The following is a 57671-nucleotide window of genomic DNA, read 5'->3' on the forward strand; positions in this document are numbered from 1 at the left end:
CAGTTGAATATCGGTTACAATCAGCATAGATTTGCACGATTTTAGTTTGTCTACTTGACAGGGTTATGTGCATGTTGCGAAAACGAGCATAACGCACTTGAAATCGAGCATATACACGATAAAACCGAGCATATCACAACGAAAAACGCGCATAAATCTACGAAAAAAAGTGGCATAACAATAAGCTGTTAATGCCACTTTTTTTGTGTCACCGATGATTTGCATATTGAATTGCTTTTGTGATTTGCTGTAAAGCTTCATATGTTTCGTCAGTCAAAGCCTTGGAATGGTCAAATGCAGTATTCTCTGTTACCTGGTCGATTGAGCTTGCGCCAAATACGGCTGAGACAACAGCGGGAGATTTGAGCACATATTTCAGTGCCAGCTCATTAAACGAATGTTCATTACCAAATTGTTCGGCCAGCTTCTGGTTAACTGCTTGAAGCTCTTCATGGGAATAGTCCAGAAATCCATCCTGACCTTTTTTGGCAATCTGTTCAGCCGCTTTATTGCTGAGCATGCCCTTGGCAAGGGGACCTCTGGCCAACACACTGATGTTGTTGGCATGCAGTAAATCAAGTATTTCCTCTTCCGGGCGCCGATCCAGCATATTGTACTGCATCATAACGCCGTCGATATCGGAACGGTTTACGTATTCACGAATGACGTTGGGACGAATGGAAGAGATGCCATATGCGCGAATAACACCTTCCTGTTTAAGCGATTCGAATGCTTCAATCGATTCATCGATAGGGTCGTCAGTGGTTCCGCCGTGAAGCATATAAAAATCGATATAGTCCGTATTTAAACGGCGGAGACTGTCTTTAATACCGTTCCTTATATGTTCCGGTGAAGGATCCCAAAACCAGTCTTTTTTATCCTTGTTAAAATGATTGCCGACCTTTGATGTTAAAATAATTTGATCCCGCCGATTTTTAATTGCATTACCGACAAGTTCCTCATTGACACCAAAATCATATAAATCAGCGGTATCCAGATGATTAACACCAGCGTCCAAAGCAGCATCGATAATATCGTTTGCTTTTTGCTGATCCGTTCCTAAAGACATGCACCCGAGTGTTAATTCGGAAACATATAAATCCGATTGACCAAGTTGATTTTTGTTCATGTCGATCCCTCCAGTAAATGTTCTTATTTATATTGTAGAAAACTGTTTCCGCTAAATTCAACTAAATAGGTGTGTTAGAATGAATGGTAGGATGAAAGGATGAACAGCAATATGAAAAAATTTGAAGAAAAAACGATTCGTACGGAACACATATATGATGGAAAGGTCGTTAAACTGGAGGTGGATGATGTAACACTTCCTGATGGTCAAACAGCGAAAAGGGAACTGCTTAAACATCCGGGTGCAGTAGCAGTCATTCCGATTACCAAGGATAAAAAAATTGTGTTTGTTGAACAATACCGTAAGCCGTTGGAAAAATCACTGGTGGAAATCCCGGCAGGAAAACTGGAACCCGGTGAAAGGCCTGAAATAACGGCAGTCCGCGAACTGGAGGAAGAGACAGGTTATACGACTAGTGATCTGAAGTTGATCACATCATTTTATACGTCTCCGGGTTTTGCGGATGAAATCATGTATATCTATATGACAGAAGATCTGAAACCGCTGAAAGATGCGGTGGCGGGCGATGATGACGAGTTTGTTGAATTGCTTGAATTGACACTGGACGAAGCAAAACAGTATGCACGGGAACAACGCATTCATGATGCCAAAACAAACTATGCAATCTTGTATCTTGAATCACTGGAAAGGATGTAGCAAATGCTGAACTCATTTTTTGCCGATATGCACATTCATATCGGCAGGGATATGTACAATAAACCGGTGAAAATAACCGGTGCCAAAACATTGACGCTGACAAATATTTTAAAAGAAGCAAGTCGTAACAAAGGGATACACATGGCAGGGGTAATTGACAGTCAGGCTCCGGCAGTACAGGAAGAAATAAAACAGCTGATTGAGGCAGGCAACGCATACGAACTGACGGATGGGGGAGTGCGTTTTGAACAGGTAACACTGCTGCCGGGAGCAGAAATTGAAGTCTATGATGAAAATTGCCGCGGCCCCATTCATGTACTTTGCTTTTTCCCGACCCTTGCAGCAATCGGGAAATTTACGGAATGGCTGACAGGAAAAATGAAAAACGTTACACTGAGTTCTCAGCGCTATTATGGTTCAGCAAAGGAACTGCAATATAAAGTGAAGGAACTTTCCGGGCTATTTATTATCGCGCATGCGTTCACCCCGTTTAAGAGCCTGTATGGAAAAGGGGTTCGGCAATCATTAAAGGAAGTATTTGATCCCGATTTGATTGATGCTATTGAATTAGGGTTGAGTTCGGATACGATGATGGCTGATCAGATTGCTGAGCTGCACGATTACACATTTGTATCGAATTCAGATGCGCATTCACTTGCTAAAATCGCGAGGGAGTATCAGCAAATTACGATGGAGGAACCTTCTTTTAAAGAATTTGAGTGGGCACTGGGCAATGTTAATGGACGGGGTATCAAACAAAACTTCGGCATGAACCCGCATTTGGGAAAATATTATACAACAGTTTGCAGCCAGTGCCTCGAGCCATTATCACCTGATGCAGCGCAATGTCATACGTGTCATTCAACTAAAATCATCAAAGGGGTGTACGACCGGATTCAGGAATTGTCCAATGCGGATGAAAGCAATGTGGAACGGCCGCCATATTTATATCAGGTCCCGTTGGAATATTTGCCGAAGCTTGGTCCCAAAACATTTGAAAAACTGTTATCCCATTTTGATACGGAAATGAATGTGATTCATCATGTTCCATTTGAGGAACTGCGGAGAGTCGTTCCGGAAAAACTAGCAGCCTCTATCATACGGATGCGGAAAGGGGAACTGGAAATAAAAGCCGGTGGTGGTGGCAGGTATGGAAGTGTAACATCCTGAATAAATCATCGGGAAAATATCCGCATTTTGGTATTTTTACATGGTATTCTTCATAGTTTTTAGTAGAGGGGAAAAAAGGACAATGGAGGATTTCAATGTATACCAAACGAACTTTAGCAGTGAATCATGTAAAAGAGCATGCCACCATTTATATGTTTATGATTATTTTGTTTTTAACGGGCGTAATTTTCGGAGCAATTATTGTAAACGGTATGAGTTTTGGACAGAAGGAAGGCTTGTTTTTCTATCTGGAGCGCTTTTTTGGACAGCTTAGTGGCAGTGAGCAAATAAACAATGGTGAAATACTAAAAAGCAGCTTCCTTTATCATGCCAAATATTTAATTTTACTGTTCATATTAGGGTTGTCTGTTATAGGTCTTCCATTGGTGTGGATTCTCATTTTCCTGAAAGGGCTTGTTGTGGGATTTTCCGTCGGGTTCATTGTAAATCAGTTGGGGGCAAAAGGACTGTTGCTGGCATCATTATCAATTGCACCGCAGAACTTTCTGATTATACCAGTCTACTTAATTGCCGGAAGTATGGCGATGATATTCTCATTGACGCTGCTTGGAAAACTGTTTTCAAAAAAGATTTCACAGCCGATTTTCCAGCCGTTTGGCCGTTATATCATGATTTTTTCACTATTACTGATCGCCTCATTGGCAGCCGCGTCTCTGGAGGCTTTCGTCGCCAACGAAGCAATGGAAGCATTGGTTGAGTCGTTTTATTAGAAGGCTGTTGTTGCTGTCTAATAGTTGAACTAAACTGTGACATTGAAAAAACCAATTACTTTAGTACAGCTTTCTAGCCGCGCCGTTGGAATATACTCGCTTTCACTTTACAGCATAAGTGCGACATCTGCTCAAAAAAACTATCGCAGTGTCTTCTTGACCGCGGGCAAGTGCCGAGCCCTCCTCAGCTCGTACCTCGCCTGCGGGGACCCCCTTGCCTAGCTTGTACTTCCCGCAGGAGTCTCGCATATTCCAACGGCTGGTCATGTGTTTTCAACATTTTTCCTTAGCCTATGCACTTTTATTTTAGTACGGCAGTTTCGTGTCAAGTGGTAATACGAAACAGTGAACCCATACTTAGCGGAGGAAATACGCGGAGACTCCTGTGGGAGCAGAGGCCTAGATGAGACCCGCAGCGCGGTAGCGATCTTTTTTGCGAGGAGTGTAACACCACTGAATATGCTTGCAACACGACGAGCACAAGGAGGCTCATCAGCCGCCCACGGTAAAGAAGACACAGCGAAAGTGACTTTCTTGAGCTGATGTCGCTCTTATGCTGGAAGTGAAAGCGACGTGTATTTCCGCAGCGGTGGTAGAACATCATACTATGTCGCAGTTTATGGATATTGTGTAATAACAATATCCTTTTAGAAGACCTGGTATTATCAAATAGAGGGCGCCACAGTTTTCCTGCCATAACGAATATTCCCGAATGACTTTATAAAAAATAATTTATATTATATAATAATAATTATCGATAACAGTTTATAATAATTATACTTTGACACTCGTTATCTATGTGCATATAATTATAGTTGGGGATATCAGGGAGGAGACTTGCCATGGAACATCGAATGGAACAGATTAAAAAACAGCTCCATGCACAAAGCTATAAACTAACTCCGCAACGGGAAGCTACTGTCAGAGTATTGCTTGAACGTGAAGAAGATCATTTGAGTGCAGAAGAAATATATCTGCTTGTTAAAGAGTTGGCACCTGAAATCGGATTGGCAACTGTGTACCGTACATTGGAATTATTATCGGAATTAAAGATTGTGGATAAGATAAATTTTGGTGACGGTGTTTCCCGTTATGACCTTCGCAAAGAGGGAGCAGAGCATTTTCATCATCATCTTGTCTGTATTGAATGCGGATCGGTCGAAGAAATTGTTGAAGATCTGTTGGAAGATGTTGAAAAAATAGTTGAAAGTGACTGGGGATTCCAAGTGAAAGATCACCGCTTGACATTTCACGGACTTTGCAAGCAATGTCAGAAAGCTTCCGTACAAACGGCAACATCATAATGAACCTGATTGCCTTTTTCTTAACGGGAAAGAGGCTTTTATTTTGCTGTATAATCTGACGGATAACATGGATTGACTATTAATTGTGTACCCATGTATTTGTTTTTAATTTACATTTTCGCCGAGATGGGTTACGTTTGAAACAGCGAATGTAAATGTTTTCAATGTATATTGTGTTCCTTTTACAGCATATCTTTTAACAATAGATATGAAAGAGGGGACATGCACAATGAAACAAATGATATGGGATACATTGAAAATTTTTGTCATATTTGCAGCCTGCACATGTTTGTTCTATGTTGGATTGAATGTCATGCATGCTGAATATGAGAAGGAACACCGCTATGATCCACCTGAGGGGCCTTCTGTAAAAGTATTTTATGAAGTGGAAGATATCATAAATCGTCTGGATATATTTTTTCGATTAGGGGAGTAGCCGTTATGCTAAAATCCGGTATTGAGGATTTTATTCATTATTTACAAGTTGAACGTGGCCTATCTGATAATACAATGAAATCCTATCAAAGAGATTTGAACCAATATATGGCTTTCATCGAAAAGCATGTACATAAAAAAAGCTGGAATGATGTGGAACGTAATGACATTATCGGATTTTTATATGAATTAAATGATAACGGAAAATCAGCGGCCACTATATCGCGGGCAATTTCATCGATTCGCGCCTATCATCAGTTTCTGATCAGGGACCAAAAAGTGGGCCATGATGCCAGTATCCATATTGAAACTCCCAAAAAAGAACGAAAATTACCGGATGTTTTGTCATCCAATGACGTGGAGAAATTATTGACTTTTCGGGTGGACAGTCCATTAAATCTCCGTAACAAAGCGATGTTGGAACTACTCTATGCGTCCGGATTGCGTGTTTCAGAATTAATTGATCTGAAAGTGAGTGACCTTCATTTGACGATGGGATTTTTACGATGTTACGGAAAAGGTTCAAGAGAAAGAATTGTACCTTTGGGTGATGTCGCGAAAGAAGCGGTTGAAAAATATCTGCAGGAGGCTCGCGGACTACTGACAAGACGGAAACAGGATGAAAACGCACTGTTTGTTAACCAGCATGGACGTCCGTTATCACGCCAGGGGTTTTGGAAGATATTGAAGGGAATTGCGAGGAAGTCAGGAATTAAGAAAGAAATAACACCGCATACACTGCGTCACTCATTTGCAACCCATCTGTTGGAAAATGGTGCTGATTTACGGTCGGTACAGGAGATGCTTGGACATTCCGATATTTCCACGACGCAGATTTATACACATATAAATAAATCGCGTCTGAAGGATATTTATAAATCGTATCATCCAAGGGCATAGGATAGAGTATCTTTTTAAAAGGAGAGGTCAGACATCCTACAACAGAATGAAAATAGTTTATTTTTGATAAGCTGATTAATACTTACTGGAGGGATAAACATGCAAAATTTCAAACGAGTATTTCTGATTGTAATGGACTCAGTAGGCATCGGTGAGGCACCGGATGCGGAACGGTTCGACGATAAAGGAGCAGACACGCTTGGACATATTGCTGAGCGAATGAATGGTTTGAATATGCCAAATATGGCAAAGCTCGGCTTGAGCAATATCCGGGAAATCGAAGGAATTGCAATACAGGACAGTCCACAGGCACATTATACAAAAATGCAGGAGGCATCCAATGGAAAGGATACGATGACTGGCCACTGGGAAATTATGGGGTTGAACATCCAACAGCCATTCCGCACTTTCCCGGATGGATTCCCGAATGAACTGATTTCGGAGCTGGAAGAACGGACCGGCCGGAAAGTAATTGGAAATAAACCCGCTTCCGGTACGGTTATCCTGGATGAACTTGGTGCTGAACATATGAAAACCGGTGCGTTAATTGTATATACTTCAGCGGATTCTGTGCTGCAGATTGCTGCCCATGAAGATATTGTTCCTCTGGACGAATTGTATCAAATCTGTGAAATTGCCCGTGAACTGACACTGGATGAAAAATATATGGTCGGCCGTGTGATTGCCAGACCCTTTACCGGCCAGCCAGGAGCATTTCAGCGGACAGCAAACAGGCATGATTATGCACTGAAGCCGTTTGGACATACGGTTATGAATGAACTGGAAAAAACCGGTCATGACGTCATCGCACTCGGTAAAATTTCCGATATTTATGACGGGGAAGGTGTTACTTCTGCGATTCGGACGGCAGATAATGAAGACGGCATGACAAAGCTGATCGAATCGATGAGTCAGGATTTCAGCGGCCTCAATTTTTTAAACCTGGTCGACTTTGATGCCAAATATGGACATCGCCGTGATCCGGAGGGCTATGGAAAAGCGCTGGAAGCATTTGATGCCAGACTTCCGGAAGTATTAAACAGAATGAACGACGATGATTTATTAATTATTACAGCAGATCACGGAAATGACCCTATCCATCACGGAACCGATCACACACGTGAGTATGTTCCGCTCGTCATTTACCATAATGGCATCGGTAAAGGGAAAGAATTGTCGTTAAGGGAAACATTTGCCGATATCGGAGCAACTGTTTCGGATAATTTTAATATAAAAATGCCTGAACACGGTAAAAGCTTTTTAAACGAAATTAAATAGAAAGTGTGGTAAAGTTCATGAATCTGAACGACGTAAAAGAAGCAGCAGCATTTCTACAGGAAAATATCGAGAGAAAACCGGAAATTGGATTAATACTGGGCTCTGGTTTGGGTGTGCTTGCCGACGAAATCGAGAACCCTGTATCAATTGGTTATAAATATATTCCGCATTTTCCGGAATCAACAGTTGCCGGACACAAAGGACAACTTGTGGCCGGTACATTGGAGGGACGCCAGGTAATCGCCATGCAGGGCCGGTTCCATTATTATGAAGGATACACGATGCAGCAGGTAACGTTTCCGGTCAGGGTCATGAAGGCGTTGGGGATTGACTCCATCATCGTTACAAATGCAGCAGGCGGCATCAATAAAACATTCAATCCCGGCGACCTGATGTTGATTGATGATCATATTAATAATATGGGAGACAACCCGCTGATTGGACCGAATGATAATCAAATGGGAGATCGATTCCCCGACATGTCGAAAGCCTATGATACATTATTTCTTGACCATGCCGATAAGTGTGCTGAAAGAATTGGACTGACTATGCAGCACGGGGTATATGTGGGAAATACGGGTCCCGCCTATGAAACACCAGCAGAGATAAAGATGTTAAGAGCATTCGGCGGTGATGCGGTCGGAATGTCGACGGTTCCAGAAGTGACTGCCGCTGCTCATTCCGGACTGCGAGTTCTCGGTATTTCGTGTATTTCGAATATGGCTGCGGGTATTCTTGATCAGCCACTGACCCATGATGAAGTAATTGAAACAACTGAGAAAGTGAAGGAAGATTTTTTACGATTTGTAAAAGAAATTATCCGTACATTGCCAAATAATGAGTGAGGATTGATGAATTATGAGAATGTATGACATCATTGAAAAAAAACGCAACGGAGAAGAACTTACTGACCAGGAAATTCGCTTTTTTATCGAGGAGTATACGAAAGGCGATATTCCGGATTATCAGGTCAGCGCCTTAATGATGGCGGTTTATTTTCAGGATATGACAGAAAAGGAACGTGCAGAATTAACAAGTGCCATGGTTGATTCAGGAGATAAGATTGATTTATCGGCAATTTCTGGAACAAAAGTGGACAAACATTCCACCGGAGGCGTTGGCGATACGACAACGCTCGTCCTTGCTCCATTGGTTGCATCACTCGGTGTACCGGTTGCCAAAATGAGCGGACGTGGACTGGGTCATACCGGGGGGACCATTGATAAACTTGAATCCATTCCGGGCTTTCACGTGGAAATTTCCAACGATGACTTTATCCATTTGGTAAATAAGAATAAGGTCGCTGTTATTGGCCAGTCCGGAAATCTGACCCCGGCAGACAAAAAACTTTACAGCCTGCGGGATGTAACGGCAACTGTTAATTCAATTCCGTTAATTGCAAGTTCGATTATGAGCAAGAAAATAGCATCTGGCGCCGACAGTATTGTACTTGATGTCAAGACCGGGTCAGGCGCATTTATGCAAGAGCTGGAAGATGCCAAAGAACTTGCCGGGGCAATGGTATCCATCGGAAATCGCGTAGGCAGAAACACAATGGCAGTTATTTCAGATATGAGTCAGCCGTTAGGCAAGGGAATCGGAAACGCATTGGAAGTTAAGGAAGCGATTGATACACTAAAAGGACATGGACCGGAAGACTTGACTGAGTTATGTCTGGTTCTGGGAAGTCAGATGGTTGTACTTGCCGGAAAAGCGGAGACACTGGATGAAGCACGAAACCAACTCCAGGAGAACATGCAAAATGGTAAAGCATTCAATCAGTTTAAAATTTTCCTTGATTCACAGGGCGGAGATGCCCATGTAGCCGATCATCCGGAAATGCTTCCGCAAGCAACATATAAAATTGAGCTGCCTGCTCTGGAAACTGGGACAGTATCGGAAATTGTGGCCAATGAGGTCGGAACAGCCGCAATGATGCTTGGAGCAGGTCGGGCCACCAAAGATTCAGTCATAGATTTGGCTGCCGGTATCGTTCTGCATAAAAAAATCGGGGATAAAGTAACAGAAGGTGAAACGCTGTTAACCATTCATACAAATCAAAATGTTATAGAGGAAGTGAAGGATAAGCTATACAAAAGTATCCGGATATCAGATACCACAGTAAATCCACCAACACTCATCTATGATACCGTAACAGAATAAGACGCAATTCCTGCAAAAAGACTGGGACAAATCGAAAAGTGTGTATTTAAAAGATGAACAATGCAAGCGACTAGCGAAGTATATTTCCGCAGCGACTGGTGAGCTATTTCATTTTTCTTTTGATAAAACACTTCTTGTTCCAGTCTTTTTTTGCGTTTCAAAAAAGTATAAAAAAGGTCATTAAAGTCAATCCTTTTATTATATTGATTGTTGGAGGTTAAACAATGAAAAAATTTGTAATAATGACCAGCATTGTTTGTTTCATGATGTCGGTTGCCGCCGGTGTTGTGCATGGGGAGGAAAAGGATTCACAGGATCAATCCATCCAGGATATAAAACTGGCTCAGGAAGCTGAATCAGCAATCCTGATGGAACGGGATACCGGAAAAGTGCTGTACAAGAAGAATCCGAATAAGAGACTGCCACCAGCAAGCATGACCAAAGTGATGTCACTCTTGTTGTTCATGGAAGCATTGGAAGAAGGAAAGATAAAGAAAGATGAAATAATTCGTGTTAGTGAAAGAGCTGCGTCGATGGGAGGCTCGCAGATTTTCCTGGAAGAAGGAGAGGAAATGAGCGTTCATAATCTCCTGAAGGGAATCGCCATTGCCTCGGGGAATGATGCGACCGTGGCACTGGCAGAAAGAATTGCTGGAAGTGAAGAAGCGTTTGTAAAGAAAATGAATAAAAAAGCGAAAGCACTGGGTCTGGAGAATACACATTTTAATAATTCCACCGGATTGCCTGCCGAAAATCACTATAGTACGGTACATGACATGTCGGTAATGGCCAAAGAATTATTAAAATACGAATCTATAACAGACTATACATCCATTTATGAAGATTATCTGCGAAAAGGACAAGAAAATGAATTCTGGCTTGTTAACACAAACAAATTGGTTAAATCCTATCCAGGAGTTGATGGACTGAAAACAGGTTATACCAATGAAGCCAAATATTGTTTAACAGCTACAGCGGAAAAAAACGGTATGCGTGTAATTGCGGTCGTGATGGGTGCAGATTCAACAAAAGAGCGTAATAGTACTGTATCCAACATGCTTGATTACGCATTTAATCATTTTGAAACAAAGAACCTATATAAAAAAGGTGAAAAAATAACCACCTTAAATTTATTAAAAGCGGATGATCAGCATACGGATGTTGTCACTTCAGAGTCAATCAGTACGATTCACCGGAAAGGAAAATCAACTGAAAACATCCGTTCAGAGGCAATTTTATCCGAAAATATACAGTTACCGATTAAAAAAGGTGAAAAGGTGGGGACGTTGATTGTTAAAAAAGAGGGAAAAACTGTTTCCAAGTCACCATTGATCTTGAAGCATGATGTGCAGTCTGCCGGTTATTTCACATTGTTGAAGCGATCTCTGCAGAATATGGTGAAAAACAGCTGAATTTTTCTATTTTCAACGAATGACATCTTCTTTTGTCATCAGGCAGGAATTCAGCTGCCTTAAAAAGAAAAAGATATACTACAACATTTTGTAAGGAGGAGAATAAATGATTCTGTCTACTGCATTCGAGGTTAAGGAGGACGTGCTGATTGTCAGAATTTCCGGGGAACTGGATCATCATGAAGCAGAAGCGTTGCGGAATGAATGGAAGGAAATGATTTATCAAAATGCAATAAAACACGTGATATTGAATCTGGAAGCTGTATCGTTCATGGATAGTTCCGGACTGGGGGTTGTTTTGGGACGATATAAGGAAATTCTGCAGCTTGGCGGCGAAATGGTAGTATGTTCGGTTTCACCGCCAGTGAAACGATTATTTGAAATGTCGGGCATCTTTAAAATTATTCTCTTAGAGGAGAACGAAGAAAATGCGTTGTCTACGTTAGGGGTGGCTTCATGAATAATGAAATGTTTGTAGAGTTTTCGAGTGTCAGTGAAAATGAATCTTTTGCAAGGGTAACAGTCGGGGCTTTTGTTGCACAACTCGATCCCACTATGGACGAATTGACCGAAATAAAAACAGTGGTATCGGAAGCAGTTACGAACGCGATTATCCACGGATATAATAATCAGCCTGGTAATCATGTTTCAATTACGTGTGCCTTGAATGATGGCGAAGTGGAATTGACAATTAAAGATAATGGAATAGGTATAGGTGACCTGGATGAAGCAAGACAGCCGCTTTACACGTCAAAACCTGAACTGGAACGTTCCGGTATGGGATTTACCATCATCGAGAATTTCATGGACTCTGTTGAAGTGATTTCCAACCCTGGTGATGGAACAACTGTTCATATGACAAAGCAATTAACCAAAAGTAAAACGGTATGTAACTAGGGATGCCTATGGACGTAAATGTTAAAAAAGATGAACAGAATGAACAAAGAGAGGCTTTGACAGATGAACAGGTAAAGGAATATATTCACAAAAGTCAACAAGGTGATAAAGAATCCAGGGATATTCTAGTGGAGAGAAATGTCAGGCTTGTCTGGTCGGTTGTACAGCGGTTTATCAGCAGAGGCTATGACCCTGATGATCTTTTTCAGATTGGAAGCATTGGATTGATTAAGGCGATTGATAAATTTGATCTTTCCTTTGATGTGCGTTTTTCCACATACGCAGTGCCTATGATCATTGGGGAAATTCAGCGGTTTATTCGTGACGATGGGAGTGTTAAAGTCAGCAGATCTTTGAAGGAGACCGGGAACAAAATAAGAAAAAAACGGGATGAGCTGACAAAAAAATTGGGAAGATCACCTTCCATCCATGAAATAGCTGATGCGTTGGATATTACCCCTGAAGATGTTGTGCATGCGGAAGATGCTGCCAAGGCACCGCATTCCATACATGAAACCGTATTTGAAAATGACGGGGATCCGATTACATTGCTTGATCAGATAGCGGAAGATGACACTCACTGGTTTGATAAACTGAGCTTGCAGGAAGCAATAAGGGGGCTCAATGAACGGGAGCGGCTGATTGTATATTTGCGTTATTACAAAGATAGAACACAGTCTGAAGTTGCAGACAGGCTTGGTATCTCGCAAGTTCAGGTTTCGAGGCTGGAGAAAAAGATATTATATGAAATGAAAATCAATATGAACTGATTGGAATCACCACTATTATACAGTGGTGATTTTTTGCTGTATAAAAGGCAAAAAACAGGTGTTTGCACTTTGGTTGTCAACTTTTACTAGCTATAACAATTTTTTTTTGACAGAAAATAAATGACATCACGTAGCGAAGGATGATATTCATGGCAGACATTATATATCTCCGAATGAAGAAGAATGTGGAATTGAATCGGATGCAACGTTTATATTTAAAAGATATTGCATATATTTCAGCTCCTTCAGCGTTAAAATCGGAAATCGAGAACACTTTTATTTACCAGGTTACGAAGAAAGATCGGAATATCATTATCATCGACAGTTTTATGGTTATCGATCATTTAAATGAGATGTATCCTGCATTGGAATTGCAGCTCATTGGACCGGACCAGTCGATTATTCGGATTAAAAAAGTTAGGAAAACCCCGAACATCATGCTTGCCTCAGGTGTCTGGATACTGTTGTTTATTGGAACCGCAATGACCATTATGAACTTCCATTATGATGTCAGTATGCAGGATGTACAACAAAAGCTGCATTACCTGCTGACCGGTGAGGAAATTAAATACCCTCTATGGATCCAGATTCCATATTCATTCGGATTAGGTATAGGTATGCTGCTATTTTTTAATCATTGGTTTACGAAGCGATTTAATGAAGAACCAAGCCCGCTTGAAGTGGAAATTTATAATTACCAGCAGGATTTGGATCAGTACGTCAGTTACTATGAGAACAGGTTAAATGATACTAAACCTTTTCATTAACATTCTGGAGATCATAATCGGTCTGGCTGCTGGTCTGGCGGTAGGTGGCGGGTTTGTAGCATTCCTGACTGTACTTGGTATTATCCCTCGATTAATTCAGCTGAGTCGTTCAGCAATGTATAGTCAAATTTATGTAGTCAGTGTTATTACCGGTACTGTATTTGGCACATATATGTCCTTTGCAGATGTCAATTGGGATCAGCCTACCATGGTTTTAATTCTCTGGGGAGCATTTCATGGTGTTTTTAATGGAATGCTTGCAGCAGCACTTACGGAGATTTTAAATGTGTTTCCGATTATTTCCAAGCGAATCAGAATGGATGACAAGCTGCTGTGGCTATTAATGGCAATTGTATTTGGAAAAATCGCAGGATCCATATTTCAATGGACGGTTTTTGTAAAGTAACGAATCAGTTTATGTATGGGGTGTTTAATCATGAAACAACAACAAGATTATAGCCATGTATCAGGCAAAATCAAAGAAAATGAAGCTTACATGAAAGATAAAATAGGTCTTGGTACATCGTTTGACCTGGGTTTTCGGGAATTGACCCTGTTAAAAACAAAAGTCCAGATTTATTATGTAACAGGACTTTGTGATTCATCCGTCATTGCTGAATTAATAAAAAAATTGATTGATATTAATGATAGTGAGCGTGAGCGAAGGAAGATTCCCGAAATAATACACAACCGGATTATACATCAGCAAGTAAAGGCAACTGAAAACATGGATGAAGCAGTAGACCAGTTATTGTCAGGGTTGATTGTTATTTTCGTGAACGGGGAAAAACAATCCTTTATCGTTGATGTTCGGAAATACCCTGGTCGTACTCCACAGGAACCGGATACGGAGCATGTAGTCAGGGGATCGCGTGACGGTTATACTGAAAATGTTATTGAAAATACAGCTTTAACAAGAAGAAGAATTCGCGATGCGAGGCTTCGTTTTGAAATGATGAAAGTGGGCGAACGCTCCAAAACAGATTTGTGTGTTTGTTATTTGGATGATGTAGCAGATGATGGACTTGTTAAGGTTATCAAAGACAGAGTAAATGATATTGAAATTGGCGGCATTCCCATGGCAGATAAAACAATAGAGGAATTTATTGTTCAACGCGGCTGGAATCCATACCCGCTGGTTCGTTACACGGAACGGCCGGATGTTGCTTCCAACCATTTATTGGAGGGACATGTTTTATTAATAGTTGACACGTCACCAAGCGTTATTATTTTACCAACAACTTATTTTCATCATGTTCAACATGCCGAAGAATACCGGCAGGCACCAATAATCGGATCGTTTATCAGATGGGTACGGTTTTTGGCAATACTGGCATCCGTCTTTTTACTCCCGCTCTGGCTGCTGTTTGCAATTGAGCCGTCATTACTTCCAAAAGAACTGGCATTTATCGGACCACAGGAAGAAGGGAATGTTCCAATTGTCCTGCAAATTATATTGGCGGACCTTGGGGTGGAATTCTTGAGGATGGCAGCCATTCATACACCGACCCCATTATCAACTGCAATGGGCTTAATTGCTGCTGTTCTGATCGGGCAAATCGCAATTGATGTAGGCATGTTTGGACCGGAAGTGATTTTATATGTTTCTGTAAGTGCGATTGGCTCATATGTTACGCCAAGTTATGAGCTGAGTGTGGCTAATAAGCTCACCCGATTTATATTAATCGTAGTGACGGGCTTTTTCGGGGTAATCGGGTTTGCCATCGGATTTACCCTTTATATTATGTATCTGGTACGGCTTCGTTCAATCCGAACGCCATATTTGTGGCCATTCCTGCCGTTTAATGCGGGAGCACTTGCACAGATTCTGATTCGTGTTCCGGTACCCAAATCAAACAAACGGCCCAGCATTGTTCACCCGCGCAATAACTATCGTCAACCTGCAGGCAAGCGATAATCCGCAAAAAAACCGGCATTATCCTTTCGTTTTTTATAAGCTTATGATACAGTATTTCTATTATTTTGATTAGGAGAAATGTATTATGGCACTGGAAAATCACCCGTTTTCAATTACGGAAAATGGTCATCTTGAAATAGGCGGAATGGATTCAATGGAATTAGCATCCAAATATGGAACACCACTTTATGTATATGATGTATCAGTTATACGACAAAATTGCCGGGCATTTGTCGATACGTTTAACAATTTGGGTGTAAAGGCACAGGTAGCATACGCGAGTAAAGCTTTTTCATCGATTGCAATGCTGCAGGTAATCAAACAGGAAAATCTGAGTTTGGATGTTGTGTCTCAAGGTGAACTTTATACAGCATTGCAGGCGGATTTTCCTGTCGATAAAATACATTTGCACGGAAACAACAAAAGCCGGGCCGAACTAACCATGGCCATAGAACATGGGATTGGCTGTATCGTAGTCGATAATTTTTATGAAATTGAGCTGATCAGCAGTCTTCTGGAGGAACACCAAACTGAAATAGACGTTCTGATGCGTGTAACTCCCGGAATTGAATCAAAGACACATCACTATATTATGACCGGAAATGAAGACTCCAAGTTTGGATTCAACCTTCATAATGGACAGGCAGATCAGGCTTTTCTGCACTTAATGCAACATAACAAAATCAGATTTAAAGGGCTGCATTGCCATCTTGGGTCACAGATATTTGAAACAGATGGATTTAAACTGGCAGCTGAAATGTTATTTCGGAAACTCAAATCGTGGAAGGATATGCATGACTTCACACCGGAAGTCCTAAATCTTGGTGGCGGATTCGGTATCCGTTATACAGGTGAGGACAAACCGCTTCCATATTCAACCTACGTTCAGGAATTAGTGAATACGGTAAAAAAACACGCAGATCAGCTTGACATCCCTTTACCGGAAATTTGGATTGAGCCTGGCCGCTCCATCGCCGGGAATGCGGGATTGACGTTATATTCGATCGGATCCATAAAAGAAATACCTAGCGTTCGCACATACATATCGGTGGATGGAGGTATGACGGATAACCTCAGACCGGCATTGTATCAGGCGAAATATGAAGGAGTTTTGGCAAATAAAGCAGGTGCAGATGTTTCGGGCAAGGTTTCGGTAGCCGGAAAATGTTGTGAATCCGGTGATATGCTTATCTGGAATCTTCCACTGCCACAAGTTGATAGCGGAGATGTGCTGGCAGTCTTTTCTACCGGGGCATACGGATATTCGATGGCTAATCATTATAACAGGTTTCCCAATCCTGCAGTTGTTTTTGTCGAAAACAGCCGGGATAAGCTGGTCGTCAAAAGAGAAACCCATCAGGATTTGTTAAAAAATGATTTAAGCTATGAGTAGACTTTACAGGCTACTTTCAATAAATGTTGTAAAATGATAAAATATACAGGTGTTTAAGAATCTAAAAGGGGATGTCGAAATGAGTAAAACAGGCTATATATTAATGGAAAATGGCAATAAAATTGAATTTGAGCTTTATCCGGATGAGGCTCCAAATACTGTGAAGAATTTTGAACAATTGTCGAACGATATGTTTTATGATGGATTAACCTTTCATAGGGTAATCGATGGCTTTGTCAGTCAGGGCGGTTGTCCGAACGGCAATGGCACCGGATCTGCCGGGTATACAATTAAGTGTGAAACAGAAGGCAATCCGCACAAACATGTTGAAGGTACATTGTCCATGGCACATGCCGGAAAGGATACAGGCAGCTGCCAGTTTTTTATTGTGCATGAAGAACAACCACATTTAAATGGGGTTCATACCGTTTTCGGGCAGGTAACTTCGGGAATTGAACATGCAAAAGTGATGAAGAACGGTGATAAAATGAAAGAAATAAGGATAGTTTCAGAGTAATTAAGATTCCTCGGTGAATTTGAATCCATCAGCTGATGAAACCAAGAAGTCAGCGGTATGATTAACATCTGTAAGGGGAATACTTTATAAAGGATGAGTTAATTGAACCAACGTAAAAAAAATTGGTTATTACTGGTCATTTTACTGCTGATTGGTTTTACTGCAGGATCCGTTTATTGGTTTATTTTTGTATTCTAAAAGTAATTTGACAAATGAAGCAAGATAAGGCATAAATATATATACAACTTACATTACTTGCCAATAAATTTTGAAAAGTTATTTTCATAATGAGGGGTATCTATGTTAATTCGATATAAAAAGAATATGGAAAAAATAGCAATGGGATTGTTGTCCTTTATGCCAGAGGGTAAAGATGTGAAGAAATTGCAGCAGACCATAAAGGAATATGAAACAAATCCTGACTGGCAACTCTTCTTATGGAAAGAAGAAGATGTAACAGGTGCGATTGGAGTAAAGATAGAAAATGATATAAATGCTGTTGTGCAGCATATATCGGTAAATCCATCACATCGGAATATGGGTATCGGTAAAAAAATGGTTGAAGAAATTAATAAAATGTACAGTGATAAATATGCAGTCTGTGCAGATGAATTTACACAAAACTTTTTTAATAAATACAATGATTCCAACAAAAGTCAACAACGGGATTAGTGCAAATAAACAATAGCCAGCTCGCTTAGGAGCTGGCTATTGTTAAGCTAGTTATTTTTGGTGTAACTGGATGTGTCGGACTTACATCCAGGCAGCACCAACGATAATGAGCAGTATGAACAGTACGACGATTAACGCAAATCCTCCACCATAATTGCCACTCATAACTGAATTCCTCCTTTTTCACTTAACGAATAAATGTTATTTTGTTAACATTTATCTTACGTAATAACATATGTCTGCAACAGGTATCATGTATAGGCATCTATGACAAAAAAACTATTTTTCGTTTGCCGTTGAACTTTTGCTTGTGATGGAGCAGGTTGGGACAAATCAAAAGTATGCAATTAGAAAGATGGACAACACTAATAAACAGCACAGGAAATAAACGGCCAGGCTCGAAATACCAGGTTTTCTAAAGGGAGAGAATTATGAACGAACCGTACCAGGTTAAATTGGATACATTTGAGGGACCTCTTGATTTACTTCTTCATTTAGTCAATCACTATGAAATCGATATTTACGATATCCCTGTTGCCCGGATTACCGAACAGTATATGCATTACATACACACGATGCAGCAGTTGGAACTGAATGTTGCGAGTGAATACCTTGTAATGGCAGCTACACTTCTTGCGATAAAGAGCCAGATGCTGCTCCCTGTTCAGCAAATAGACGAAGAGGACGAGGAATATATGGAGGACCCGCGTGAAGAATTAATGCAACGTCTGGTGGAATATCGGAAATACAAAGCGGCTGCCGAAAAGCTTAGGGAGAAAGAAAACAATGATCATCAGATTTTCACCAGGCCTCCAGCAGCATTCGAACAGACAGAACGAAAATCGGCTATTGAAAAAAATGATACATCAATCTATGATATGCTGCATGCACTGGAAAAGGTATTTGAACGCAAAAAATGGAATGCTCCACTGGAAACAAAAGTACAGCGTGGGGAAATACCAATTGAACAACGAATGACTGAGGTACTTCAGATTATAAAAGATTCCGGAACCCGTGTTTCCTTTGATCAATTATTTGAAACACCATCGAGGGGGCACATTGTTGCGACGTTTATGGCTGTACTGGAGTTAATGAAAGAACATCAGATTTCTTGTATACAGGAAAAACATTTAGATGCATTATATGTTGTTTATTTGGGGGATTGAAAGTGGAATTAAGTAAAATGAAAGGTATTGTTGAAGGATTACTGTTTGCAAGCGGTGATGAAGGAATTACCGCAAAACAATTAGCATCGGTCCTTGATATTACAGATACCACCGTTCACCATGTGCTTGATGAATTAAAAAATAACTATCATCAAAGCAATCGTGGCGTCATGATCATGCAATCAAACAAAGCTTTTTTTCTGACAACGAAAGCGGAACACAGCACCTATTTCAAAAAGTATCTTGAATCCCCGCAAATGACGAAAATGTCCCAGGCAGCCTTGGAGACACTCGCCATTATTGCTTATCGCCAACCAATTACAAGAACTGAAATTGAGGATATCAGGGGTGTTAAAAGTGATCGGCCAGTACAGACTTTGGTCGCAAGGTCACTAATTGAGGAAGTAGGCAGAAGGGAAGGAATCGGCCGCCCAATCCTATTTGGTACTACTAAAGACTTCCTGACTTACTTTGGACTGACATCTCTAGAGGAACTGCCACCGCTTCCGGATAATGACAAGGATTTGGACCAGGGAGCCGATCTATTCTTCGGAAACTTCGATACATAATAATCAGAGTTATACTACCATCCACGCAGATTATGCGTGGATTATTTTTAATCAGGCATATCCGTCCAAGTGATGCATAAACTGTACAGAATAGTCTTCTGAAAGCGGGAGGAACGTACATGCGTCATATTATAATCGCCATCGGCCTGTTAATAAGTTTAATCGTATTCCCTGCAATTGGACAAGCAAAACCGGGTGTTTCCGCGAACAATGCCGTATTAATGGAGCAGTCTTCCGGTCGGGTGTTATTTGCCAAGAATGCACATCAAAAACAACCAATTGCCAGTATAACGAAAATCATGACAGCTATTATTGCAATTGAATCAGGCATGATGAATGAAACAGTAACTGCCAGCAAACGGGCAGTATATACAGAGGGCTCGTCCATCTATTTGGAACAAGGGGAAAAAATGAAATTGAAAGATTTGGTTTATGGACTTATGCTCCGTTCCGGAAATGATGCAGCAGTCGCAATAAGCGAACATGTGGGAGGAAGTGTGGAAGGTTTTGTACACCTGATGAATAAAAAGGCGAGATGGATTGGTATGACAAATACATCGTTCGCGAACCCGCACGGACTGGATTCGGACAACCATTATTCCACAGCCTATGATATGGCCCTGCTTATGCGATATGCAATGAACAATAAACAATTCCGAAAAATCACCGGGACCAAAACATATAAATCAGAAAAGCGTTCTTATTCGTGGCAAAACAAAAATAAATTACTGACCAAGCTTTATGAATATTGCACTGGAGGAAAAACCGGCTATACACAAGTTGCCGGAAGGACGCTCGTTTCGACAGCCAAAAAGAAAGATATGAATCTGATTGCTGTAACACTGAATGGGCCGGATGACTGGCAGGATCATATGTCCATGTTCGAGTGGGGGTTTGACAAATTTGACATGAAAACACTTGGGAACAAAGGCAGAGTGGAATACGATCTGAATAATTCCTCCGAGAGTACTATTGGCTATTTACATCATGACATTGTCTATCCGTTAAATCAGCAGGAAACAGGAGCCGTTGAAAGTCAATCGTTTATTTTAAAAAAGGCTTCAGAAGAGGATGCACAGAATATTATCGGTAAAACCATTTACTTCATTGACTCTGTTCCGGTGCTGGAAACACCAATTTATGCGGAACAGAAAAAAGAAGATTTCCTGTCGTATATCAAGCAGGCGTATCAACGGATGTTGGGAATGTATTGATATGGTAAATCTGATATGGGCAGCAATGGCCGTTGTTGGCATCATTTACGCGATGTTTAATGGAACGATGGATGAGGTTAATAAAGCGGTATTCGAAAGTGCGGATGAAGCAGTTGCATTATCGATCGGCCTGATAAGTGTTCTGGTGTTTTGGCTTGGCATTATGAAAGTAGCGGAAAAAGCGGGGATATTGCGCGTGATGACAAGGGCGTTTCGTCCGATTGTCGCAAAGATATTTCCGGATATCCCAAAAGACCACCCGGCGATGGGGTACATTTTGTCGAACTTTACTGCGAATATTTTTGGTCTTGGGAATGCAGCGACCCCAATGGGTATTAAAGCGATGGAGCAAATGAAAGAGTTAAGCGGATCGGATACTGCTTCAAGATCCATGATAACATTTCTGGCGTTGAATACATCCAGTCTCACCTTAATCCCAACTACTGTGATTGCCATTCGCATGCAGTATGATTCGGCTGCACCAACCGAAATTGTTGGGACAACCATCATCGCTACTACGATTTCATCCTTGAGTGCACTGCTGATTGATCGGATATTTTACTACAGAAGTATCAGGAGGAAATGAAATGGGAATTGTTACTGCTGTCAGTACCTGGCTGATTCCTTGTTTTATTTTGATTGTATTGGTTGTTGCCACCTGGAAGCGGGTCCCAACCTATGAAATGTTTGTTGAGGGAGGAAAAGAAGGTGTCAGCATGGCATTTTCTTTACTTCCTTTTTTAGTCGGCATGATTGTTTCCATTGCCATCTTACGGAGCTCGGGTGCACTTGAAGCGTTTATTAATTTGATTACTCCCTTTCTTGTACAGATTGGAATTCCCCCGGATATCATTCCATTGGCACTCGTCAGACCAATATCGGGAACAGCTGCACTGGGAATGACGACTGAATTAATCCAGACACATGATCCGGATTCATTCATCGGGCGTCTGGCGTCTACCATGCAGGGGAGCACCGATACAACCCTTTATATCCTAACCGTTTATTTCGGAGCGGTCGGGATCAGAAAAATGGGGTACGCAGTAAAGGTTGGACTATTGGCTGATTTAGTTGGTATAATTGCTTCGATTATTATCGTTACATTAATATTTGGATAAGTATTATGATTAGCGTTAACATGAGGTTAACGCTATTATTATGTATGATGATAAAATAAGGTCAAAAAATAAGTACATAAATAAAGGAAAAGTTTGGTGATTAGAAATGGAACGTTTACAAAAAGTTATTGCGCAAAGCGGGGTTACCTCCCGAAGAAAAGCGGAAAGACTAATAACGGATGGTAAGGTTAAAGTTAATCATAAGGTTGTAACGGAACTGGGATCAAAAGTTTCAGGCAATGATGAAATTGAGGTCAATGGAATCAAACTGGAAAAGGAAGCTCCGGTATACTATATGCTGTATAAGCCGAGGGGTGTGATTTCCAGTTTATCTGATGATAAAGGGAGAAAGGTGGTTACTGATTTCCTGGGAGATGTTCCGGAGCGAATTTATCCAATTGGCCGTCTTGATTATGATACATCCGGAATATTATTACTCACGAATGACGGGGAATTTGCAAACCTTTTGATGCACCCCAGCCATGGTGTCGAAAAAGTTTATGTCTGCAAAGTTAAAGGAATCCCGGATAAAAAGGATTTGAACAGGTTACGAAAAGGTGTGAAGACCAATAATGAATTATTGAAAGCTGTAGGGTATAAAATTATGAGTGTTGACCGGACAAAAAACACCATGATACTTGAAATTACACTGAATGAAGGAAAAAACCGTCATATTAGACGCATGATGGAAGGAATCGGTTTTCCCGTCTCCAAGCTGAAACGGGAAAGATATGGATTATTAACCCTCGATGGTATGCAGCCGGGTGACCATCGAATGTTAAATCCGAAAGAAGTAAAAAAAATGCGTCACGTGTCACGTTAATTGTTATAGAATAGTCAAATTTGCCAATATGCTTACATGGTATACTTGCGGAGGGAGTGAGTAAGATGAGCGCTGAGCAGCGGAAAGCAAACAAAAAAATTAAAAAGAGAAACCGGCTGATTTTTCGTACTGCAGTATTAGCCGTACTCCTTGTTGCACTAATATACGCCGTCGTTTCAAATTTGACTGAAGCAGACACCAATGCCGATGAAGGTGACGATGCACCCGATTTTGTGCTTAATCAGATCAATAAAAATAATAAACTGGAAAAAGTTCAGCTCAGTGACCTTGAAGGAAAAGGCGTCATGTTGAATTTCTGGGGCACATGGTGTAAACCATGTGAGGCAGAAATGCCGTATATGCAAAAACTTTATCCGGAGTATAAGAAAAAAGGCGTTGAAATTGTAACGGTTAACCTGGATGCAAGTGAATTTGTTGTACATCAATTTATTGACAAATATGACTTGACTTTCCCTGTACTGTATGACGCGAAGGATCAGGTAATGAATCTTTATAATGTAGTCCCGATTCCAACTTCTTTCTTCATCAGTCCGGAAGGTGAAATTGTCAAAGTTGTGGAAGGTGCACTGACGCTCGAAAAATTGGAAGGTTATCTGAAACAGATTCAACCAGAGTAACATCATAATGTGAGGGATGACGATGAAACACATCAAATGTGAATGCGGGCATGTGAACCCTGAAGGTACCGTTCTTTGTGAAGCTTGCGGTAAACCTGTAGAGGGCAATCAGCATATCGATGGCAATGACAAGAGAAAATTGTTGAACATGCGGTATGATGGCAGTGCGCGCCGCTCACAGACGTATAACAAATCAATTATCGATAAAACCTGGAACTTTTTTTCATCCGTGAAGATTGGGGTCTGGTTAATTGTACTTGCACTTGTTGCCTCAGCCATCGGAACTATTTTTCCACAGGAGATGTATATTCCGGCGGACGCGGAGTCTAGAGATCCTTCGATATACTACGAACAGACGTATGGTATTTTGGGGCAGATATATTATCAATTGGGATTTCATAATTTATATGGTTCGGCTTGGTATCTGATTCTTATTGCCTTAATCGGTGTGTCACTCGTCATATGCAGTATTGACCGCTTTGTTCCACTTTTCAAAGCTTTAAGAATGCAAAAAGCGAAACGGCACGAGACTTTTTTGAACAGACAGCGTTTATACAGTAAGACTGAAAATGTAAGTCCGGAAGAAAAAGAACAGCTGATAACTGGTTTGAAAAACAAACGTTACAATGTCCGGAATGAAAATGGACATATTTTGGCGGAGAAGGGCAGGTTTTCCCGTTGGGGTCCGTATGTTAATCATATTGGACTTATAATCGTTCTGATTGCTGCACTGCTAAGAATGACCACCCCAATGTATATTGATGAATATGTTTGGGTCAGAGAAGGTGAGCAGACTGTTATCCCTGGAACGGAGGGAGAATATTACATAAAGAATAAGAATTTTATTAAGGAAACATATTCCGAGGAAAATGAGAAGTTTCAGGAGGCCATTAAACAAGAAGGACAAGTTGTTAAAAACTATCAAACAAACGTAACAATCTACAAAGAAGGTGAAAATTCCGTACCAGGATCAAAACAGAAATTAGATAAAGTGACAGAAGGCCAGATTAAAATGAACCATCCGCTAACGTTTGATGGATATACACTGTATCAGGCCGGCTATCAACAAAATGAATTTTCGAACATGACCTTTAAAATACACAAAACAAATGACCCGGAAGAAAAAGCATTGGGAAGCATTACCGTCAATCTAACCTCTCCTAAGAAGGAATATAAGCTGGATAATGGTTTTCGGGTTGTGATGGAACAATACTATCCGGATTACTATTTGGACGATGGTGAGCCAAGATCGAAAACAAAATATCCTAGAAATCCGGCATTTGTTTTTTCTGTTTATCCTCCTGGGAGTGATAAAGCTGAGGTCAGCTTTGTCGGTATTGGTAAAAATGTTGACCCAAGCAAAAACAATCAGTATAAACTTGGCATTCAGGATTTTGAGATGCGGGATGTCAGTGGTTTAACTGTACGGCGCGATTATACCTTGCCATTATTCATCATTGGTGCAGCCATTTTTATGATTGGTGTTATACAGGGAATGTACTGGCAGCATCGCAGAATCTGGATCCGTCCGACAGATGAAGGAATTATGATGGCAGCACACACGAATAAAAACTGGTACGGTATCAAAAAGGACATTGAAAGTATTATCGAAGGAACGAATGTAAAAATGGTTGATGATCAGCAGGAACTGGAAGAACGATCTTAACACGCCCGGAAAAAGGAGGATACAAATGGAAACGTTGCTAAATATAAGTAATATAACGCTTTACACAGCATTTGTCCTTTATTTGATTGCTACACTTTTCTTTGGTGCTACAATCAAAGGGAATAAGACAAAAGAAAATGCAAGTAAGGGTAAGGCTGGGACGATTGGGATTGTTGTTACGATACTTGGCTTTTTATCACAATTGGTCTATTTTATAACGAGATGGGTTGTAAGCGGACATGTCCCTGTCAGTAACCTGTTTGAGTTTATGACATTTTTTGGTATGGGACTGGTTTTCGCTTTTATCATTATTTATTTCATTTACCGGCTGCCTGTGCTCGGAGTGTTTGCACTGCCGATAGCATTGACGGTACTTGGATTTGCCAGCATGTTTCCAAGCGAAATTTCACCGCTTGTCGCTTCATTAAGACACTGGATGCTTTACATTCATGTAACAACAGTCGCATTGGGTGAGGCGATTCTGTCAATCAGTTTTGTTGCGGGTCTGATTTACTTGATTAGACAAATCGATCAGACGAAGGCAAGCAAACGTACTGCCTGGCTGGAAGTTATCCTTTTTTCCATTTTTGTGCTAATCGGGTTCAGTGTAATATCTGTTACATTCAGCGCGATGGATTACAAGGCCGAGTTTGAATATACAAAAGAAGGTACGACATTGACCGCTGCGTATCCACTGCCGGCAATTGCCGGACCGAATGAAGGTAAACTTGTTACGGAAGGTGCAATGGAACCATGGTTTGAAACACCAGGATGGATGCGTGGTGCCGATGCAGCAAGAAAATTCAACACGGTTATCTGGTCGGTAATTACCGGTTTTATCATCTATTTGCTGGCACGGCTCATCTTAAGGAAAAGAATTGGAGCTGCCATTCAGCCGCTCCTGAAAAAAGCAAAGCCGGATTTATTGGATGAGGTTTCCTATCGTGCGGTTGCAATAGGCTTTCCGGTATTTACACTCGGTGGACTAATATTTGCAGCCATCTGGGCTCAAATTGCCTGGGATCGTTTCTGGGGATGGGATCCAAAAGAAGTATGGGCGTTAGTCACCTGGTTCTTCTACGCCGCGTTTTTGCATTTGCGGCTGTCCAGGGGCTGGCATGGCGAAAAATCAGCCTGGCTGGCAGTTGGGGGATTCGCAATTATTATGTTCAATCTAATTGCGGTGAATCTTGTACTCGCCGGACTGCATTCTTATGCATAACGTTGAATGGAGGTTTATATAAACAGTCGAAAAGGAGGGGACCTACCATGGAGACAAATGCCAGAGTATTAGTTGTGGATGATGAAGAAAGAATTCGACGCTTGATTAAAATGTATCTGGAAAAAGAGGACTTCATAGTTGAAGAAGCTGCGGATGGATCAGAAGCGTTGCAACTTGCAATGGATAATGATTATGATGTCATTTTATTGGATATTATGATGCCTGGAATAGATGGAATCGAAGTAACCGAGGAACTGCGGAAAGAAAAGTCCACTCCAATTATCATGCTTACCGCCAAGGGTGAGGAATCCAATCGTGTACAGGGCTTTGAGGTCGGTACGGATGACTATATTGTTAAGCCATTCAGCCCAAGGGAAGTTGTATTACGTGTCAAAGCACTTCTGCGCAGGGTGTCTGCAACCAGTTTCAGTGAGGGAGCAGCTACCAGAAATTTATTGGTGTTTCCGCATTTGACAATAGATCATGATGCACACCGGGTTACTGCGGATGGGAAAGATGTCGCATTGACACCAAAAGAGTATGAGTTGCTGTGTTATCTTGCCAAGTCGCCTGACAAGGTGTTTAATCGTGAAGTTTTGCTCAAAGATGTTTGGGAATATGAATTCTTTGGCGATTTGCGTACAGTTGATACACATGTAAAACGGTTACGGGAAAAGTTGAATAATGTATCCGCAGACGCTGCAAAAATGATTGTCACAGTATGGGGTGTCGGGTATAAATTTGAGGTAGATGATGTCTGATGTTTTGGCGGAGTGTTGTAGGGAAACTGGCAATAACAATTTTATTGCTGGTTTCTTTTGTATTATTTATTTTAACTATTTTACTGCTTGAGTTTTTTGAGAACTTTCATGTTGAACAGGCTGAAAATGAAATGATGCAAACAGCGGATAAAGTTTCGCTGATGATTGAGCAATACGGCGACAGAGAACTTGCCTATCAAACAACCGGACTAATAAAGGATCCTGCCAGTCATATCGCAGTTGTATACGGGGGTGGGGATTTTTGGTCATCCCATAGCATTGATAATCTGCATGAACTTGATGAGCAGTGGTTTCGAACAGAAAAATCGTTGAATTCGGTTTTTAGCAAAGGCGACACTGTAAAGAAACAAATGCGGCTTCCGAACGGGAATGACCGCGCAATGATTGTAGGAATACCAATTCATAATAATGGTGCGGTTTTTGTGTACCAGTCCTTGGATGTTGTGAATAAAACAAAGTCAGATACAACGAAAATTATATTGCTGGCAGCAGGAATCGCAATTGTATTGACAACTATTTTTGCTTTCTTCCTGTCAACCAGAATTACCTCGCCGTTGATAAAAATGCGTGAAGCAGCATTCGATTTGACAAGAGGTGAATTTAATACAAAAGTTCCAATCCTTACCCATGATGAAATAGGTGAACTTGCGATTGCCTTTAATCGAATGGGAAGACAGCTGAAATTCCATATTAATGCACTGAGACAGGAGAAAGAACAACTCTCCAGTATTGTCAGCTCCATGGCAGATGGGGTGATAACACTGAACCGAAATGGGGATATGCTGGTAACCAATCCCCCCGCCGACCGATTAATTGAAAGTCTTTATTATGAAAATAACTTGCGGTTAAATGATGAACACAATAAATTGCCTGATCCGCTAAATGGAATATTGGAAGATGTTATTCAGGAGGAAAAAGAGGCAATTAATGAAATAAATATCCAGGGAAGGACATGGGTAATGATCATGACTCCTTTATATGATCAATCATATGTACGCGGGGCTGTTGCCGTAATCCGGGATATGACGGAAGATCGCAGACTGGATAAGCTGCGTAAAGACTTTATTGCCAATGTTTCGCATGAATTACGAACACCAATTTCCATGCTGCAGGGTTATAGTGAAGCGATTGTTGATGATGTCGCAGAAAGCCGGGAAGAGAAAAAAGAACTTGCTCAGATTATTTATGAGGAGTCACTGCGGATGGGACGTTTAGTTAATGAATTACTGGACCTTGCAAGAATGGAAGCTGGACAAATCAGCCTGAGTATGGAAAAGGTTGATTTAAATCCATACGTGGAGCGAATTATTAAAAAGTTTTCCGGATTGGCCAACGACAACAAAGTTGATCTGCAACTTATTAAAAAGCTGTCCAACCAGTCAATTACTATCGATCCAGACAGGATGGAACAAGTGCTCACCAATCTGATAGATAATGCAATCAGACATACCGGAGAAGAAGGCAGGGTTATTGTAACAGTTGAAAGCAGTGCTAATGAATTCTCGATATCTGTTGCAGATAATGGAAGTGGTATTCCGGAAGAAGATCTTCCTTTTGTATTTGAACGATTTTATAAAGCGGATAAATCACGGGTTAGAAATGGCAAGAAGAAAGGAACCGGGCTTGGTTTGTCCATTGCAAAAAATATTGTTGATGCGCATAACGGAACAATTACGGTTAACAGTATTGTGAATGAAGGGACTACATTTGTATTGAAACTTCCACTGCATGACTGAGTCTGTGGACAGCCAAAATATTTATGATATAATAATAGCAATTGAATAGTTAACGATGTTTGGTGTATTACTTAATAGGGAATTCAGTGCAAAGCTGAAACTGTCCTCGCAACTGTAAATGATCGACGAAATAAGTATAATCCACTGTATGAGGTCATACGGGAAGGACTTAAAGTAGGGTGGTGATCATGAGTCAGTAGACCTGCCAGTCATCTATCGTTTCAATGCTTCGAGGATATGAGCGATTGGGACAACCGGATACATGTTGGAAAACAGTTATATGTTCGATTGTCTTTAATGCCGACTTACCTTATGGAGTCGGCTTTTTTAATGCGGTTGAATTTACGGGAAAGTATCGGGTTACCAGCGCCCAATTCTCCTCAAAAATCACAGAACTGGAGGAATGGGAACATGCAAAAGTTTTTTTTGCGATTTATCACTTTATTAATGGTTATCGGATTATTAGTTAGCTGTGGCACAAGTGAAGATCAGTCGACGGAACAGAATAATCAGAATGCCGAGTCAACGGAAAGTAACGATGCGTCGGAACAAAATGAAGAAACAGTAACCATTACCCTTTCCAAAAATAAAGGGGAAAAACAGCTTGATAAGAAAGAAATTGAAATTGAGGAGGGATCAACTTTGATGTCAGTGATGGAAGATAATTTCAAAGTGGAAACTTCTCATAATGGCGGATTTATTACATCGATTGAAGGTATTTCTCAAGATAAAGGAAAAACAGCGTGGTTATTTACAGTCAATGGGGAACAGGCAAAAGTCGGTGCAAAAGAACTTGAATTGTCCCCGGGCGATCAAATAACGTTTGATCTGCATGCATTTTGAACACTTATAAATTAACCCTTTTGGCTGTACTTGCAGCACTTGCGGTAGTTGGCAGATCTGTTTTTGCTTTTCTACCTAATGTACAGCCTGTCACATCACTGATTATCATTTGCGGGTTGCTGCTTGGACCGTTTGCAGCAATCTTATTGGCGATTTTAACCACCTTTTTGTCCAATATGCTACTCGGAATGGGAATATGGACAGTTTGGCAAATTGTTTCGTGGGGATTAATCGGGTTATTAAGTGGACTTCTTGGAAAATATCCTAAAAAAATTCCCTTTTGGATAATCGTTGTTTTTTCCATATTCAGTGGCTTTTTATACGGTTTTGTCATTTCGTTAATGACGTATTCGATTGCCGGGGAATTTTGGCCGTATTATCTTGCCGGTTTGCCTTTTTCGGTTAATCATGCGGTTGGTAATGCTATGTTTATGATTGTGTTTTATCCGATCATATCCCATCTATTTAAAACATATTCAAATAAGCACTTTTATTTAAAAAATACCAGCTGAATGGGGCTGGTATTTTTCTTGTTACGGCATGTCACTTTCCCTTTTTTGCCATTTCCAATATAGTTATTATAAAGCTGAAACTTATAGTCACGAAAAACGACTAATCAACTGAAAGGGGGACTCTTATGAAGGCCTTCTTTGATGAATTATACGAATCATATCATCAGGATTTATACCAATTCATTTTTTATATGGTCAAAGATAAGGAAGTGTGTGAAGACCTTGTACAAGAAGTGTATATAAAAGTATTGAGATCTTATGATTCATTCAAAGGTGTCAGCAGTGAAAAAACATGGCTTTTCTCGATTGCCCGTCACGTTACCATCGACTTTTTCCGTTCTTTAAAACGGAGAAGGAATCGAGTAGACGGTTATTTTGATTGGAGTGAGAAAGGCCGTCTTCTTCCGGATCAGAACCCGCTTCCTGACGAAATTGCCGAGCAAAATGAAGAAATAAAACGTATGTATCATTATTTGGATAAGTGCACGCCAGAACAGAAAAGTGTACTCATTTTGCGTTATATTCAATCATTTTCAATCCAGGAAACAGCTGAAATTTTGGATTTCAGCATCAGTAAAGTAAAAACAACGCAGCATCGCGGATTAAAGCGGTTAGAAAAACGGATGATTGAAGCGAATCAGAAGGGAGGGAATGGGTCATGAAGTCCGGAGACAACGATAAGAAACAGGTAACCGACGCATTAAAACAGATGCCGCCGATAAAAAGTGGCAGACACAAGGAGGAGCTGTACAAACAGATCACTTCCAGTCTAAAGGAACAGAACAAAAAGCCGTCCTCGCCAAAAATCCGGTTTATGCCAGTTTTCAGCATAGTAATGGTTTTGGCTATCCTACTTTTCAGTGTACCGCTTCTAATGAATGAAAGAAATATCTCAACCAACAGCAGTCAGGATGAAGCAAAACTGGAGAATGCAAGCAGGAGCAACTTTAATGATAAAAGTGGTGATCATGGACCAGTACAATTCAATAAGAAAAATATACTTAAATCGGATAATGGCCTTCAATCATATGTTGTTGGCCCTGAAAAGAATACTGAATCCATTGTGCATGGTGCTGTTGCAAATAAACAGGCACAGTTCATCGTACCATTAACCTTTATTGTTCCAGAAACGGAGGGAATAAATAAGCAATATAATAATATGGGCGACTATCTTAACAATGAAAATTGGCTGGCAAGTGAATATATGCTTTCTGACGCAGCATTTGAAATAAATAGGTCGAGCGGGATAGTAACAGTGGATTTGCCGAAAGCATTTTCGATTAATACGGGAGCCGAAGCTAATTTGTTTAATAAAACATTACAATCCATGTTTAGCCCGTTACAAATCAGAAAGGTTGTGTTTACCAGCAAGGTTAATCTTGGTCCAATTGGCAATGTGAACGAGGTGAAAATAAATGAACTCCACCATTCAGCATATAAAGTGTTTAATTCGGCTCAATCCGATCACCGTTTTCTGATTCCGGTTAATACAGGAGACCAAACGGAAATTACTGCTGCATTCGACGAGATGAAGCAGACTGAACAGGAACTGCAATTACAACCAACAATCCCTGAAAATATCCAATTCAGTATCCGACAGAAGGGCGATTTACTTCAATTGACGTTCACTGATAATATACCTGAAAACCAGGAAAGTATGACGATGATTGAAGCTATTCTGATGACTGCCAAAAGTTTTGGATATAAACAAGTTGAATTTAAGAATACCGGTATACGGGACATAGGTTTCTATCATTTGATGGACCCAATAAGAGTACCTGCAGGCGCAAACCCTATTTATACAGAGTCAAAATAAAGAGCAGGCTGTTCTTTATTTTGACTTATTGCATAAAGGATATTATGATTATGAGGGAGGCGGCAGAGGAAAAGGGCTGATTGCTTTTTCAGGGAAATTCATTAAAAAGCAACATGAAACTTGTTTTTTGATGAGTGAAGACCTTCCACATTAACCCTTTAAAAGTGTGGACAACTCACTCTTCTTCAAATTTCAATGGGTCACCATTAAATGGTTTATCTGAAACTTTGATGGAATCTGTCGGACAGCCTTCGTACGCATCCAACATATCATCCTCCAGCGTTTCCGGAACTGCGTTAACTCCTTTATTTTCATCCAAAAAAGCATATGCGATACTTTCATCATCATAATCAAATACATCTGGCGCGGCTGCCCCACATGCTCCACAGGCAATGCACGTCTCCTGATCCACTATCGTGTACTTAGGCATGCTCCATTCCTCCAATACTATAAATCTATTTTAAGGCGGAAGTTTTTACATTTCAACTGACGCATGATGTGATACTCTTAATTTAAGTATGACTCTTCATTAATTGATGGCGAGAAAATGAGTTATTCCTTTTTTATAACATAGAAAGTATAAATTATGGTTGACCTTATAAGAAAAACTTCGGCAATCGCTATAAGACGAGGCGAATGCCGAGTTTTTCTAAAATGCTACGAAGGAGAATGGAAAAATGCTTTTAGATATGATAATTGTAAAATGCAGCAGTCAATTTCAGAATAAACGAAGTAACACAGCCATTTTTCATCTGCTGAAAGGAAGAAAATCCATTCAGACACAACAGGATGCATTTCTTTATGGGTTACATAGATTTTATGGTATTCATAAAAAACTTTCTAAACAAGCATTTCAGCAAAAAGTAAATCAACTGTGCAATAGCGGTTATCTGCAGATGCAAGAGGAATCGGTCATACCAGGTGCAAAGGGAACCGCTTTCCTGCAAAAGATGGATCAATATCCGCAACTATACAATTTGAACGGCATGAAATATATAAATACAGATACAATTTTTTGTCAGCGGCTCTTATTACTGATTCAAACACTTACCAACAGCTGTCACAATTATTTTTCATTTATCCCTGTCGTAGATTCACCTCACATAACCGGCTGGGTTAAAAACCATTACAAGCGTATAAAGCCAAAACGGGAAGCTGTGCTTCAGATAATCCACAAAGAGCTTCAACAGATGTTTGAGCGTTTTCCGGGAGGCGATGCTGGAATTTTTGTTGACTGTCTCACGGGTTTTGAGCATTACGGAATGAGCAGTTACCAATTAGCAAAGTATCATAACATAGAAAGAATTGATGTAACAATAGTTTTGACAGCAATCGTTCATCGAATATTATGGGAAGTGGAACAGGAACAGGCAACATTCCCAACTTTATCGTATATCATGCAGGATCTGACGCAGAATACGAAACTTTCCCAGTCAGCCGTTAGAACCGATCGACTTTTGCGTAAAAACTACAAACCCGCTGAAATTGCCGAGATGCGGAACTTAAAAATAAATACTATTTATGATCATATTGTGGAAATAGCGCTTTACCATTCAAATTTTCCAATTGATGCATACGTTTCAAATGGACAGCACAAGAAAATTGTATCTGCAATCAGAACGTCAAACAGCTTCAAGCTGAAAGATATTAAAAATGAGGTTGGTGATAAAATAAGTTATTTTCAAATACGTCTTGTCTTAGCGACACATCAAAAAAAGTCAGGTGATAAAATTGATCAGTCAGGGACAAATTGATCAAAAACTAAATACATACTTTCAGATTGATTCATATCGACCGGGACAAAAGGAGATTATTCAGGATGTGGTATCGGGAAAAGATGTCCTGGGTATTCTGCCGACAGGATCAGGAAAATCATTATGTTACCAGTTACCTGCGCTGCTTATGGATGGATTAACAATCGTGGTATCCCCACTGATTTCATTGATGCAGGACCAGGTAAAACAGTTAAAATCAAAAGGATTTAAAAATGCAGCTGCATTAAACAGCTTCATGGATCCGGAAGAAAGAAACCATGTGCTTCGAAATATAAGTCGATTCCATTTAATTTATATTTCACCTGAATTATTACAGCAGCGTAAACTGATTGAGTTATTCAGCCGTATAAAAATAAGCCTGTTTGTCATTGATGAGGCACATTGTATCTCCCAGTGGGGCCATGATTTCAGACCAGATTATTTGCGATTGGGCGCTGTCATGGAGCAATTGGGAAATCCGGTTGTATTGGCATTAAGTGCAACAGCAACTGAAGAAATTCAACATGATATCATTGCTGCACTAAACAGGGATTCCATTATAAAACATAAATATCCTATTGACCGGCAAAATATTACGTTTGCGGTCGAACATATGAATAGCAACCTGGATAAAAGGCAATTTTTGACAGATTTATTCAGGCAATATCGTGTTCCGGCTTTGATCTATTTTACAAGCAGACGCATGAGTGAGGAAACAGCACATTATCTTTCTCTAAACCTTCCCTCCCACAGGATTGCTTTTTATCACGGGGGAATGGATCAGAATGACCGGATTACGATTCAGCAGCAGTTTATGAACGATCAGCTGGATATTATATGTTGTACCAGTGCTTTTGGAATGGGAATAGATAAGCACAATATTCGGCTGGTTGTCCACTATCATCTTCCTCCACAAATTGAATCTTACATTCAGGAAGTGGGCAGGGCAGGACGAGATGGAAAGCGAAGTATAGGGGTTCTATTGTATGCACAAGGTGATGAGCAAATTCCGGAATCAATTATTTCAGGTGAACTGCCAACTGGTGATATGGTGCGTGCTATCTTTCAACGATTGGATGACTTGTGTAGTTTTACAGCGGATTTTACTGAAGTTAAAAATCAGCTGATAGACGAATTCCAGTTTAATGATATTCAATGGCGATTTTTACACTATCAATTCGAAAAACATGGTATGATGAAGGAAAATAAATTTGTTCATGAATCCAAACGGTGGGAAGAAGCGGAAACAAATATTGCCAGCCTTGCCGGTCATCGTAATTCCCTAAAGGAAGCGAAGTTGGCAGAAATGGTAAGGTGGATCAAACAAACTAATTGTCTGCGTAAGCATCTGTACAAAAGCTTCCAGGATACCTATGAGAAGCCGAAAAATATGTGCTGCAGCAATTGCGGTTTTTCATTATCCGAATGGGCGCCTGATCAGACACAAAGTGAAGACAGCGTGACGACCTGGCAGATGAAATTGCGTCATATACTATTAAGTGGGGTACAACATGACCAGGCAAAGTGAAATAATAAAGCAACTATCAGATGCAGAATTAAACAAGCAACTAATATTTTCCCAGGTTGTTTTGCTTGTTATAGGAGGATTCCTTAGTATATTCCTGTTTGACGAGCTTACATTATGGTTTAAGATATTCGAGTGGGATTTGCCGGATATTCTTTACTATGGAGTATGTTCAGGTTTGTTAATTGTCGTGGCTGATTTGTTGTTGATTAAAATTTTTCCAAAGCGGTATTATGACGACGACGGAATCAATGCGAGGATTTTTGGCAATCGGAAAGTAACAGAAACTTTTGCACTAACACTGCTTGTGGCATTTTCTGAGGAAATATTATTCAGAGGAGTTATCCAGACAACATTTGGATACTTGATTGCCAGTGTTCTTTTTGCACTGATTCATTTCAGGTATTTAGGAAAGCCTGTATTATTCATTTCAGTCCTTGCTGTCAGTTTTTATCTTGGCTATATCTTTTTGCTGACAGAGAATTTGCTTGTTACAATAACATCACATTTTATTGTTGATTTCATGTTGGGTATTGTAATCCGTTATCAAAAGTGGGGTGTCGAAAATGAGTCATGAACCTGAAAAACATGAAGACAACGGAACTGAATTAAAGCGATTATTTGATGAAGTGCAAAGTGAGGCAAGCATTAATAAACCGTCTGAAACAGATGAAACTCCATATCCTCCGAAAACAGAACGTCAAATAGATGTATTAAATCTGCCTCCTAGGACAGAAGTACATAGCGGCAAAAAAGATCATGCACGCATTAAAATAAATCATGCGATGCTGCGGTTTATATTCGTAATTATTATACTTGTTTTAGTACTCGGCGGCTCCTTCTTTCTTTGGGGAGAAGAGATTTTGAAAGTTTTTTAATTCCAATTCGTAAAAATACATTTCAATATTTCAGAATCAATTGTTTCGACAAGCATCCCGTATCACAAAAGTGGTACGGGATGCTTAATTTTTGACGTATATTTGTTAAATAATCCACATACGTATGTAATTGGAATAAAAAACTTACATCAGGATGGGTGATGAAATGTCAAAGGATAAAGAAAATAATCCGAATCAACCCGACGATAACAGACGGCCGTTTAATAACGAAAAAGATGAACAACTTGAACAATACCGGGAAAAAAATACGGGACCAGGTAAGGACATGACAGATGATGCCGGGTTTAAAATTTCTAATGACAGGTGGTCTTTAAAAGCCGGAAAGCGTGGACCAACGTTATTCCAGGATTTTCATTTCTACAGAAAACAGTCACATTTCAGTCGGGAAAGGATTCCCGAAAAGGTAGTTCATGCTAGAGGTGACGGGGCATACGGTGAATTTGAGTTATATAAATCAATGAGACATGTCACGAGAGCACATTTTTTACAAGAACCGGGAACGAAAACACCGGTGTTTGTCCGATTTTCCAATTTTATAGGGAGTAAAGGTTCTAAGGATACAGCGATTGATATTCGTGGTTTCGCAACGAAATTTTACACGCAGGAAGGAAATTACGATATGCTTGCACTATCTTTTGCTGTATTCGCAATTATGGATGCTATGAAGTTTGCCGATTTCACTCATGCGGTTAAACCGAATCCGCGCACAGGAGTTCCTCAGGCTACTATTGCGCACGATAATACTTGGGATTATATCGCCAATAATCAAGAAATTGCCCATTTTATTATGTGGCTGATGTCATATCGGGGGCGTCCAAAAAACTGGCGAATGATGGAAGCATGGCCAGTCAACACATTTCGATTTATCAATGAGCACGGGAAATCAACGTTTGTCAGATATGTATGGAAACCTGTACTAGGTGTCCATTCATTGTTACTGGATGAAGCAAATACAATAGGTGGTGTCGATCCGGATTACCACCGTCGCGATTTACATCAAGCGATTGAACGTGGAGCATATCCAGAGTATGAGCTCGGTGTACAGCTCATCCCAGAGGAAGATGAATTCAATTATGATTTTGATATTTTGGATGATACAAAATTGTGGCCCGAAGAGGTAGTTCCTGTAGAGATTATCGGTAAAATGACATTGAACAGACTGGTTGATAACCACTTTACAGAAGAAGAACAGTCTTCATTTGATCCAGCTACGGTTGTACCGGGAATTGATTTCACCGATGATCCAGTGTTACAGGGCAGATCATTTGCTTATCGCGACACGGATTATCACCGGCTTGGTACTGCAAACATTAATAATATACCGGTTAACCAGCCTATTACCGAAAGGAATTTTAATCAACGACAAGGCGCTGCTCGTCATCGGATTGATGTTGACTCCGTAAATTATCATGAAAACTCACTTGCAAATAATACACCTTCAGAGACACCTCCTGAAAAAGGGGGGTATGCCCATTATCCCGAGAAAGTGGATGGGCATAAAACAAGAGAACGGCCAGGTGAGTCATTTTATGATTTTTTCTCACAGCCAAGACTTTTTTGGAACAGTATGACACCTGTCGAAAAACGGCACATTGTGGAAACATTTACCTTCCACCTTGGATATGTGAAAAGTAAATCAGTCCGGCAGCAAGTTGTTAATATGTTTGTCAATGTAGATAAGGAGATGGCAAGTCAAATTGCTGATAATATAGGCGTTGACCGTCCAAAAGGAACAAATGTGCCGGTAACAGAAAGCTCCCCTTCACTTACCAATACAAACTATTATGCTTATACCCAAAAGGTTGCTGTTTTAATTGGCAATGGTTTTAATGGAAGAGAGATAATCAATAAACTCAATACCTTACAGCAATATGGGGTCTTTATAGAAATTGTAAGTGAAAATCTGGGTACCGTTACGGGAGATGATGGCACAGAAATTGAGGTCGATCAAATATTCACTTCAACATATTCAGTCTTATATGACTCCATCTATGTTGTCGGGGGTACGACTAAAAATCAGGCGTTATTCAATCAAAATATTCGGGATTTCATTCATGATGCTTATAAACATTATAAACCGATTGGTGTAGCAACCAGTGCAATGTCTAATTTCAGGAAAAGGAATGAAAATAACTTATCCGGTGTTGTTTTTGCCGCCAATAATCCGAACTTTGCAAGAGAATTCGTATCAGCAATTGCCCAACAGCGCTTTTGGGATCGAACATAACATAAAATGAAATGGACGGAACAGTAGTTTAAGATGATATAGATGATTAAAAACCCGTATCACTATAGTGGGGATACGGGTTTTTATATTGTGCAAAATCCAGTTATTTGCATATAATGACGAAGGACTGATTACGTTATGGTTAGGAGGGTTTTATAAAGTTGAGTGGAATAGGTTTACTTTAAAACATAATACTAATATCCTAATACATAAAATGGTTTGGGTTGGTTTTTACAGAATGGGCATGTATAATTTGCCTGTAAATGTTCAACAATTGCCAAATTGACATATAGTATAATAAATGGGATAAAAGAAACCATTCGGCATATAAAGGGGGATGCTTTATGCGTATAGAACAAGTGTCCAGCAGTCAATTCACGATTTTTCTTACGTTTGATGACTTAATCGACCGGGGCTTTACGAAAGAAGACTTGTGGCATGACGTTTCAAGTGTGCGCAGTCTATTCAGCGATATGATGTATGAAGCCAGTACGGAACTGGATTTTGAGCTGGAGGGGATACTGCTTGTACAGGTTCATTTGATGCAGGCACAGGGTATGCATGTCGTTGTTACAAAAAAGAACGAAAATATCAGCTGGGATGAGGATTTTATTGAGATGAAAGTTACCTTGGATGAAAGTAAAGAACTGATTTTTTCATTTGCCGAATTTGAAGACATCATCCAGGTTTCCTCCTATTTAACGAAGCTTAACGTGGATGGTGGCCAGGTATACTATTTTAACAACAGCTATTATATGCTTCTTCATGAAAGCGAACTGACGTATACTGACAAAGAGGATATTATTGCTGTTATGTCGGAGTTTTCAACTCCGAGTATCATTACATCTTTCCGGCTTAAAGAGTATGGTAAAGCTATAATGTCGGAAAAAGCCGTGCAACGGGTCGTGAAAGCATTTTTATGATAAAATGAAGGTAGCCGACATACAGAAATGCAATCGCTTGCAGCGGGTTATAAATTTTGCGGAGAAAATAGATTTATATTATTGCATATTTAATTTGAAAGTGTATACTAATCTCTGAGTAAAGCTATAATCAAAACAATTATTAATTGACATTCTAGGAGGTAAATTCATGGTAGCCGATAAAGCAGCAGATTCTACCAAAGAGGAAAATAATAAGATGGATGTGTTAAGTTCAACACGAACTGTTGTTAAGACTGCACTGGAAAAACTGGGTTACCCTGATGAAGTATTTGAGTTGTTAAAGGACCCAATCCGTATGATGACAGTAAGAATTCCAGTCAGAATGGATGATGGATCAATCAAAATCTTCACCGGATATCGTGCGCAGCACAATGATGCAGTTGGACCAACAAAAGGCGGTGTCAGATTTCATCCAAACGTAACAGAAACAGAAGTAAAAGCTTTATCCATATGGATGAGCTTAAAAGCAGGCATTGTAGATTTGCCATATGGTGGAGGTAAAGGCGGAATTGTATGCGATCCGCGGGAAATGTCATTCCGGGAGCTTGAGGGGATAAGTCGAGGTTATGTCCGGGCAATCAGTCAGATCGTTGGACCTACAAAAGATATTCCTGCACCAGATGTGTTCACAAACTCGCAAATTATGGCTTGGATGCTTGATGAATACAGTCGTATTGATGAATTTAACAATCCAGGATTTATTACCGGTAAGCCAATTGTTCTCGGCGGTTCACACGGAAGAGAATCTGCTACTGCAAAAGGTGTTACAATTGTTATAAATGAAGCAGCAAAGAAAAGAGGTATTGATGTAAAAGGAGCAAGGGTAGTTGTTCAAGGCTTTGGTAACGCTGGAAGTTTCCTGGCCAAGTTTTTACACGATGCCGGCGCCAAGATAGTTGGAATTTCCGACGCTTATGGTGGACTCCATGATCCTGATGGACTTGATATAGACTACCTTCTGGACAGAAGAGACAGCTTTGGTACAGTCACCAAACTGTTTAACGATACCATCACCAATGAGGAATTACTGGAATTGGATTGCGATATTCTAGTTCCGGCGGCAGTTGAAAATCAAATAACTGAAAAAAATGCTGATCGGATTAAGGCTGATATTGTAGTCGAAGCCGCTAATGGACCGACTACACTGGAAGGAACCAAAATATTAACAGAGCGAGGCATCCTGTTAGTACCCGATGTGTTATCTTCTGCCGGTGGTGTTACAGTATCCTATTTTGAGTGGGTACAAAATAACCAGGGATATTATTGGGAAGAAGATGAGATTGAAGAGAAATTGCAATCCATCATGATTAAGGCATTCAATAATATTTACAATACTGCTCAGACCAGGCGGGTAGATATGCGACTTGCCGCTTATATGATTGGTGTGCGGAAAATGGCCGAAGCAGCCAGATTCCGTGGATGGGTTTAATTATCGATTTCAAAACAGAATAAATGACGAAAAAACTCTTATCATGTATAGTTGGATAGGAGTTTTTTTATTGTAGGAAGTGGTTTGCTTCCGGGAAAATCGAGCAGTGGCAGCGGTTAGAAAACGCCGTTTGTGACAGATGCTACACTTTTGCCAGGAGTGGAAAATCAGCCTATGAATTTAGAGAAAAAACTTTGAAAGAATACTTATAAATAATTTTATTGATGGGGATAAAGGAAGTGCGTAAGATATGGAAATGGAAAATACGATAATTATCGGTGGCGGTCCATGCGGAATGTCCTGTGCGATTGAACTGCAGAAACATGGGATCAGACCGTTGATTATTGAAAAGGGAAATATTGTTAATACGATTTATAACTTCCCAACACATCAGACTTTTTTCAGTTCTAGCGAAAAGCTTGAGATTGGGGATCTTCCGTTTATTACGGAACTCAAAAAGCCTGTACGAAATCAGGCCTTGGCATATTATCGTGCTGTGGCAGAACGAAAGGATATCCGGCTGAATACGTTTGAAAAAGTTATGGAAGTTATTAAAAACGGTGAAACGTTTTTGGTTCGGACAGAAAAGTCAGGTAATCAAAAAGCCGAATATTGGGCTAAAAATGTCATTATCGCTACAGGCTACTATGATCAGCCCAACCATATGAATATACCCGGTGAAGGTCTTCCAAAAGTGATGCATTACTTTAAGGAGGCACATCCGTTTTTTCATAAAAATGTTGTTGTCATCGGAGGGAAAAACTCTGCAGTTGATGCCACACTGGAGTTGCACAAAGCAGGAGCAAACATAACGGTTTTGTATAGAGGGAACGATTATTCGAAAAGTATTAAACCGTGGATATTACCGGAGTTCGATTCACTTGTTAGAAAAGGTATTGTTCAGATGGAATTTAATGCCAAAACATTGGAGATCATGAACGATCAGGTGGAATACATGGCGAATGGTGAAATCAAAACAATTGCCAATGATTTTGTGTTTGCAATGACAGGGTATAAACCTAATAATGAATTTATGAAACAAATTGGCATATCTGTTGATAAATTCAGTGGCAAGCCTGCTTTTGATGAAAATACGTATGAAACCAATGTTCCAAATGCATATGTGGCAGGAGTTGTTGCAGCAGGCTACAACAATAATGAAATCTTTATTGAAAACGGACGGCATCACGGTAAACAAATCGCTGAAGCTATAATAAAGAAGCGTTAACCCGAATTCCTCGCCGGGTAAATAAAAACATTATCCCGTATCATTTTTGACATGGTACGGGATGAATTTTTTGGGAAAAAGTGTTTAAGTGTCAGGTTCATTTCATGAATTTTTGGTCTTTTAAAACAATACAGTAGAACTAAACTGCGCCATAGTATGATGTTCTACCACCGCTGCGGAAATACACTTCGCTTTCCGGGGGCGGCTGCTGAGCCTCTTCGTGCTATCGCACTTCAGTGTCTCACCTATGCCTCAGCTCCCCCAGGAGTCTCCGTGTATTTCCTCCGCTATTTTTACGTTTATGACTCTTTGCTTATAGAATAACGGTTGATACCACTACACTAGTCCGGGTGAGCGGAGGGCGGTGACTCCTGCGGGAACAGCACGAGTCCGAAGACCCCGCAGAGCGGTTGGAAAAGGAAGGTCGACTAAAACCGGCCTTTGCGGCCAACGTCGATATACCCCTTGCCGGGGCAAGGCCGTGCCCGCGGAAAGCATCCGCCCGGAGCGATCCCGGATGGTAGGACGAGAACGGACTAATTATAGCAAATATTCCAGTAATTATGTCGCAGTTTAAGGATTTAATGTCAAGAACAATATAATAATTACCGATTGTTGTTATTTTTCATTCTCAAACATATTCCTGATGGCATTTTGGTCATTTGTTTTTTCCAGGGCAAGTAATAATTTGATTCGCGCCTTTGGACCGTTTAGGCCGTTTGTCAAAATAACCCCTTTTTCCTTCAATTGCTTTCCTCCGCCATCGTAAGCATAAGTAGGCTGCACAATTCCCTGGTAACAACGGGAAACCAGCACAACCGGTATATTGTCTTCTATAAAGTTCAAAATGGGTGTGACGGTGTTTTTGGGGAGATTCCCTTGTCCAAGCCCTTCGATAACAAGACCATCAGGTTTACCAGCATATAGTGCTTTAAGTATCTGTTCGTTCATCCCGGCATATGCCTTCAGCAGGAATACATTTTTCGTGATTTGTGAGACCGGGTGCGAGTACCGTGACAAAATAGTATGATGAAATATAATGGATGATTTCGTGATAATTCCTATTGGTCCGTATTGTGGACTTTGAAAGGTTGCGACATTGCTTGTTGACGTCTTCGTAACGTTTCCTGCAGTATGAATTTCATCATTCATTACCACAAGAACTCCTTTATCAGAAGCTTCATGATCAACTGCAACCCTTAGTGAACTGATTAAATTGTAAAGAGCATCAGATCCAATTTCATTTGTTGACCGCATTGCCCCAGTGATAATGACTGGTTTCGTAGTTTTTATTGTCAGATCAAGAAAATAAGCGGTTTCCTCCAGTGTATCTGTACCATGTGTCACTACAATTCCGTCATAATCTTTACTCATCAGATCAATTTTTTGGGACAACTCATGCATATGTTCCGGTGTAATATGCGGTGACGGAAGTGAAAACGCGATAACTTCATCCACATTTGCATATGACTTAAAGTAATAAGATAAATCGGTCAGTGGATGCTTGGACGTTGTTGAAACTTTTCCAGTATCTTTATTTTCCAACATCGAAATGGTACCACCTGTATGGATAATTAATATATTTTTCACAATAATAACCTCCTTGCAGCTATTTTCATTCCCAGAACTTAATGGTACGATTAATGAAGCATAAATGGAAGGGGGGGGATACATCTTGCTTGCTATTATATCAGCAGGTATTGCGCCTGTATTTGCGCTGATGTCTTTTTTTTATTTAAAAGATCGTTTTTCAGAGCCATTGACCTTGATAGTCAAAACTTTTATATCAGGTGCGGCACTTGTTTTTCCAATTATGTTTATTCAATATGCTTTACAGGCAGAGAATTTCAGCGACAGTAATTTTATCCAATCCTTTTTGCTGATTGGCTTTTCTGAAGAGTTTTTTAAATGGTTTATATTTATTTATGTTATTTATAACCATACTGAATTTGATGCGCACTATGACGGAATTATTTACGCTGTTTCGATAAGCCTTGGATTTGCTACTGTTGAAAACGTGCTCTACCTTGTTACCAATGGAATAGAATATGCTTTTTCACGAGCACTGTTTCCTGTTTCATCCCATGCCTTATTCGGTGTGATTATGGGATATTATTTTGGAAAAGCGAAAGTGAATAAATACTATAAAAAGTGGAATGTAACGCTTGCTTTTGTATTTCCCTTTCTTCTCCACGGAAGCTATAATTTCATTCTTAAAACGGTTACCAGTGAATGGCTTGGTCTGCTGGTTCCCTTCATGATTATATTATGGATAGTTTGTCTGAACAGGATGAAAGCTGCCAATAATCCAGTTCAAATAGACTAAACTAGATATTATCCCGTGTATTTTCTAAATACATGGGATTTCTATTTTTGGAGTAAATGAATAAAATGTGTGTTTCGTTTAAAAATAGGTACATCATATCTTCTAGCAGCAGGAGGAAATTACATGACCTATCAAACGAAAAGAATGTCACTATCCATTATTATTATATGTTTCATCGCCATCGGATTACAAACCACAGCCCCTGTAGGTAAGGTGAACGCCTTCAGTCCACAGGTGATTCAGCATGGTTCAACTGGAGATGATGTCATCGAGCTTCAGGCAAGACTTCAATATTTGGGATTCTATAATGGAGATATCGATGGAGTATTTGGTTGGGGAACATATTGGGCACTAAGAAATTTCCAATATGAATTTGGTATGAAAGTAGACGGGTTAGCCGGACAAGATACCAAAAACAAGCTTATCCAGGAAAGTAAATACGATAAACAATACGTTAAAAGCCAAATACGAAGTGGAAATGAGTTTACGTATTATGGAGGCGTTGACAGATCAAAACAATCTGCCCCACAGGGAAATAACGCTCCTAATCAGACAAAAAATCAACCAGGCAATAAGGCAAGCCCTAAACCTACTGCGGTAAATGTTCCGCAGGGCTATTCACAAAATGATATTAAACTCATGGCAAATGCTGTTCACGGTGAATCCAGGGGGGAGCCTTACGTTGGTCAGGTGGCTGTTGCGGCAGTTATCCTAAACCGGGTCGAAAGTTCAACATTCCCAAACACTATTTCCGGCGTAATTTTTGAACCAAGGGCATTTACTGCAGTTGCGGACGGACAGATTTGGCTGACACCGGATGAAACTTCAAAACAGGCAGTAATGGATGCAATAAACGGCTGGGACCCTTCTGGAGGTGCGCTATACTATTTCAATCCGAAAACTGCAACATCAGACTGGATATGGTCCCGCCCGCAAATCAAAAAAATTGGCAAACATATATTTTGTAAATAGAAAGGTGTGAAAAGCATGATACGTTGGATATTAATTGGTGTTCTAACTGTCGGAATAGCTGCTACAGCATTTTGGGGATATCAAGAGCATCAGGACAAAAATGCGATTCTTGTTCAGGCTGAAAATGACTACCAGCGTGCATTTCATGAACTTAGTTATCACATGGATTTGTTGAATGATAAAATCGGAACTGCATTGGCAATGAACTCCAAAAAGAGCCTGTCCCCTCAATTGGTGGAAATATGGCGGTTGACTTCTGAGGCAACCTCAGACGTTGGACAACTTCCGCTGGTTCTGATGCCGTTTAATAAAACGGAAGAATTCCTCTCCGATATCGGTAAATTTACCTATCGAACCGCTGTCAAAGATTCCGGAAAAAAAGCTCTGACAGATAAGGAAATGGGGAGACTGGAAAAACTTTATAAGCAATCAAGGGATATCAAAAATGAATTAAGAAAGGTACAGAATGTTGTATTGGAAGAAGATTTGCGATGGATGGATGTTGAATTAGCGCTTGCTGAAGATGGCGAGCCGACAGATAATACCATTGTGGATGGATTTAAAACAGTTGAAAAAACCGTGGAAGGATTCAGTGAAAGCAATGTAGATTCACCACTTCCCGGAACTTCATCTCAGGATCACAAGTATCAGTTCCTGAAAGGTGAGAAAATCAGTGAAGAGGAGGCCATAAAACGAAGTAAAAATATTTTTAACGTAAAAAACACTGAAAATATCACAGTTACCAAAAGTGGAAAGGGATCCGATATTCCCATTTACAGCATTTCATATCGGAATGGTAATAAAAACGCTTATATGGACATGTCACAAAAAGGCGGTCATCCCATTTCCTTACTGGTAAATCGAAAAGTCGAAAAGCAGAAAATCAGCCTGAATGAAGGACTGGATAAAGCTAAATCCTATCTGAAAAAACACGGGTTTAGCAAAATGGAAATTTTCCAGAGTAATCAATACGATAACATTGGCGTTTATTCGTTTTTGTATAATCAAAATGGTGTACGCGTTTATTCTGATGCAGTTGAGGTAAAAGTTGCTCTGGATAATGGTGACCTGCTTGGATTTACCGCCAAAAATTATTTTATGAACCACAAGAAGCGAGATATACCTGAGCCCAAGTTATCTGCCAAAGAGGCGAAAGAAAGCGTTAGTCAAGATGTGAAAATAAATGAAAAACATCTGGCGATTATTGATAATGATCTCGGCAAGGAAGTTTTGACTTACGAATTCCTCGGTGTCCTTGGTAATGAGACATACCGAATCTTTATCAATGCAAAGGATGGAACGGAAGAAAAGGTTGAAAAACTGGATGGCAAAGAAGTAAATTTCGACGCTGTTTTCTGAAATGAACAACGTGGTACGATGGGATACTTTTTTGATAAAATTCGGGTGGTGCTTGACACCGCTCGAATTTTCTTTTTGGAGGTATGTAATATATAAACAAATAGACCTTCATTTCATTAATATGTTATTATTTATTGTAGGGTTATGGAAAGAAAATGGCAGGATTAGGTTTTTTCCATCATCGGCTTTATACATAACTGCGCAACATTTGTATGGTGCTGCCTCGATATTAAGAAGTATGCAAAAACTGTATAGGACACAAGGGAAAATGAGAGGAATGAAAGGCATAAATGAATAAAGCAGAAATAGCGATAGCAATTGACGGACCTGCTGCTGCAGGGAAAAGTACTGTTGCGAAAATAACAGCCAGAAAACTAAACTACATATACGTTGATACGGGAGCAATGTACCGAGCGTTGACACTAAAGTCACTCAACAGCGAAATAGATCCCGATAATGAGAAGGCATTGATAGAACTGTTAACACTTACAGATATCGAACTGATCCAAGGTGAAAATAATCAGCATGTTTTGTTGGACGAATATGATGTTACACATGATATTCGATCCGAGCAGGTAACCAATAACGTGTCCTATGTTGCCCAGCATCCCTTAATACGGAAAGAAATGGTGAAACGCCAGCAGAAACTGGCTGAAAAGCGTGGAGTTGTGATGGATGGCCGGGATATAGGTACACATGTACTTCCAAACGCAGAAGTGAAAATATTTCTTATTGCCACCGTAGAAGAACGTGCGCGGAGAAGACATGAGGAGAACTTGAAAAAAGGTTTTTCTTCTGATTTGGATACACTAAAAAAGGAGATAGAACAACGGGATTTGATTGATTCTAAACGGGAAGCTTCGCCACTGCTGAAAGCTGACGATGCAATTGAAATTGATACAACCTCCATCACAATTGACGAAGTGGCGGAACGTATTTTAGACGAAGCTTACAAAGTAATGGGGCAAAAAGGAGACTGATCATGAGCCTTTATAAATTTGCTAAAACAGTAGTGGCAATTCTTCTGTTTCCATTATACCGAATCAAAGTTATCGGAAAGGAAAACGTTCCAAAAGAAGGACCTGTAATTATATGTTCCAATCATATTTCAAACATCGATCCCCCCGTTGTAGGCATTACGTCCCCACGTGATATCTATTTTATGGCTAAGGGGGAGTTATTTGAAAAACCAGTGTTGGGAAAATTGCTCACGAAAATACATGCATTTCCGGTACGCAGAGGAATGGGAGACCGCAACGCGCTTCGGAATGGATTGAAAATATTGCGGAACAATGAAACACTGGGACTCTTCCCTGAAGGAACACGCAGTAAGACTGGAAAGGTGGGAAAGGGTCTGGCAGGCGCGGGTTTTTTTGCTCTCCGTTCCAAAGCCGAAATTGTACCCTGTGCCATTATTGGACCGTATAAACCTGGAAAGCGCTTAACCGTAATTTACGGAAAACCGATGGATATAGAAACGTATCGTCAAAACAAAGCATCAGCAAAAGATACATCCGATGCAATTATGAATGAAATAAGAAAAATTATAGATAATCATTATTCCTGATATGCATTGCTTGACAAATAATTATAAATATTAGAAGTTATAAAAAAGAGATATTTCGAACTTTGTTGGTTTGTATTTTAAGGAGGGCTTTTGAATGACTGAATCTAATAGCGGAATACCAGAATTGAATGTAGGAGACCTTATCACAGGAACCATTGTCAAAGTGGAAGAAAAGCAGGTTCTTGTTGATATTGGATATAAAACAGAGGGTATTGTTCCAATCAGCGAATTGTCGAACCTTCATGTTGAACAAGCAAGCGATGTGGTGAAAGAGGATGACGAACTTTCATTGCAGATTAAAAGGATTGAGGATGATGAAGTCATTCTATCCAAGAAGGCAGTAGATGCAGACAAAGCATGGGAATCACTTGCGACAAAATTTGAAAATGAAGAGGTTTTTGAAACAGAAATTAAAGATATTGTAAAAGGAGGACTCGTTGTCGACGTTGGTTTGCGAGGATTTATTCCAGCTTCTTTAGTTGAAACATATTTTGTTGAGGATTTCTCCGACTATAAAAACCAAGTACTAAAGGTTAAAATTATTGACCTTAACAGAGAACAGAACCGTGTTATTCTATCGCACCGTGATGTTATTCAGGATGAAGAAGAGACCAGAAAACAGCAATTATTGCAAAATCTTGAAGCAGGACAAGTACTCGACGGTGTTGTACAGCGCATAACAAGTTTTGGTGCGTTCGTTGATCTTGGTGGAATTGATGGTCTTGTTCATATTTCACAGCTGGCACATGAACATGTTGAAAAGACTGAAGATGTTGTCGCAGAGGGTGATACAATAAGTGTGGAAATCTTATCAGTTGACCGCGATAATGAACGCATTTCGCTCTCCCGTAAGAAAACACTCCCTGGACCCTGGACAGATATTGAGGAAAAAGTATCCAAGGGGGATGTGCTGGAAGGGAAAGTAAAACGGCTTGTAAGTTTTGGTGCATTTGTCGAAGTAATGTCTGGGGTTGAAGGGCTTGTTCATATTTCACAAATTGCCAACAGGCACATCGGAACACCCCAGGAGGTATTGGATACAGGACAAACTGTCAAAGTAAAAGTGCTGGATGTAAGCGAAGCGGAACAGCGTATGTCACTATCCATAAAAGAATTGGAAATGGAACAGGAAGCGGCAGAATTTAAAAAGTACGAAAAAGATGATGATCAGCTTGGCTTCCAGGTAGGCGACTTTATTGGCGATAAACTGGACAAATATAAATAATAATTTTTATTCAATGCTCTTTCCAAATGGAAAGAGCATTTTTAAAATATTTTTTATAATGCTTATGAGAATTATGATCAGCAAAAATTGATTGTTATGTGAATAACAGTTAACGACATAGATGCGTATACGAAATCTGTGCATGTAAACCGCATATTTAAAAGTTGATTTCCGATAATAATTGTCTATATGGTTTTCTTTTGCTAGAATAAATAAATGCTGTATACATAAAAATAAATTTGCAATGTAAATGTGGAAAGGATGTTCCTTTCATGAGGAAATCTGTAGTAGCGATAGTTGGCAGACCAAATGTGGGAAAATCAACTATTTTTAATCGGCTGGTCGGGGAAAGAATTTCAATTGTTGAAGATACTCCCGGTGTTACCAGAGACCGGATATATGCTGAAGCTGAATGGCTTACAACCACTTTCAATTTGATTGATACGGGTGGTATTGATGTTGGGGATGAACCTTTATTGGTTCAAATGCGTCAACAGGCTGAAGTTGCCATTGATGAAGCTGATGTTATTATTTTCTTGTTGAATGGTAGGGAGGGCATTACTGCTGCTGATGAGGAAGTAGCTAAATTACTGTATAAATCCAATAAACCGGTAGTTATTGGTGTTAATAAAATGGACAACCCGGAAATGCGCCAGGAGATTTATGAATTTTATTCACTTGGCTTTGGTGAGCCATTTCCGATTTCCGGATCCCATGGACTGGGATTGGGCGATTTACTTGATGAAGTAGTCGGGTATTTTCCTAAAGAAGAGGAAGCAGAGATGCCTGATGATACCATTTATTTCAGTCTGATTGGGCGCCCCAATGTTGGTAAATCATCACTCGTTAATTCGATGTTACACGAAGACCGGGTCATTGTGAGTGAAATGGAAGGAACAACCCGGGACGCAGTTGACACGCACTTGCGTAAGGATGACCAGGATTTTGTAATAATCGATACTGCCGGTATGCGTAAACGTGGTAAAGTATATGAAACGACCGAAAAATACAGTGTATTGCGCGCCTTAAAGGCAATTGAGCGTTCCGATGTCGTTCTTGTTCTGCTTGATGCGGAAACCGGAATAAGAGAACAGGATAAGAAAATTGCAGGTTACGCACATGATGCGGGTCGGGCTGTAATTATCGTTGTAAACAAATGGGATACAATTGATTCCGGTGACAAAACGATGAAAGAATTTGAGAAAAAAGTAAGAGCACATTTTCAATTTCTTGATTATGCCCCAATTGTCTTTCTTTCTGCCAAAACGCAAAAAAGGCTGCATACACTTATTCCCGCTATCAGAACAGCCAGTGAAAATCATGCAAAGCGCATCCAAACAAACGTACTAAACGATGTGATTATGGATGCATTGGCGATGAATCCGACACCAACCGTAAAAGGCAGAAGGTTGAAAGTACTTTACGCAACACAGGTGGCAGTCAAACCGCCAAGTTTTGTTGTCTTTGTGAACGATCCTGACTTAATGCATTTCACTTATAAGCGTTTCCTGGAAAACAGAATCCGGGATGCCTTTGGGTTTATTGGAACTCCAATTAAAATATTTGCGAGACGACGTCAATAAGGAGGCTATACCAATGAGTAAAGTAGCAGTAATTGGTGCAGGCAGCTGGGGAACAGCGCTCAGCATTGTACTGTCTGATAACGGTCATGATGTCCGCCTGTGGACACATCGAAAAGAACAAGCTGATATGATAAACAACCAACACGTAAATGAAAATTATTTAAAGGTTAACCTACCGGAAAATATTAAGGCTTATGACGACTTGCACAGTGCAATCGATGACGTGAAAGCCATTATATTGGTCGTACCGACAAAAGCTATACGGGAAGTAAGCCAACAGTTAAACCGTTTACTGAAGAAAAAAATCACCATAATTCATGCGACCAAAGGAATTGAACCGGAGTCACTTAAACGTGTATCCCAAATGATCAGTGAAGAACTGGATTCCTACAGCTATGAAGATATTGTGGTGCTTTCCGGTCCAAGTCATGCGGAGGAAGTCGGAAAACGGCTGCCAACAACGGTAACAGTTTCATCACTGGACAGTTCGAATGCCAAACTGGCACAGGATCTGTTTATTAATGAATCTTTTCGTGTTTATACAAGCCCGGACGTAGTTGGTATTGAGCTAGGTGGAGCATTAAAAAATATAATTGCACTTGGTGCAGGTATTTCGGATGGTTTAGGTTACGGTGACAATGCCAAGGCAGCATTGATAACGAGAGGACTTGCCGAAATCACCCGATTGGGCACATCGCTTGGGGCAAATCCTCTGACATTCCTCGGGTTACCTGGTGTGGGGGATCTGATTGTAACATGCACCAGTGTTCATAGCAGAAACTGGCGAGCCGGCAACCTGTTGGGTAAAGGACATAAGCTGGATGAAGTGCTTGACCAAATGGGTATGGTCGTTGAAGGAGTACGCACTGCAAAGGCTGCATATCAATTTGCTGAAGACCAGGAAATAGAAATGCCAATAACCGCTGGTATATATCAGATTTTGTTTGAGAATAAATATCCCCGGGAAGTTGTCGAGCAATTAATGAGTCGTAATAAGCGGGAAGAGATGGACGATCTTGCTGAATTAATTGGAGGGAACTATTCCAAATAACACGGAAACGCATGCTTTGCATATACTATGCTGAAGTAATTATGCAGGGAGGCGAGCGTGTGAGTAATTCCCGGAAAGATCCTTTCGATCAAATACAGCAGCAGGCGAATGTAAATCCAGACCAAATTTATAAAGTCGCTGAATCCGTTAAAAATGCTGATTTTTCCGATGAAACAACGGTTAGGGCATTGGTTCAGAGACTTGCAAAAATAGCCGGAAAGCCCATTTCAAAAGCGAAAGAGGATAAGATTGTACAATCCATCACAGAGAACAATATGCCAATTGATATGCAATCATTGAATCAACTGTTTAAAAAGTAGCGATATTTAGGCAAGTGATGATGCAATTGGAAGTCTGCTCGCATAATATAAATCGCACAAGCATTCATGATAGAGTTGCTGTGGATTTTATTTAGTCAACCGGGATGGAGTCAGCCCCCTCTGTCCCGGATTTTTAATTGCTCATAAATCGGTGATACTCAGCGGGAAACTACCGGTACAAGCCCTGATCCATTCAACTAATACTCAGGGAAATACCAAGTTTTCTAATTCAAAATTGTGACGTTTTTTTGATCAAACTTATTATAAATATATGAATCATGTGCAATATGTTATAATACGATGTGCAATTATGGAGTTTGAAGCGGGAGTGAATAAAAATGTCTCAAAGTATGCTGAATATGTGGATTTCATTTGCCGGTATGGCACTCCTTCTACTTTCCATCGGTCTTATCCTGTTGAGCAGATATAAGCTGAGGGGATTGCTTGCAGGTATTGTTTCAGTATTGGCTTATTTATCTTTAATACTTGGCGGAATTATCATTTTGTATATCGTGTTCAGCGGGCCGACGGGTTAGGAGGATCTTCCATGAAAGTTACATATTTTCATCTAAGTATTGCATTAATCTTCACAATTTTATTAAGCGGCTGTCTGTACCCGGAAAGTGAGATGCCCAAAAATCAGGTTCCGAACGAAGCCCAACTGGAAATGGTGCAATCAGCGGTTGATACGTATCAGAAACAGACACAGGGATTACTTCCAATTAAGACCAAAGAACAGGATACACCAATCTTCCGAAAATACCTAGTTAATTTCAAGAAATTATTGGAACGCAATATTATATCGGAAATTCCAGGTACCGCTTATGAAAATGGTGGTGTTTACCAATATACAATTATCCATGCCGAAAAAAACCCAAAAGTGAAATTAATTGACCTGCGGGTAATAGATGCTATTCGTGAACTTAATATCAAATTAAATATGTACCGGAATGAGCATCTCTATCCACCATTTGGCAAAAGAATTTCAGAAGGGGTTTTTAAAATTGATTACGAAGAATTAGGGCTTGACGCGGAACCATATGTTATCAGCCCGTATTCGCATAAAAATCTCCCCATTGTTATGGATACAGAAGGGAATCTTTATGTGGACTACCGGATTGATTTAAATGCTGCATTGAAAGAATATGATCACGATTATAAGAAGGGGGATGATATTCGTTATTTATTAGCGGAACATTCACCTTTTGTGCCAGCTTATTCGTTACCATATACGGTTAAAAACGGAGAACCGGTTTTTCTTCCTCAGGAGAATTAATATATCATAATACGTCCCTTGTAACATATATTGTGTTGCAAGGGATTTTTAGTGAGGGCAAATAAAATATTCTTTTTTACTGCATTTATGTTACCGCAGGATTTGAACTTTATAAGATAAGCGCTTCCAATACAGTAAAAAGCACTTTCATCAGAATCCTTTTAACGAAAGCCAGGTTTTCCAGAAGTCATTTGGAATTTATTTTTTATTCTTTTATCCAAAATCAAGTCATAATTTGGTGGGACAACATCATAGACTTGTAATGTCAATTATTCGCAGGTTATTCGGATTACCGGAAATGGAGATCGGGAGGGGATCGTTTGGAGAGAGTTGATATTTTTAAAGATATTTCGAAACGGACGAATGGAGATATTTATCTGGGAATTGTCGGTGCAGTCCGAACCGGAAAGTCTACCTTTATTAAACGCTTTATGGAGTCCGTAGTATTGCCGAATATTGAGGATGATGGTGAAAGAGGACGTGCTCATGATGAATTGCCTCAAAGTGCTGCCGGCAAGACAATTATGACGACAGAGCCGAAATTCATACCAAACCAGGCAGTATCCGTTCATGTCGACGAAGGTTTGGATGTAAACGTTAGGCTTGTTGATTGTGTTGGTTATGCAGTGGATGGTGCCAAGGGATTTGAAGATGAAAACGGACCACGAATGATTAACACCCCATGGTATGAAGATCCAATTCCTTTTCATGATGCTGCAGAAATTGGAACGAGAAAAGTTATCCAGGAACATTCCACAATTGGAGTTGTTGTTACCACCGACGGGACTATTGGTGAGATTGAGCGGTCTGATTACCAGGAAGCTGAATCAAAAGTAGTAGAAGAACTGAAAGAGGTAGGAAAACCGTTTATTATGGTGGTCAATTCAACTCGTCCAACCAGTCAGGAAACGGAATTGTATCGGCAGGAATTAACTGAAAAATATGATATTCCTGTACTGGCTATGAGCATTGAATCAATGACAGAACACGATGTGTACAATGTTCTTCGGGAAGCACTTTATGAATTCCCTGTTTTAGAAGTAAATGTGAATCTCCCAAGCTGGGTCATGGTCCTCAATGAAGATCACTGGCTCAGACAAAATTATCAGGATGCGATTCAATCAACCGTTCAAAATATTAAAAGACTTCGTGACGTGGACAGTATTGTTGGAGATTTCGAGGAGTACGACAATATTGCCACAGCAAATCTTGCGGGCATGGAAATGGGTGATGGTGTAGCAGAAATTGACTTACATGCACCGGATTATCTTTACGATGATATTTTGAAAGAAATTGTAGGTGAGCAAATACGCGGCAAAGATCACCTTCTCGAATTAATGCAGGACTTTGCACATGCGAAAAGAGAATATGATCAGGTGTCAGGGGCATTACAGATGGTAAAGCAAACCGGATATGGAATTGCCGCCCCTTCACTCAAAGATATGGAACTTGATGAACCGGAAATTATTCGCCAAGGTTCCAGATTTGGCGTAAGGCTGAAGGCAATGGCACCTTCCATTCATATGATCAAAGTGGAAGTGGAATCAGAATTTGCACCAATCATTGGTACGGAGAAACAGAGTGAAGAACTCGTCAGATATCTGATGCAGGATTTCGAGGAAGATCCATTATCCATATGGGAATCAGATATTTTTGGCCGGTCATTAAGCTCGATTGTACGCGAAGGAATTCAGGCAAAAATAGCACTCATGCCAGAGAATGCACGGTATAAACTTAAAGATACACTGGAACGGATTATCAATGAAGGGTCCGGTGGATTAATAGCAATAATCCTGTAGCAGCTGAACATAGTTGCTACTTTTTTTATAGCATAAAATTCAGCAGCCTTGAAATCGTGTGTTTTTCATATTTAATTAATTTTTTTTTGAAGAACAGCAGGAATTTGACATCTTCTGTCGTATAGTTTATAAAGAGGGTTATATTAACCTTTTAAATACAGTGCAGTTCCGGTTTTGCAGGATTTTCCATAATCTGTGAATTTTATGGAAAAAATTAGCTGAGAATAAAATAAATACCGGAAAATTAGGCACTTATTGTTGAATTTTGCTTCAATCTCAGTTAATATAAGCCTTGTCATCATTGAATTGGTGGCTTTGCGTATAAAAAATGACAAATTGGAAACAAATGAAATTAGATTGAATTTGTTCCAATGTTCATTGAATTTTTGGGAGGAGGTGAATATCATGAACAAAACAGACTTAGTAAATGCAGTTGCAGAAAAAAGTGAGCTTTCCAAGAAGGATGCTACAAAAGCTGTAGATGCAGTATTCGAATCTGTCATGGATTCACTTAAACAAGGTGAAAAAGTACAATTAATTGGATTTGGGAACTTTGAAGTACGTGAGCGTTCTGCCCGTAAAGGCCGAAATCCTCAGACAGGTGAAGAAATCAAAATTCCTGCAAGCAAAGTTCCTGCATTCAAACCAGGTAAAGCCCTAAAAGAAAGTGTTAAATAATCGTACATAGGGCGTTAAAGGGCACGTGTTAACGTGCCCTTTTTTCTTTGCATAATATATTTTTCTGCAACCATCACGATGGAGATATTCTCCGATGATTACTCAGAATACGGATTTGCGGTGAAATCAGAAGTAAGAGCAGTAAGCCATGGAGGGAAGAGCAACAATTGTTTTAATTAAATTATTGGCTCCGTATGCCTCCAGCACCTTAGCTGCACTTCCGCTTTTGTTTTATTCAGCGATTTCTGATTATATATTATAATTATGGAACACTTATAAAATGTGCTATAATGTCATTACTAATATGAATGTATGAAAGGGCACGGGTGGTTGGTTTGCAGACGTCCAATAAGGAACTGAGAAATCTCAGGTCATTAATACACGAAAAGATGCAGCACACATATTTGGAAAAGTATGTAAATATACCGGAGATCGATGATAATAAGCTATTCCTTTTAAAAGAAATTTTGGATGATACGAATTTAACCAGGTTTCAAAAAGACAATTATATTACTACGACGATGCTGGTTCAAATGGCCTTGGATACACACGATCTGGTTCCACAGACCAATAGCTCTGTACAAACTGATACGGAAAGAAAAGCTAAACAATTATCAGTACTTGCTGGTGATTATTACAGTGGTTTATATTATTTGATTCTTTCGGGCATTGAAGACATTGAATTAGTTCATATGCTTGCAGCTGCGATAAAAGAAATAAATGAATGTAAAATGCAATTATATTATAATAAAGAAACTTCATTACACGAATTTTTAACGATAATTAATAAAATTGATTCACTGTTGATTATGTATGTTGCGGAGTTTGTACAGGAAAAGGAAATAAGTTATATTACGGGCGGCTGGTTGCTCACGCAGAAGTTGCTGGAAGTGAAGCATAATTTGGAAATGGGTGATTCCCCATCATTATTCACATTCTGCTCAGGCAAATCAGATTTCGCTGATCAACTGACCAATTCGGAAGTGATCAACCGGTTAATCATGGATAATGTGGCCATTCTCAAAGACGCATTAAACAATTTTCCCGATCGTCTGACATCACTAAAAGCGGATTTGATGAACAGGTTAAATGACCAATTAACCAGCTCAAGAATAATTGTGGAAGAAGGGTAATCCATGTATCAATCCAAAGAGGAACGCGTGCATCACGTTTTCGAAAAAATATACAATAATTACGATTCCATGAATTCAATTATATCGTTTAAACGGCATAAGGCATGGCGACGGGATGTTATGAAGCGAATGCAGGTTGCACCGGGTTCATCTGCATT

Annotated in this window: 61 protein-coding genes and 1 riboswitch (1 of these 62 running past the window's edge); of the genes, 57 read left to right on the forward strand and 4 right to left on the reverse strand. The window is 40.0% G+C overall.

Annotated features, from left to right (window positions below; translation table 11 throughout):
* Window positions 1-208: 208 nt before the first annotated feature.
* Window positions 209-1129, reverse strand: a complete 921-nt coding sequence (locus tag ABD010_RS07400) for an aldo/keto reductase (protein WP_343811664.1) — start codon at window positions 1127-1129, stop codon at window positions 209-211.
* A 111-nt stretch (window positions 1130-1240) separates the two neighbouring features.
* Here ABD010_RS07400 and ABD010_RS07405 point away from each other — a divergent pair, with 111 nt between their 5' ends.
* From ABD010_RS07405 to ABD010_RS07495, 19 genes are all read left to right on the forward strand, one after another.
* Entirely contained in the window at window positions 1241-1786 is a 546-nt protein-coding gene (locus ABD010_RS07405; RefSeq protein ID WP_343811666.1) for an NUDIX hydrolase, read from the forward strand.
* 3 nt (window positions 1787-1789) lie between these two features.
* Complete coding sequence (locus ABD010_RS07410) at window positions 1790-2956, forward strand: endonuclease Q family protein (protein WP_343811667.1); 1167 nt, start codon at window positions 1790-1792, stop codon at window positions 2954-2956.
* A 95-nt stretch (window positions 2957-3051) separates the two neighbouring features.
* Window positions 3052-3687 carry a stage II sporulation protein M gene (spoIIM, locus tag ABD010_RS07415; protein WP_343811669.1) on the forward strand — a complete coding sequence of 212 codons (636 nt, stop codon included), beginning with the start codon at window positions 3052-3054 and terminating at the stop codon, window positions 3685-3687.
* A gap of 842 nt (window positions 3688-4529) precedes the next feature.
* Window positions 4530-4991: a ferric iron uptake transcriptional regulator gene (fur, locus tag ABD010_RS07420; protein WP_343811671.1), complete on the forward strand. Its 462-nt coding sequence runs from the start codon at window positions 4530-4532 to the stop codon at window positions 4989-4991.
* Between the two features lie 229 nt (window positions 4992-5220).
* Complete coding sequence (locus ABD010_RS07425; RefSeq protein ID WP_343811673.1) at window positions 5221-5427, forward strand: DUF4227 family protein; 207 nt, start codon at window positions 5221-5223, stop codon at window positions 5425-5427.
* A gap of 5 nt (window positions 5428-5432) precedes the next feature.
* Window positions 5433-6326: a site-specific tyrosine recombinase XerD gene (gene xerD / locus ABD010_RS07430; protein ID WP_343811675.1), complete on the forward strand. Its 894-nt coding sequence runs from the start codon at window positions 5433-5435 to the stop codon at window positions 6324-6326.
* A 99-nt stretch (window positions 6327-6425) separates the two neighbouring features.
* Window positions 6426-7604, forward strand: a complete 1179-nt coding sequence (gene deoB / locus ABD010_RS07435; protein WP_343811677.1) for a phosphopentomutase — start codon at window positions 6426-6428, stop codon at window positions 7602-7604.
* Window positions 7605-7621: 17 nt separating this feature from the next.
* Window positions 7622-8449 (forward strand): purine-nucleoside phosphorylase, encoded by an 828-nt coding sequence (locus tag ABD010_RS07440; RefSeq protein ID WP_343811680.1) that lies wholly within the window; start codon window positions 7622-7624, stop codon window positions 8447-8449.
* Between the two features lie 13 nt (window positions 8450-8462).
* Complete coding sequence (locus ABD010_RS07445) at window positions 8463-9767, forward strand: pyrimidine-nucleoside phosphorylase (protein WP_343811682.1); 1305 nt, start codon at window positions 8463-8465, stop codon at window positions 9765-9767.
* A gap of 224 nt (window positions 9768-9991) precedes the next feature.
* Complete coding sequence (locus tag ABD010_RS07450; RefSeq protein ID WP_343811683.1) at window positions 9992-11179, forward strand: D-alanyl-D-alanine carboxypeptidase family protein; 1188 nt, start codon at window positions 9992-9994, stop codon at window positions 11177-11179.
* 106 nt (window positions 11180-11285) lie between these two features.
* A complete protein-coding gene (spoIIAA, locus tag ABD010_RS07455) occupies window positions 11286-11639 on the forward strand; it encodes an anti-sigma F factor antagonist (RefSeq protein ID WP_343811685.1) in 354 nt (117 codons plus the stop codon).
* A complete protein-coding gene (gene spoIIAB, locus ABD010_RS07460; RefSeq protein WP_343811687.1) occupies window positions 11636-12076 on the forward strand; it encodes an anti-sigma F factor in 441 nt (146 codons plus the stop codon). Before spoIIAA ends, spoIIAB begins: the two co-directional genes overlap by 4 nt.
* An 8-nt stretch (window positions 12077-12084) precedes the next feature.
* Window positions 12085-12846 (forward strand): RNA polymerase sporulation sigma factor SigF, encoded by a 762-nt coding sequence (sigF, locus tag ABD010_RS07465; protein ID WP_343811689.1) that lies wholly within the window; start codon window positions 12085-12087, stop codon window positions 12844-12846.
* Window positions 12847-12995: 149 nt separating this feature from the next.
* Entirely contained in the window at window positions 12996-13613 is a 618-nt protein-coding gene (locus ABD010_RS07470) for a stage V sporulation protein AA (RefSeq protein ID WP_343811691.1), read from the forward strand.
* The gene (locus ABD010_RS07475; protein ID WP_343811693.1) at window positions 13591-14019 is read left to right on the forward strand and encodes a stage V sporulation protein AB; all 429 of its coding nucleotides are present in this window, start codon (window positions 13591-13593) and stop codon (window positions 14017-14019) included. Before ABD010_RS07470 ends, ABD010_RS07475 begins: the two co-directional genes overlap by 23 nt.
* Window positions 14020-14049: 30 nt before the next feature.
* A complete protein-coding gene (locus ABD010_RS07480; protein WP_343811695.1) occupies window positions 14050-15531 on the forward strand; it encodes a spore germination protein in 1482 nt (493 codons plus the stop codon).
* 85 nt (window positions 15532-15616) lie between these two features.
* Window positions 15617-16924: a diaminopimelate decarboxylase gene (gene lysA, locus ABD010_RS07485; RefSeq protein WP_343811697.1), complete on the forward strand. Its 1308-nt coding sequence runs from the start codon at window positions 15617-15619 to the stop codon at window positions 16922-16924.
* 79 nt (window positions 16925-17003) lie between these two features.
* Window positions 17004-17441, forward strand: a complete 438-nt coding sequence (locus tag ABD010_RS07490) for a peptidylprolyl isomerase (RefSeq protein WP_343811699.1) — start codon at window positions 17004-17006, stop codon at window positions 17439-17441.
* A gap of 300 nt (window positions 17442-17741) precedes the next feature.
* Window positions 17742-18113: a GNAT family N-acetyltransferase gene (locus tag ABD010_RS07495; protein WP_343811701.1), complete on the forward strand. Its 372-nt coding sequence runs from the start codon at window positions 17742-17744 to the stop codon at window positions 18111-18113.
* An 81-nt stretch (window positions 18114-18194) separates the two neighbouring features.
* On the opposite strand, the gene ABD010_RS07500 is transcribed toward ABD010_RS07495, so the two are convergent.
* Window positions 18195-18278 carry a YjcZ family sporulation protein gene (locus ABD010_RS07500; protein ID WP_077326775.1) on the reverse strand — a complete coding sequence of 28 codons (84 nt, stop codon included), beginning with the start codon at window positions 18276-18278 and terminating at the stop codon, window positions 18195-18197.
* Window positions 18279-18544: 266 nt separating this feature from the next.
* On the opposite strand from ABD010_RS07500, the gene ABD010_RS07505 reads away from it, so the two are divergent.
* The 15 genes from ABD010_RS07505 (at window position 18545) to ABD010_RS07575 (ending at window position 32218) form a co-directional block, all read left to right on the forward strand.
* Window positions 18545-19279 carry a segregation/condensation protein A gene (locus ABD010_RS07505; protein ID WP_343811703.1) on the forward strand — a complete coding sequence of 245 codons (735 nt, stop codon included), beginning with the start codon at window positions 18545-18547 and terminating at the stop codon, window positions 19277-19279.
* A gap of 2 nt (window positions 19280-19281) precedes the next feature.
* The gene (scpB, locus tag ABD010_RS07510; RefSeq protein ID WP_343811705.1) at window positions 19282-19848 is read left to right on the forward strand and encodes an SMC-Scp complex subunit ScpB; all 567 of its coding nucleotides are present in this window, start codon (window positions 19282-19284) and stop codon (window positions 19846-19848) included.
* A 119-nt stretch (window positions 19849-19967) separates the two neighbouring features.
* Window positions 19968-21062, forward strand: coding sequence for a D-alanyl-D-alanine carboxypeptidase family protein (locus ABD010_RS07515; RefSeq protein ID WP_343811707.1), 1095 nt, complete (start codon window positions 19968-19970; stop codon window positions 21060-21062).
* Window position 21063: 1 nt separating this feature from the next.
* The gene (locus ABD010_RS07520; protein ID WP_343811709.1) at window positions 21064-21648 is read left to right on the forward strand and encodes a nucleoside recognition domain-containing protein; all 585 of its coding nucleotides are present in this window, start codon (window positions 21064-21066) and stop codon (window positions 21646-21648) included.
* A 1-nt stretch (window position 21649) separates the two neighbouring features.
* Window positions 21650-22180 carry a spore maturation protein gene (locus ABD010_RS07525; RefSeq protein ID WP_343811711.1) on the forward strand — a complete coding sequence of 177 codons (531 nt, stop codon included), beginning with the start codon at window positions 21650-21652 and terminating at the stop codon, window positions 22178-22180.
* A 106-nt stretch (window positions 22181-22286) separates the two neighbouring features.
* Window positions 22287-23003: a pseudouridine synthase gene (locus tag ABD010_RS07530; RefSeq protein WP_343811713.1), complete on the forward strand. Its 717-nt coding sequence runs from the start codon at window positions 22287-22289 to the stop codon at window positions 23001-23003.
* A 65-nt stretch (window positions 23004-23068) separates the two neighbouring features.
* Window positions 23069-23641: a thiol-disulfide oxidoreductase ResA gene (gene resA, locus ABD010_RS07535; protein WP_343811715.1), complete on the forward strand. Its 573-nt coding sequence runs from the start codon at window positions 23069-23071 to the stop codon at window positions 23639-23641.
* A gap of 22 nt (window positions 23642-23663) precedes the next feature.
* Window positions 23664-25307 (forward strand): cytochrome c biogenesis protein ResB, encoded by a 1644-nt coding sequence (gene resB / locus ABD010_RS07540; protein ID WP_343811717.1) that lies wholly within the window; start codon window positions 23664-23666, stop codon window positions 25305-25307.
* Window positions 25308-25332: 25 nt separating this feature from the next.
* Window positions 25333-26529, forward strand: a complete 1197-nt coding sequence (gene ccsB, locus ABD010_RS07545) for a c-type cytochrome biogenesis protein CcsB (protein ID WP_343811719.1) — start codon at window positions 25333-25335, stop codon at window positions 26527-26529.
* 47 nt (window positions 26530-26576) lie between these two features.
* Window positions 26577-27290 (forward strand): response regulator transcription factor, encoded by a 714-nt coding sequence (locus tag ABD010_RS07550; RefSeq protein ID WP_343811721.1) that lies wholly within the window; start codon window positions 26577-26579, stop codon window positions 27288-27290.
* Window positions 27290-29047: an ATP-binding protein gene (locus tag ABD010_RS07555; protein ID WP_343811723.1), complete on the forward strand. Its 1758-nt coding sequence runs from the start codon at window positions 27290-27292 to the stop codon at window positions 29045-29047. The genes ABD010_RS07550 and ABD010_RS07555 overlap by 1 nt, the downstream gene beginning before the upstream one ends.
* 43 nt (window positions 29048-29090) lie before the next feature.
* A riboswitch (cobalamin riboswitch) is annotated at window positions 29091-29271 on the forward strand.
* Between the two features lie 187 nt (window positions 29272-29458).
* Window positions 29459-29890: a DUF4430 domain-containing protein gene (locus ABD010_RS07560; RefSeq protein ID WP_343811725.1), complete on the forward strand. Its 432-nt coding sequence runs from the start codon at window positions 29459-29461 to the stop codon at window positions 29888-29890.
* Window positions 29887-30402 carry an ECF transporter S component gene (locus ABD010_RS07565; protein ID WP_343811727.1) on the forward strand — a complete coding sequence of 172 codons (516 nt, stop codon included), beginning with the start codon at window positions 29887-29889 and terminating at the stop codon, window positions 30400-30402. The genes ABD010_RS07560 and ABD010_RS07565 overlap by 4 nt, the downstream gene beginning before the upstream one ends.
* Before the next feature lie 125 nt (window positions 30403-30527).
* Complete coding sequence (sigX, locus tag ABD010_RS07570) at window positions 30528-31064, forward strand: RNA polymerase sigma factor SigX (protein ID WP_343811729.1); 537 nt, start codon at window positions 30528-30530, stop codon at window positions 31062-31064.
* Window positions 31061-32218 carry a GerMN domain-containing protein gene (locus ABD010_RS07575; RefSeq protein ID WP_343811731.1) on the forward strand — a complete coding sequence of 386 codons (1158 nt, stop codon included), beginning with the start codon at window positions 31061-31063 and terminating at the stop codon, window positions 32216-32218. Before sigX ends, ABD010_RS07575 begins: the two co-directional genes overlap by 4 nt.
* Before the next feature lie 175 nt (window positions 32219-32393).
* On the opposite strand, the gene ABD010_RS07580 is transcribed toward ABD010_RS07575, so the two are convergent.
* Window positions 32394-32648 (reverse strand): ferredoxin, encoded by a 255-nt coding sequence (locus ABD010_RS07580; protein WP_343811733.1) that lies wholly within the window; start codon window positions 32646-32648, stop codon window positions 32394-32396.
* 247 nt (window positions 32649-32895) lie between these two features.
* On the opposite strand from ABD010_RS07580, the gene ABD010_RS07585 reads away from it, so the two are divergent.
* From ABD010_RS07585 to ABD010_RS07620, 8 genes are all read left to right on the forward strand, one after another.
* Window positions 32896-33972 carry a YpbB family protein gene (locus tag ABD010_RS07585; RefSeq protein WP_343811735.1) on the forward strand — a complete coding sequence of 359 codons (1077 nt, stop codon included), beginning with the start codon at window positions 32896-32898 and terminating at the stop codon, window positions 33970-33972.
* Window positions 33941-35500 carry a RecQ family ATP-dependent DNA helicase gene (locus tag ABD010_RS07590; RefSeq protein WP_343811737.1) on the forward strand — a complete coding sequence of 520 codons (1560 nt, stop codon included), beginning with the start codon at window positions 33941-33943 and terminating at the stop codon, window positions 35498-35500. The genes ABD010_RS07585 and ABD010_RS07590 overlap by 32 nt, the downstream gene beginning before the upstream one ends.
* Window positions 35484-36074 (forward strand): CPBP family intramembrane glutamic endopeptidase, encoded by a 591-nt coding sequence (locus tag ABD010_RS07595; protein WP_343811739.1) that lies wholly within the window; start codon window positions 35484-35486, stop codon window positions 36072-36074. The genes ABD010_RS07590 and ABD010_RS07595 overlap by 17 nt, the downstream gene beginning before the upstream one ends.
* Entirely contained in the window at window positions 36064-36375 is a 312-nt protein-coding gene (locus ABD010_RS07600; protein ID WP_343811741.1) for a hypothetical protein, read from the forward strand. The genes ABD010_RS07595 and ABD010_RS07600 overlap by 11 nt, the downstream gene beginning before the upstream one ends.
* Before the next feature lie 166 nt (window positions 36376-36541).
* On the forward strand, window positions 36542-38623 hold the full coding sequence (locus tag ABD010_RS07605) for a catalase (protein WP_343811743.1): 2082 nt from the start codon (window positions 36542-36544) through the stop codon (window positions 38621-38623).
* Between the two features lie 344 nt (window positions 38624-38967).
* Complete coding sequence (locus tag ABD010_RS07610; RefSeq protein WP_343811746.1) at window positions 38968-39546, forward strand: genetic competence negative regulator; 579 nt, start codon at window positions 38968-38970, stop codon at window positions 39544-39546.
* Between the two features lie 217 nt (window positions 39547-39763).
* The gene (locus ABD010_RS07615; protein WP_390351266.1) at window positions 39764-40996 is read left to right on the forward strand and encodes a Glu/Leu/Phe/Val family dehydrogenase; all 1233 of its coding nucleotides are present in this window, start codon (window positions 39764-39766) and stop codon (window positions 40994-40996) included.
* A 250-nt stretch (window positions 40997-41246) separates the two neighbouring features.
* On the forward strand, window positions 41247-42224 hold the full coding sequence (locus ABD010_RS07620) for a YpdA family putative bacillithiol disulfide reductase (protein WP_343811750.1): 978 nt from the start codon (window positions 41247-41249) through the stop codon (window positions 42222-42224).
* A gap of 618 nt (window positions 42225-42842) precedes the next feature.
* On the opposite strand, the gene ABD010_RS07625 is transcribed toward ABD010_RS07620, so the two are convergent.
* On the reverse strand, window positions 42843-43814 hold the full coding sequence (locus ABD010_RS07625; RefSeq protein ID WP_343811752.1) for an asparaginase: 972 nt from the start codon (window positions 43812-43814) through the stop codon (window positions 42843-42845).
* An 85-nt stretch (window positions 43815-43899) separates the two neighbouring features.
* Here ABD010_RS07625 and prsW point away from each other — a divergent pair, with 85 nt between their 5' ends.
* From prsW to ABD010_RS07700, 15 genes are all read left to right on the forward strand, one after another.
* Complete coding sequence (gene prsW, locus ABD010_RS07630; protein ID WP_343811754.1) at window positions 43900-44550, forward strand: glutamic-type intramembrane protease PrsW; 651 nt, start codon at window positions 43900-43902, stop codon at window positions 44548-44550.
* Window positions 44551-44673: 123 nt separating this feature from the next.
* Entirely contained in the window at window positions 44674-45522 is an 849-nt protein-coding gene (gene sleB / locus ABD010_RS07635) for a spore cortex-lytic enzyme (RefSeq protein WP_343811756.1), read from the forward strand.
* Window positions 45523-45537: 15 nt separating this feature from the next.
* Window positions 45538-46881 carry a germination protein YpeB gene (ypeB, locus tag ABD010_RS07640; RefSeq protein WP_343811758.1) on the forward strand — a complete coding sequence of 448 codons (1344 nt, stop codon included), beginning with the start codon at window positions 45538-45540 and terminating at the stop codon, window positions 46879-46881.
* Window positions 46882-47171: 290 nt separating this feature from the next.
* Complete coding sequence (cmk, locus tag ABD010_RS07645) at window positions 47172-47861, forward strand: (d)CMP kinase (protein WP_343811760.1); 690 nt, start codon at window positions 47172-47174, stop codon at window positions 47859-47861.
* Between the two features lie 2 nt (window positions 47862-47863).
* The gene (locus tag ABD010_RS07650) at window positions 47864-48448 is read left to right on the forward strand and encodes a lysophospholipid acyltransferase family protein (RefSeq protein WP_343811762.1); all 585 of its coding nucleotides are present in this window, start codon (window positions 47864-47866) and stop codon (window positions 48446-48448) included.
* 94 nt (window positions 48449-48542) lie between these two features.
* The gene (gene rpsA / locus ABD010_RS07655) at window positions 48543-49673 is read left to right on the forward strand and encodes a 30S ribosomal protein S1 (protein ID WP_343811764.1); all 1131 of its coding nucleotides are present in this window, start codon (window positions 48543-48545) and stop codon (window positions 49671-49673) included.
* 272 nt (window positions 49674-49945) lie between these two features.
* Window positions 49946-51256, forward strand: a complete 1311-nt coding sequence (der, locus tag ABD010_RS07660) for a ribosome biogenesis GTPase Der (RefSeq protein WP_343811766.1) — start codon at window positions 49946-49948, stop codon at window positions 51254-51256.
* A 13-nt stretch (window positions 51257-51269) separates the two neighbouring features.
* Window positions 51270-52307: an NAD(P)H-dependent glycerol-3-phosphate dehydrogenase gene (locus tag ABD010_RS07665; protein WP_343811769.1), complete on the forward strand. Its 1038-nt coding sequence runs from the start codon at window positions 51270-51272 to the stop codon at window positions 52305-52307.
* 41 nt (window positions 52308-52348) lie between these two features.
* Entirely contained in the window at window positions 52349-52627 is a 279-nt protein-coding gene (locus tag ABD010_RS07670) for a stage VI sporulation protein F (protein WP_425542260.1), read from the forward strand.
* Window positions 52628-52965: 338 nt separating this feature from the next.
* Window positions 52966-53163 (forward strand): DUF2768 family protein, encoded by a 198-nt coding sequence (locus ABD010_RS07675; RefSeq protein WP_343811773.1) that lies wholly within the window; start codon window positions 52966-52968, stop codon window positions 53161-53163.
* Between the two features lie 11 nt (window positions 53164-53174).
* Window positions 53175-53903, forward strand: coding sequence for a hypothetical protein (locus tag ABD010_RS07680; protein WP_343811775.1), 729 nt, complete (start codon window positions 53175-53177; stop codon window positions 53901-53903).
* A gap of 320 nt (window positions 53904-54223) precedes the next feature.
* Window positions 54224-55702: a stage IV sporulation protein A gene (gene spoIVA, locus ABD010_RS07685; protein WP_343811777.1), complete on the forward strand. Its 1479-nt coding sequence runs from the start codon at window positions 54224-54226 to the stop codon at window positions 55700-55702.
* 405 nt (window positions 55703-56107) lie between these two features.
* Window positions 56108-56380, forward strand: a complete 273-nt coding sequence (locus ABD010_RS07690) for an HU family DNA-binding protein (protein WP_174613609.1) — start codon at window positions 56108-56110, stop codon at window positions 56378-56380.
* A gap of 335 nt (window positions 56381-56715) precedes the next feature.
* Window positions 56716-57513 carry a heptaprenyl diphosphate synthase component 1 gene (locus ABD010_RS07695; protein ID WP_343811780.1) on the forward strand — a complete coding sequence of 266 codons (798 nt, stop codon included), beginning with the start codon at window positions 56716-56718 and terminating at the stop codon, window positions 57511-57513.
* Window positions 57514-57516: 3 nt separating this feature from the next.
* Window positions 57517-57671, forward strand: the start of a protein-coding gene (locus tag ABD010_RS07700) for a demethylmenaquinone methyltransferase (protein WP_343811782.1). It continues 550 nt past the right edge of the window; the window shows 155 of its 705 coding nt (coding positions 1-155); the start codon lies at window positions 57517-57519; its stop codon lies beyond the right edge, outside the window.

This window comes from Virgibacillus siamensis (assembly GCF_039522605.1).
Classification (GTDB): Bacteria; Bacillota; Bacilli; order Bacillales; family Amphibacillaceae; genus Lentibacillus; species Lentibacillus siamensis.

Excerpts from the sequence above, each read along its gene's own strand:
- ABD010_RS07585 (WP_343811735.1), top strand. The coding sequence starts at position 32,896 with ATGCTTTTAGATATGATAATTGTAAAATGCAGCAGTCAATTTCAGAAT.
- ABD010_RS07500 (WP_077326775.1), bottom strand. The coding sequence starts at position 18,278 with ATGAGTGGCAATTATGGTGGAGGATTTGCGTTAATCGTCGTACTGTTC.
- ABD010_RS07670 (WP_425542260.1), top strand. The coding sequence starts at position 52,349 with ATGCAGGGAGGCGAGCGTGTGAGTAATTCCCGGAAAGATCCTTTCGAT.
- spoIIAA (WP_343811685.1), top strand. The coding sequence starts at position 11,286 with ATGATTCTGTCTACTGCATTCGAGGTTAAGGAGGACGTGCTGATTGTC.
- ABD010_RS07610 (WP_343811746.1), top strand. The coding sequence starts at position 38,968 with ATGCGTATAGAACAAGTGTCCAGCAGTCAATTCACGATTTTTCTTACG.
- sigX (WP_343811729.1), top strand. The coding sequence starts at position 30,528 with ATGAAGGCCTTCTTTGATGAATTATACGAATCATATCATCAGGATTTA.
- ABD010_RS07505 (WP_343811703.1), top strand. The coding sequence starts at position 18,545 with ATGAACGAACCGTACCAGGTTAAATTGGATACATTTGAGGGACCTCTT.
- resA (WP_343811715.1), top strand. The coding sequence starts at position 23,069 with ATGAGCGCTGAGCAGCGGAAAGCAAACAAAAAAATTAAAAAGAGAAAC.
- ABD010_RS07525 (WP_343811711.1), top strand. The coding sequence starts at position 21,650 with ATGGGAATTGTTACTGCTGTCAGTACCTGGCTGATTCCTTGTTTTATT.
- ABD010_RS07690 (WP_174613609.1), top strand. The coding sequence starts at position 56,108 with ATGAACAAAACAGACTTAGTAAATGCAGTTGCAGAAAAAAGTGAGCTT.
- sleB (WP_343811756.1), top strand. The coding sequence starts at position 44,674 with ATGACCTATCAAACGAAAAGAATGTCACTATCCATTATTATTATATGT.
- spoIIM (WP_343811669.1), top strand. The coding sequence starts at position 3,052 with ATGTATACCAAACGAACTTTAGCAGTGAATCATGTAAAAGAGCATGCC.
- ABD010_RS07575 (WP_343811731.1), top strand. The coding sequence starts at position 31,061 with ATGAAGTCCGGAGACAACGATAAGAAACAGGTAACCGACGCATTAAAA.
- ABD010_RS07560 (WP_343811725.1), top strand. The coding sequence starts at position 29,459 with ATGCAAAAGTTTTTTTTGCGATTTATCACTTTATTAATGGTTATCGGA.
- ABD010_RS07600 (WP_343811741.1), top strand. The coding sequence starts at position 36,064 with ATGAGTCATGAACCTGAAAAACATGAAGACAACGGAACTGAATTAAAG.
- ABD010_RS07440 (WP_343811680.1), top strand. The coding sequence starts at position 7,622 with ATGAATCTGAACGACGTAAAAGAAGCAGCAGCATTTCTACAGGAAAAT.
- ypeB (WP_343811758.1), top strand. The coding sequence starts at position 45,538 with ATGATACGTTGGATATTAATTGGTGTTCTAACTGTCGGAATAGCTGCT.
- ABD010_RS07680 (WP_343811775.1), top strand. The coding sequence starts at position 53,175 with ATGAAAGTTACATATTTTCATCTAAGTATTGCATTAATCTTCACAATT.
- ABD010_RS07450 (WP_343811683.1), top strand. The coding sequence starts at position 9,992 with ATGAAAAAATTTGTAATAATGACCAGCATTGTTTGTTTCATGATGTCG.
- ABD010_RS07405 (WP_343811666.1), top strand. The coding sequence starts at position 1,241 with ATGAAAAAATTTGAAGAAAAAACGATTCGTACGGAACACATATATGAT.
- ABD010_RS07425 (WP_343811673.1), top strand. The coding sequence starts at position 5,221 with ATGAAACAAATGATATGGGATACATTGAAAATTTTTGTCATATTTGCA.
- fur (WP_343811671.1), top strand. The coding sequence starts at position 4,530 with ATGGAACATCGAATGGAACAGATTAAAAAACAGCTCCATGCACAAAGC.
- ABD010_RS07480 (WP_343811695.1), top strand. The coding sequence starts at position 14,050 with ATGAAACAACAACAAGATTATAGCCATGTATCAGGCAAAATCAAAGAA.
- ABD010_RS07515 (WP_343811707.1), top strand. The coding sequence starts at position 19,968 with ATGCGTCATATTATAATCGCCATCGGCCTGTTAATAAGTTTAATCGTA.
- ABD010_RS07555 (WP_343811723.1), top strand. The coding sequence starts at position 27,290 with ATGTTTTGGCGGAGTGTTGTAGGGAAACTGGCAATAACAATTTTATTG.
- ABD010_RS07665 (WP_343811769.1), top strand. The coding sequence starts at position 51,270 with ATGAGTAAAGTAGCAGTAATTGGTGCAGGCAGCTGGGGAACAGCGCTC.
- deoB (WP_343811677.1), top strand. The coding sequence starts at position 6,426 with ATGCAAAATTTCAAACGAGTATTTCTGATTGTAATGGACTCAGTAGGC.
- xerD (WP_343811675.1), top strand. The coding sequence starts at position 5,433 with ATGCTAAAATCCGGTATTGAGGATTTTATTCATTATTTACAAGTTGAA.
- ABD010_RS07620 (WP_343811750.1), top strand. The coding sequence starts at position 41,247 with ATGGAAATGGAAAATACGATAATTATCGGTGGCGGTCCATGCGGAATG.
- ABD010_RS07445 (WP_343811682.1), top strand. The coding sequence starts at position 8,463 with ATGAGAATGTATGACATCATTGAAAAAAAACGCAACGGAGAAGAACTT.
- ABD010_RS07400 (WP_343811664.1), bottom strand. The coding sequence starts at position 1,129 with ATGAACAAAAATCAACTTGGTCAATCGGATTTATATGTTTCCGAATTA.
- ABD010_RS07550 (WP_343811721.1), top strand. The coding sequence starts at position 26,577 with ATGGAGACAAATGCCAGAGTATTAGTTGTGGATGATGAAGAAAGAATT.
- ABD010_RS07470 (WP_343811691.1), top strand. The coding sequence starts at position 12,996 with ATGGCAGACATTATATATCTCCGAATGAAGAAGAATGTGGAATTGAAT.
- ccsB (WP_343811719.1), top strand. The coding sequence starts at position 25,333 with ATGGAAACGTTGCTAAATATAAGTAATATAACGCTTTACACAGCATTT.
- ABD010_RS07490 (WP_343811699.1), top strand. The coding sequence starts at position 17,004 with ATGAGTAAAACAGGCTATATATTAATGGAAAATGGCAATAAAATTGAA.
- cmk (WP_343811760.1), top strand. The coding sequence starts at position 47,172 with ATGAATAAAGCAGAAATAGCGATAGCAATTGACGGACCTGCTGCTGCA.
- lysA (WP_343811697.1), top strand. The coding sequence starts at position 15,617 with ATGGCACTGGAAAATCACCCGTTTTCAATTACGGAAAATGGTCATCTT.
- ABD010_RS07410 (WP_343811667.1), top strand. The coding sequence starts at position 1,790 with ATGCTGAACTCATTTTTTGCCGATATGCACATTCATATCGGCAGGGAT.
- sigF (WP_343811689.1), top strand. The coding sequence starts at position 12,085 with ATGGACGTAAATGTTAAAAAAGATGAACAGAATGAACAAAGAGAGGCT.
- ABD010_RS07595 (WP_343811739.1), top strand. The coding sequence starts at position 35,484 with ATGACCAGGCAAAGTGAAATAATAAAGCAACTATCAGATGCAGAATTA.
- ABD010_RS07615 (WP_390351266.1), top strand. The coding sequence starts at position 39,764 with ATGGATGTGTTAAGTTCAACACGAACTGTTGTTAAGACTGCACTGGAA.
- ABD010_RS07605 (WP_343811743.1), top strand. The coding sequence starts at position 36,542 with ATGTCAAAGGATAAAGAAAATAATCCGAATCAACCCGACGATAACAGA.
- ABD010_RS07495 (WP_343811701.1), top strand. The coding sequence starts at position 17,742 with ATGTTAATTCGATATAAAAAGAATATGGAAAAAATAGCAATGGGATTG.
- ABD010_RS07530 (WP_343811713.1), top strand. The coding sequence starts at position 22,287 with ATGGAACGTTTACAAAAAGTTATTGCGCAAAGCGGGGTTACCTCCCGA.
- ABD010_RS07650 (WP_343811762.1), top strand. The coding sequence starts at position 47,864 with ATGAGCCTTTATAAATTTGCTAAAACAGTAGTGGCAATTCTTCTGTTT.
- ABD010_RS07580 (WP_343811733.1), bottom strand. The coding sequence starts at position 32,648 with ATGCCTAAGTACACGATAGTGGATCAGGAGACGTGCATTGCCTGTGGA.
- ABD010_RS07675 (WP_343811773.1), top strand. The coding sequence starts at position 52,966 with ATGTCTCAAAGTATGCTGAATATGTGGATTTCATTTGCCGGTATGGCA.
- der (WP_343811766.1), top strand. The coding sequence starts at position 49,946 with ATGAGGAAATCTGTAGTAGCGATAGTTGGCAGACCAAATGTGGGAAAA.
- rpsA (WP_343811764.1), top strand. The coding sequence starts at position 48,543 with ATGACTGAATCTAATAGCGGAATACCAGAATTGAATGTAGGAGACCTT.
- ABD010_RS07475 (WP_343811693.1), top strand. The coding sequence starts at position 13,591 with ATGATACTAAACCTTTTCATTAACATTCTGGAGATCATAATCGGTCTG.
- ABD010_RS07520 (WP_343811709.1), top strand. The coding sequence starts at position 21,064 with ATGGTAAATCTGATATGGGCAGCAATGGCCGTTGTTGGCATCATTTAC.
- spoIIAB (WP_343811687.1), top strand. The coding sequence starts at position 11,636 with ATGAATAATGAAATGTTTGTAGAGTTTTCGAGTGTCAGTGAAAATGAA.
- resB (WP_343811717.1), top strand. The coding sequence starts at position 23,664 with ATGAAACACATCAAATGTGAATGCGGGCATGTGAACCCTGAAGGTACC.